This window comes from Nonomuraea sp. NPDC049625, assembly GCF_040675285.1.
GTDB classification, from domain to species: Bacteria; Actinomycetota; Actinomycetes; order Streptosporangiales; family Streptosporangiaceae; genus Nonomuraea; species Nonomuraea angiospora_A.
Genome location: NZ_JBFAOQ010000033.1, coordinates 1 through 55,827, shown reverse-complemented (window position 1 = coordinate 55,827; position 55,827 = coordinate 1). Strand labels below are relative to the sequence as shown.

The following is a 55,827-nucleotide window of genomic DNA, read 5'->3' as shown; positions in this document are numbered from 1 at the left end:
GTCCACCTGGGCCCGGCCGCAGGACGGGCAGGAGACGATCTCCAGGCCGCGCTCGCGCAGCCCGAGCGACTCCAGGATCTGGGTGCCGACCTTGACCTCCTCCACCGGAGGCGCGGAGAGGGAGACGCGGATCGTGTCGCCGATGCCCTCCGCCAGCAGCGCGCCGAAGGCGACGGAGGACTTGATGGTCCCCTGGAAGGCGGGGCCGGCCTCGGTGACGCCCAGGTGGAGCGGGTAGTCGCACTTGGCGGCGAGCAGCCGGTACGCGTTGATCATCACGACCGGGTCGTTGTGCTTGACCGAGATCTTGATGTCGCGGAACCCGTGCTCCTCGAACAGCGAGCACTCCCAGAGCGCCGACTCCACCAGGGCCTCGGGCGTGGCCTTGCCGTACTTCTGGAGCAGGCGCGGGTCGAGCGACCCGGCGTTGACGCCGATGCGGATCGGCACCCCGTGGTCGGCCGCCGCCCGGGCGATCTCGCCCACCTTGTCGTCAAATTTCTTGATGTTGCCGGGGTTGACCCGAACCGCCGCGCAGCCCGCCTCGATGGCGGCGAAGACGTACTTCGGCTGGAAGTGGATGTCGGCGATGACCGGGATCTGCGACTTCTTGGCGATGATCGGCAGCGCGTCGGCGTCGTCCTGGGACGGCACGGCCACGCGTACGATCTGGCAGCCGGACGCCGTGAGCTCCGCGATCTGCTGCAACGTGGCGTTGATGTCGGCGGTCACCGTGGTCGTCATCGACTGCACCGAGACGGGTGCGTCGCCGCCCACGGGGACGCTGCCGACCATGATCTGGCGGGAGTGTCGGCGTTCGGCGAGCGGCTTGGGACGGACCGTCGGGATGCCGAGAGCTACAGAAGACATTTCAACCCTTACTGTGACGACGGTTTCCAGTCTAGGTAGTCAGCGGGACAGCTCGATCGCGCGGGCCCGGGCCCAGGCGTCGGCCGCGAGCACCTCCTCGACCGAGTCGGCCGGGGTGACCTGGTGCTCCTCGACCACCTTGGCCACGGTGTCGACGATCGCCAGGAACGGCAGCTCGCCCCGCATGAACGCGTCGAGGCACGCCTCGTTGGCCGCGTTGTAGACGGCGGGCGCGGTGCCGCCCTCGCCGCCGACGTGCCTGGCCAGCGCGACGGAGGGGAACGCGACGTCGTCGAGGGGTTCGAACGTCCACGTGTGCGCCTTGGTCCAGTCGATGGCGCGTGCCGCACCCGGGATGCGGCGGGGGTGGCTGAGCGCGAGCGCGATCGGCAGCCGCATGTCGGGCGGGCTGGCCTGGGCCACGGTCGAGCCGTCGACGTATTCCACCATGGAGTGGATGATCGACTGCGGGTGGACCACGACCTCAATGCGGTCGAAACCCAAGTCGAACAGCAGGTGCGCCTCGATGACCTCCAGCCCCTTGTTGACCAGGGTGGCGGAGTTGATCGTGATGACCGGGCCCATCGACCAGGTGGGGTGGGCCAGCGCCATCTCGGGTGTGACGCCGAACATCTCCTCGCGCTTCATCCCCCGGAACGGCCCGCCGCTCGCGGTGATCACGAGCTGCTTGACGCTGTCGGGGTCGTAGCCGTCGGGGCCCGAGGCCCACAGGCACTGCTGCACCGCCGAGTGCTCGGAGTCGACCGGGAGGATCTGGCCGGGCTTGGCGAGCCGCTTGACCAGCGGGCCGCCGATGATCAGGGACTCCTTGTTGGCCAGCGCGAGGGTCCTGCCCGCCTCCAGCGCGACCAGGGTGGAGGTCAGCCCGAGCGCGCCGGTGATGCCGTTGAGCACCGTGTCGCACTGCCAGGCCGCCACCTCCGCGACCCCTTCGGGCCCGCCGAGCACCGTGGGCTTCGCGCCGTGCGCGGACAGCGCGTCCTTCAGCTCGGGCACGGCCGCCGCGTCGGCCACCGCGACCACCTCGACGCCGAACGTCGCCGCCTGCCTGGCCAGCAGGTCGACCCGCCCGCCGCCCGCCGCCAGCCCGGCGACCTTGAAGCCGCCGGGGTTGGCGGCGATGACATCGAGGGCCTGGGTGCCGACGGAGCCGGTGGAGCCGAGCACCACGACGGATCGGAGGGTCTCTTCTTGCACCTGTCCATTGTCCCCGCTGCAGGGCGCGCTCGGGCACGCGGTACCGACCGCGTCGAAATCCCAGCACTTATGTGACCCGAGATAACGCAGTGAATTAATGCCGGAATGCGGCTATATCGGTATGCGCAAATCTTGAGAAATCCGGATATTGCTACGGCTACCTTCCGTACCCCAGGTCCGGTTTTCGGGAGGTACGTAATGCACCGCGCAGTCGTTCTGCTTTCCATCCTCAGCCTCACCGCCGGCGGCGCCGTCCTGCTGCCCGCCGGTGGGGCGCAGGCCGGCGTACAGATGCGGCCCAAACCCGCCCAGTACGCGGCGGCGGACACCGCGTCCGAGCAGCGGCAGGTCCTGACGTACTGGACCGAGCAGCGGATGGAGGCGGCCCAGCCGCTGGACGCGCCCGGCCCGAAGAAGGGGGCGAAGATGGCGCTGGGAGAGCCTGCCGAGGGCACCCCCTGGACGGCGCCGCCCACCGGGGCGACGCGTGCCGGGGCGGAGCTGCAGTCGGCCCGGTCGTCCGGCGAGCCGTGGACCGGCTCCGGCGCGGTCGTGAAGACCACCGGCCGGATCTTCTTCACCACGCAGGGGCGCAACGCGTCCTGCTCGGGTTCGGCGGTGACCAGCGCGAACAAGAGCGTGGTCCTGACCGCCGGCCACTGCGTCAAGCTGAACAGAACGTTCCACACGAACTGGGTCTTCGTGCCCGGCTACAACAACGGCAACCGCCCGTCGGGCACCTGGGCGGCCACGAAACTGCTGACCACGCAGCAGTGGAACGCGAGCGAGGACATCAACTTCGACGTCGCCGCCGCCGTCGTCGCGCCGCTGGAGGGCAAGGCGCTGGTGGACGTCGTGGGTGGCCAGGGCGTCGCGTTCAACCAGGGGAGAAGGCAGCAGATGTACGGGTTCGGCTACCCTGCGGCGGCGCCGTACGACGGCTCGAAGCTCATCTACTGCAGCGGTCGGACCTTCGACGACTTCCTCGCGAGCGAGGACCACGGCCTGACCTGCAACATGACCGGCGGTTCCAGCGGCGGCCCCTGGATGCTGAATTTCAACGAGTCGACCGGCCTCGGCACCCAGAATTCGGTCAACAGCTTCAAATACAACTTCGCCCCCAACTGGATGTTCGGCCCATATTTCGGGAACGAGGCGCAGAGCGTCTACCAAGCGGCACAGAGCACCAACGCACTCTGAGGTATTTACCGAAAGTAGTCACAAGAACACATCTCGTAGTGCAGACTCGGGGGGCATGACCTTGAGCACCCCCCTGCTAGCGGCCGCCCCGCTTCTGGCGGGGCTGATCGGGCCCGCCCTCCTCGGTGCGGCCCCCGGCCAGCAGCAGGCCGACCCACCCGACCACAGGGCGATGCGACACCAGATAGTCGAGCACGTGGCCGCCCGCACCAGCGCCGAGCAGCGGCGCGTGCTCGACTACTGGACGCCGGAGCGCATGGCCAAGGCGCTGCCGATCGACCTGCTGGACAGCGTGACGGACGGCGCGGGCCTGCTGAGCGGCGTGACGGGGCGCACGGAGATACGCACCGCTCCTGACGTGTCGAGCCGGCACCTGACCCCGCCGGGCGACGGCGTGACCACGGGCGTGTCGGGTGACGGCCTGGCCGCCTGGCTGTGGGGCCGCACGCCCCGGCACCAGGCGGCGGCCGCCCGGCGGGACCAGGGGGGCGCGGCCAAGCGGCCGGAGACCAACACGGTCGGCTCGCGCTGGATCACCGGCGGCGCCGTGGCCAGGACCACCGGCCGCGTCTTCCTGACCGTGCGCGGGGCGGACTTCGTCTGCTCGGCCAGCACCGTGCGCAGCGCCAACAGGGACGTCGTGGTCACCGCCGGGCACTGCGTCAAGGACGGCGCGGGCGGGTGGGCCGCCAACTGGACGTTCGTCCCGGCGTACGGGATGGGCGGGGCGCAGCGGTTCGGGCAGTACGCGGCCCGCCGCATGTTCGTCGCCGGGCCCTGGTCGAGCCGTGGCGACGACAACTTCGACGTGGGCATGGTGGCGCTGGCCACGTCCGGTGGCAGGCACGTGGCCGACGTGGTGGGCACGCAGGAGATCGCCTTCAACGCCGCTCGCGGGGGCCAGGTGTTCGGCTTCGGCTACCCGGCCGACCCGCCGTACGACGGGCATCACCTGGTCTACTGCGCGGGGCGGCTGCGGGCCGACCCGTACGGGCAGAGCCGCGACCAGGGGCTGGGCTGCGAGATGACGGCGGGATCGAGCGGCGGGCCGTGGATGACCACGTTCGACCTGGCCACGGGCAAGGGGACGATCACGTCGGTGAGCAGCTTCAAGTACAGCGACGACCAGCGCACCATGTACGGCCCGTACTTCGGCGACGCCACCAAGGCCCTGTTCGACACGGCGGAGCACGCGTAGCCCAGTCGCCGATGGCGATCAGCGCAGGGATTCGCGCGCTTCGGCGACGCTTTGCATGACGTCGCTCTTCGGCAGGTTGGCCAGGAGTTCGTCCCGGTCGGGGCCGCTGATCAGGGCCAGATCGCCAAGTATGGCCTTGATCAGCGGCCTGACGTCGTCCGAGTTCCATTCCTTGATCGCGCGAAGGTAGGTTTCACGACGCTTCTGGCCGCTGTCGGGATTCAGCTCCAGCACCTCCAGCAACCCCCGCAACGGCGCCCCGCGCCCCCAGCCAGGGTCGTCCTCGATTTCGTTTATGAACGGCAATATGGCTTGGAAAAGCGCCATCTGGTCCGCGTCGTAGCAGAAGCGGGCTTCGACGAAGAGTTGCGTGACGCCACGTGCGTCCAGGAGCGGGTCGGGCAGAGGGTCGAGCGCGATGTCCAGGCCGTTCGGGGCCAGCCGGAGGGCCATGTCCGAGAGCTCTGGGGCAGCGTCGATCATGGAAGTGAGGCTGGTCCACTCCTCGGGCGCGCACTGGGAGCGCCACAGCAGCGCGTACCCCCGCCATTCCCGGATCACCGGCTCGTGCCCCGGCATCAGCGTGCTCGCGCGCAGGTCTCCGCAGACCAGCGCGAGCAGCACCAGGTTCGCCGAGTAGTAGGCGAACCGCTGCTGAGGGCCGGCCTCCCATGGGCGATACCGGTAAGGCGGCTCGTCGCGCGACTCCAACCGCCGGAACAGCCGGACGATCAGCGGCTGCCATTCCGGCTTCGCGAACTCCTGCAGGAACGCGATGACGGGACGGCGGCTGGAGAGCGTTGCCCAGGACAGCAATGTCCTGAGCAGCCCGTCGTCGACCTCGCGCAACACCGAGTCGGCGTCTCCGACGATCTCGTTGAGGAGAGCGGCCACCAAGCGCGCGATGAGGAACTCGCCGAAGGTCGCGTGCAGGAATTCGTAGGTGTGGAGCACCTCCTTGTCACGGGTGGCCCGGGCCTCGTGCACGAAGAAGAACTTGCCCGGCGCCAGGTCACCCGGGCTGAGCGGGGCGGCGAACCCGGCACCGGCCTCGGGCCGGTCCAGCTTCAGCGCCTTCAGGTCCTGGTCGAACTCGGTGCTGGTCGCCCACTGCCGCCCTCGGTTGAACATCGAGAAGGCCACGCAGGCGAGATGCACCAGCTCCCGCTCGACCAGCCCGGCCACCTCGGCACGCGGATGCGCCTTGTCCAGCTCGCGCTCGACGAACCTCCGCACCAGGCGCTCGTAGAGCTCCGCCTGGCCCAGTTCGGCGGCGGAGCGCAGGGCGTTGCTGTCGGCGTCGTACAGCGCGAGCATCAGCAGGAGCAGCGGCTGCCCGGCGAGGGCGGCCTGCCGGTCCACCACGTCGGGGGTGAGCCGGCGCAGTCCATGCTGCTGGAAGTAGTCGGCGTTGGCGTTGTTCCAGATCCGCAGCCAGTGCGCGATCTGCTGCTGGTCGAACGGCGCCAGGCTGACCACGCAGGTGCCCTCGGGGAAGCTCGCCCGGTTGGCGACGGCCGTGCGGCTGGTGACGATCACGGCCACGGCGCGCAGCACCCCGTCGTGCCCGCACCGGGCTGGCCGAGCACGACCAGCGGCCGCTCCGTGGCGCCCCTGCCCGTCAGGAAACCGGCCAGGAACCCGGCGAGATCCTCCCTGACCTCGGCCTCCTCCCACCAGGACTCGGCGCTCGGGTCGTCGGACGCGGTCGTCTCCGCGACCTGGTAACGAGGGGCGAGGTAGGCCTGGTCCAGCGTGGGCAGCTCCATGCCCGCCGGGACGTGCCCCGTCTCGGCGGCCGGGCGGGTCAGCGCGACCCGGTGCAGCCGGGACACGGTCTCCAGCTGGGCGGGCAGCGCGGCGCCAGAGGCGAGCATGCCGAGCAGCCGCCGCAGCTCGGCCAGGCCCTCGCGCGTCGCCTGGTGATCGACCTGCCCGGCCCAGAACGCGAACTCCGGGACGTCCAGGGCCAGCCGCCGGTAGGCGTCGGTGTAACGGCGCAGGGCCGCTTCGACCAGGGCGCCGTCCCTGAACACCGCGCGGACCTGCTCCCACTCATGCTCGCGGAGCCGCTTGCGGATGTCGGACAACGTCAGGCCATGGCCGAACGTCATGTACGTGCCCTCGACCTGTTCGATGTTCCGCTCGAAGGGCCGGTGCGGGGCAGGACACGGGATCTCTGGCACATTCATGACCACGCACTGGTCGTCCTTGCCTAACCGCAGCTGTTTGGGATCGAAGGGCAGCTCGAAGTCCTCCAGCGCCTCCAGTAGGCGGTGACGACGAGGATCGCGTGCGCGGCCTCCAGCCTCTCGGTACGGCTGCGCCACACCCTGCCGGAACGCCAGTCACGCCACCGCCCCAGCAGGTCGTTCCCGACCTTGATGAGCTCGTTCTTGGCCTCGATCAGGTCCCAGACCCCCAGGGTGCCAACCCCCCAGCAGGGTGTCCAGGGCCTTGACCGCCGGGTCCTGCCCGCCCAGGAGCCGGACCGCGTCGACGTACCGATATCCCCTCGCCATGCCGGGATGGTAGGCCGTCGCCGGGCCATCCGCGCCCCGATGTACCACGATCACTTCATGCAATCGCGCGATTACAAATTGGCAAGCTTTTCCCCATACTCAACGTGATCAACCGGTCGCTCACGGGAGCATCGCAAGGCCTATCAACAGGGAGGGGGCCGGGTGAAGCGGGTCGTTGGGGTTGTCGCCGGTGTCGCGGTGCTCGTCGGAGGGATAGCCAGCGGGGATGGGACGGCGGTGGCCAGCGGTGCGAGACAGGCGCCGGCGGCCATCGCCTGGGGACCGTGTCCGATAGGGAGTAGCGGGAGGCCGGCGCCGGCCAACCTGGAGTGCGGCACCCTACGCGTGCCGCTCGACTACCGGGAGCCGTGGGGCCAGACGATCGAGCTGGCCGTCAACCGCGTCCGGGCCAGGGTCTCCAGGAGCGCCAACTACCTGGGCGCGCTCCTGGTGAACCCGGGCGGGCCGGGCGCGCCGGGGCGGAGTCTGGCCGAGTTCGTGGCCTCGTCCCTGCCGTCGGACGTGAGCGAGCGCTACGACATCGTCGGGTTCGACCCGCGCGGCGTCGGGGGCAGCGAGCCGACGCTGCACTGCGTGGACCCGGCGGTGTTCTTCAAGGCCCCGCGGCCGGACGCGGTGCCGAAGGGACCGGCCGAGGAGCGGGAGCTGCTCGACAGGGCGCGCGAGTTCGCGGACCGGTGCGGCGCGCGCTGGTCCTGGCTGCTGCCGCACCTCACCACCGAGAACTCCGCCAGGGACATGGACTCGATCCGTGCCGCGCTCGGCGAGCAGAAGATCAGCTACCTCGGCTACTCGTACGGCACCTACCTGGGCGCCGTCTACGCCACGCTCTTCCCGGCCAGGGTCAGGCGGCTGGTCATGGACAGCACGGTCGACCCCACGGGCGTCTGGTACGACGCGAACATCCGGCAGGACAGCGCCTTCGAGCACCGTCACCGGCAGTTCCTGGCCTGGACGGCCAAGCACAACGACGTCTACCGGCTGGGCACCTCGCTCAAGCAGACGTCGTTCGCCTACTACGCGATGCGCGACCGGCTGCGGGCCCGCCCGGCCGGCGGCATCGTGGGGCCGAGCGAGCTGGACGACACCTTCACGGTCGCCGGGTACAGCGACCGGGTCTGGCCCGCGTTCGCCGCGGCCTGGTCCGCGTACGTGCGGCAGGGCGACGTGAAGGGCATGGTGGACATCTACAAGAAGCACGGCGAGGACGACAAGGCGGACGAGAACGGCTACGCCTCCTACCTGGGCGTCCAGTGCAGGGACGCCAAGTGGCCGCGCAAGTGGGAGAAGTGGCGCGAGGACATGACCCGGCTGCACCGCCGGGCGCCGTTCCTGACCTGGCCGAACGCCTGGTTCAACGCCCCGTGCGCCTTCTGGCCGGTGCGGGGCGGGACGCCGATCGAGGTGCAGGGCTCGTCGAACCTGCCGCCGGTGCTCCTCATCCAGTCCCGTGACGACGCCGCGACGCCGTTCAAGGGGGCCCTGGAGATGCGCAGGCACTTCGTCCGCACGGGCATGGTGATCGACGCCGGCGGCAACCACGGCGTGTCGCTGACGGGCAGCGAGTGCGTGGACGAGCACCTGGCCGCGTACCTGCGGGACGGCACGGTGCCGCCGCGGGACGTGGAGTGCGCCGCGCAGCCCGAGCCGCGCCCGTCGACCCACATGACGGCGGACGCCGTGAGCCCTCCGGCCGGACTGCTCGGGATCCTCGGCACCCTTGGGCTCTGACTGACGTCAAGAAAGGATTACCGTGGCCGTCACCCACTGAGCCAATCGGTGCCCCTTCGCGTAGTGTGACCTTTGTGATGCTGCGTACATCGGCGTCGCGCGTGCTCGACGACAGCGACCGGGACGAGGTCCTAGCCCTGCTGGACACCGACCCGGTCGCGAACGTCTTCGTCTCCTCCAGAGTGCGGGCCGTCGGACTCAATCCGGCGAGGCTGGGTGGGCAGATGTGGGGGTTCGGCGCGCGAGGCGGCCTTGTGTCACTCTGTTACGCCGGGGCCAACATGGTGCCCGTCAACGCCGGCCCCGAGGCCGTGCACGCCTTCGCCGACCGTGCCCGCAAGCAGGGGCGCCGCTGCTCCTCCATCGTGGGCCCGGTCGACGCCGTCTCTCTGCTGTGGGAGCGTCTCGAGCCGCACTGGGGCCGGGCGCGGGCCATCCGCTGGGCTCAGCCGGTCATGGCCACCTCGCGCACGCCGCCGGTGCCCGCCGATCCGCTCGTACGCCGGGTGCGGCCGGAGGAGTTCGACATCCTGCTGCCCGCCTGCGTGGCCATGTTCACCGAGGAAGTCGGCGTCTCGCCCAACCTCGGCGACGGCGGCGCGCTCTACCGGACCAGGGTCGCCGAGCTGATCAGGATCGGCCGCTCCTACGCGCGCATCGACGACGGCCGGGTGGTGTTCAAGGCGGAGGTCGGCGCCGTCACGCCGCAGGCCTGCCAGATCCAGGGTGTCTGGGTCGCCCCCGAGCTGCGGGGGAAGGGCCATGCCGTGGCCGGCATGGCCGCCGTCGTGGAGGCCGCGAGGAGCCTGTTCGCCCCCGTGGTCACGCTGTACGTGAACGACTTCAACCTCTCGGCCAGGGCCGTCTACCGCAAGGTGGGCTTCCAGGAGGTCGACACCTTCATGTCCGTCCTTTTCTAGATACGGACGAGTTTGTCGAACAGCCTGGCCAGCTCGGTGTCGGGGTCGGCGGTGAGGCCCGCGTGCACGGGCCCGGTCTGGATGATCGTGCTGCGCGGCGCCGTCAGCCAGCGGAACCTGCCGCCGAGCGACTCCTCGGCCAGCGGTCCCGGCCGCTCACCGCAGGCCAGCTCGTACGCGCTGAGCGCACGGCGTACCTCGTCGAGGTCGGCGTTCGGGTCGAGGGCGCGCAGCCGGGCGGCGTCGAGCTGAACCCGCGCGCACAGGTAGCCGCGCGGCTGGCAGTAGAGGAGCACGCCCGCGTTGATCAGCTCGCCGCGCTCGACCTTGGGCATGACGCGGATCACCGCGTACTCGTAGACGTCCCTGGTCACCGGCTTCCTCCCCGCCAGAACCCGCCCACCGACCCCGGGCCGCCGCGCGGCGCCTTCGCCTCGCCGCGCACGAGCCACTCGCGCGGCCCGTGCGCCCGCTCCATCAGATGATCGACGTACGCCTCGCGCACCGCCTCCGGGCCGTCGAACCCCGGCTCGCCGTCCAGCCACTCGTCGGGCACCATCGCGGTCACGCTCACCAGCAGCTCCCGCGTGATCCGCGCGGCCAGCTGGTCGCCCGCGGCCTCGACGTCACCGGCGAAGGGCGCGAGCACGTGGTCGCCCGCGTCGAACTTCCGCTGGGGGTCGGCCGTGCGCCAGTTGTGGTGGAACCAGAGCGCCGCGCCGTGGTCGATCAGCCAGGTCTCGCGGTGCCAGACCAGCATGTTGGGGTTGCGCCAGCTGCGGTCGATGTTGTGGATGAGCCCGTCGAACCACACCACCCTGGCCGCGAACACCGGGTCCGCCGCCCACGCCAGCGGCTCGAACCCCAGCGCGCCCGGCAGGAAGTCGACCGCCAGGTTGAGGCCGGTGCTGGCCTTGAGCAGGTCCTGCACCTCTTCGTCCGGCTCCCGGATGCCGATCTGCGGGTCGAGGTCGATGAGCTTGAGATCGGGGGTCCTGAGCCCCAGCCTGCGGCCCAGCTCGGCCGCGACGATCTCGGCGACGAGCACCCGCCGCCCCTGACCCGCCTCGCGAAACTTCACCACGTACGTGCCCAGGTCGTCGGCCTCGACGACGCCGGGCAGCGAACCACCCTCACGCAACGGGGTCACGTAACGGGTGGCTGAGATCCTTTCCAGCACAGGACGAAGGCTATCGCCCATCCCGGCCCCTCCTCCTCCCGGGACGGCGCGCGACGGGACCGGTCAGCCGGCCGGGCGGCGGAAGGGGGCGAAGGGGTGGTCGCGGGAGGCGTCGACGGCGGTGAAGGCGTAGTCGAGCATGCGGCGCTCGTACGCGGCCTTGGCGCCGGCGAGAGGCTGCCCCTCGGCCGCGGCCGCCGCGAGCAGCTCGCTCAGCAGGTGGGCGTCCCGCAGGCCCACGTTGGCGCCCTCGCCCCGGCCGGGGCTCATGCTGTGCACGGCGTCGCCGACCAGCGTGACCGCGGGCTCGGCCCAGGGCTCCACCCGCCGTGCCGAATGGAGCTGCAGCACAAACGTCGCCTCCGGGTCGGCCTCGCGCACGATGCGCCGCACGCCCTCGTGCCAGTCCCGCATCGTGTCCATGGCCAGCCGGTGCAGCCCGGCCGGGGAAACGCCGTCGGGCCGGGGGCCGGACACGGTCATCGTCCATGAGAAGTAGCCGGGGATCTCCGTCAGGCGCGTGCCGGGAGCGTGGCGGGCCACGGCCTCGGGCACGGGGGTGAGCGGGCGGCAGGTGGCGACGGCGACGGCCGTGCCGTCGGGGGCGGTGATCCGGTTGAAGGAGTCGATCAGCTCGGGCGGCGTGGCGGCCAGCAGTTCGGGCGTGATCCACGTGCGGCCGTACAGCGTCCAGCCGAGGTCGTCCACCACGGTGCCGGGCAGGAGCTGCGCCCGCACCCGCGAGCCCACGCCCTCCGCACCCACGAGCAGGTCGCCGTCCACCTGGTGGCCGCCCGCGAAGTGGGCGCGCACGCGGCCGCAGTCGAGCCGCTCGTACCGCTGGTAGTCCATGCCGAACCGGACCTCGCCCGCCGGCTCGGCCAGGAGGATCTCGCGGAGCGTGAGCCGGTTGACGCCCAGCCCGTCGATGCCCGGCCGCTGCTCGGGGATGTCCTTGGCGAACTTGGGCCGCAGGCCGGCGTCCATGAAGATCATGCGGGTGGCCGGGCGGATGGAGGTCGCCACGGCCAGGTCGAACAGGTGGTCCGGCAGGCAGGCCCGCAGCGCCCGCGCGCCGGTGTCCTTGAGGCTGATGCGGTAGCCCTGGGGGCGGTGGGCGGCCGAGAGGTCGCGTTCGAAGAGGGTGACGGCGAGGCCCGTCCGGCGCAGGCCCTGGGCAAGGCAAGATCCGGCGATTCCGCCTCCCACGATCAAGACGTGTGTGTCGGTCATGTCGCGACTGTAACTGTCGCGACAGTAAATGTCCATGCGGGGTATTCTCGGGAGATGAACGAGAACCGTGCGCCGCAGTCGACGTTCGAGCTGGTGCTGGGGGGAGGGTCGCTGCTCGTGCAGGTGGGCAGGGAGCTGAACACCGAGACCGAGCGGCGCCTGGCGCCCCTCGGGCTCACGGCGCAGCAGGCCGCGCTGCTGCTGCACGCCTCGCGCGGCGGCGGCACGCCCAGCCTGCTGAAACGCCGGCTCGGCACGGACACGGCCGGGATGACCAGGCTGCTCGACCGGCTGGAGGCCAAGGGGCTGCTGCGGCGGGAGCGGCATCCCGAGGACCGGCGCTCGATCGTCATCGAGCTGACGGACGAGGGGCGGGCGCTGGTGCCCAGCCTGCCGCCGATCTTCGGGAGGATCAGCCACCAGGTGTTCGCGGGGTTCTCGCCGGAGGAGGTCGCGCAGGTCACCGACATGCTGCGGCGGATCCTGGAGAACCTCGCCGAGGAGGGGCCGGGCGCCTAGAGAGGCCGGGTGGCGCGGGCGCGGAGGGTGGCGAGCATGACGCGGCGGATCAGGCCGCTGCCCAGCCGGATCGCCATCCAGTACCGCAGGAACGCGCGCCGCGCGTCCTCGCTCGTGGCCACCACGCGGGTCTCCGTGACGAGCCTGATCCGCCCCTCGCCCGCCTCGTCCAGCCGGAAGCTCAGCGTGCCCTTGGCGTAGCCGGGACGGTCGAACGCGTGGAAGTCGGCGGCGCCGGAGATCGTGCCGCTCTTCTCGGCGTGCCCGAGGCGCCACCACTGCCCGATGAGCCCCATGACCAGCTCGTGCCCCGGGTCCTCGCCGAGCGGCGTGAAGCGGGGCGCGCTCCGGTGCGGCCGGCCGCCGCTGAGGCGCGCGGCCAGGTTGCGGACGGCCACGACGGCCCGCAGGTCGAACGAGCCCGGGTCCGCGACGGCGGCCCAGACGCGCTCGCGGGAGGCGTTGATCACGATGGAGTGCCGCTCGGAGGCGTCGGGCCGCGGGATGAACCGGTCCGTGAGCGTGGGCATGGGGGCCACCTCTTTCCATACGGATGCGTATGGTCTGACTATACGGTGGCGTATGGAAGGATGGGAGGGTGGGTCGGTTGAACGCGGACGACTGGGCGCGGGCCGCGCTGGAGGCCCTGGCGGAGGGTGGGCTGGCCGCCGTGGCCGTGGAGCCGGTGGCGGTGCGGCTCGGCGTCTCGAAGGGCAGCTTCTACTGGCACTTCCCCAACCGCCAGGCGCTGGTCGAGGCGGCGCTGCGGCGGTGGGAGGCCGGCACCGAGGAGATCATCGCCCGGCTGGAGCCGGTGCCCGATCCGGCCGAGCGCATGCGGACGCTGCTGGAGTGGGCCTTCGGCGACGGGCGTGACGCCGCCGTCTCGTTCCGGCTGATCAGCGAGGCCGACGACCCGGTGGTGGGCCCGGTGGTGCGGCGGGTGAGCGAGCGGCGGCTGGCGTTCATGCGAGCCGTCCTGGAGGAGGTCGGCCAGCCGCCGGACGAGGCGGCCCGGCGGGCGCTGACCGCGTACGGCGGCTATCTCGGCCTGGCCGCCCTGGCCCGCATCGGCGCGGTGACGGAGTCGCCGAAGGGCCTGGCCGAGGCCCTGGAGGAGCTGGGCCTGCGGCCTCGGTGACGTCAGAGCTTGGCGATGACCTCCTCGGCGAAGCGCTCCATGGTGGCGATCTTGAGCTCCAGCGTCCCCTCGCCGTACCTGGCCTTCTCCTCCGGGGTGGCCAGCCACCACGGCGCCGCCATGGTCCCGGTGACGCCCTTGGCGGCGAAGCGGCGGTAGGTGTCGGCGTCCGGCATCACCGCGAGCGGCGCGATGATGTCGAGGGGCTCGCTCCGGCCGCTCTCGTCGAGGTGGCCGCGGAGCGTGGCCAGCACCACGTCGAACTGTTCCTCCGTGTAGATCCGGTTGCCGATCCAGCCGTCACCCAGCCGGGCGGCCCGGCGCAGGGCCGCGTCGCTGTCGCCGCCCACGTAGACGGGGATCGGCCGGTCGGGGGTGGGCGAGATCGACAGCTCGGGCAGGCCGTCCAGGGCGACCGTCTCGCCGGCCCAGAGCGAGCGCAGCGTCGGGAGCATCGCGTCCAGCCGCCGTCCCCGCGTGTGGAAGTCCTGCCCGGTGCCGACGAACTCCTCCTTGCACCAGCCCACCCCGACCCCGAACGTCACGCGGTCCCTCGACAGCACCGCCGCCGTGGACACCTGCTTGGCCACGGTGAACAGGTCGCGGGCGGGCGCGATGTAGACGTTCGGGGAGAAACGCAGGGTCGTGGTCACCGCCGCCATGGCGCCGATCGTCACCCACACGTCCGGCCAGTGCGTACGCGCGTCCCAGCGCGGCCGTCCGGACCGCGAGTACGGGTACGGCGAGGCGAAGTCGGCGTAGAACAGGTGGTCCGACAGCGTGAGCGTGTCGAACCCGCACCGCTCGGCCGCCCGCGCCAGCTCCAGGAACTGGTCGGTGTCGACGAACGAGGCCCCCAGCCAGAATTTCATTGGAACTCCGGGATAACCTTGGTGGCGAACAGCTCCAGGTTCCGCTTGACCGTGTCCAGCGGCAGCACGCCCTGCTGTCCCTGCATGTAGAGCCCGAACCACTCCAGGTCGGGCATGCGGTCGAGCATCCGCTGGATCCCGCGCTTGACGTCGTCCGGCGTGCCGAACAGCGCCATCTCCACGTCGTTCATCCGCTTGGCGTCGCCCTTCTCGGGGGAGATGGGCTTGTGCTTCTCGTCCTCCTTCTTGCGCAGCACCTCCAGGTAGCCGAACGGGCCGAAGAAGGCGGCGAAGTCCTTGGGGATGCTGCGGCCGAAGGTGTTGATGGCCTCCTCGGTGGTGTCCGCGATGCCGACGATCTTGAGGATGCCGGTGTGCTCGCCCAGCTTGTACTCGCGGCCCTGCTTGGCCGACTCCTCCTGGTAGAGCTTGGCCTTCGCGGCGTGGTCGTCGGGATTGGGGGTGAACATCCACGGCAGGATGTCCTCCTGGGCGGCCCTGATGACCGACCGGTCCGAGATCGTGAACGGCTGCCACAGCTCGGGGTGCGGGTTCTGGTACGGCCTGGGGCAGACCGAGACGGCCTGCACCTTGCCGTCCTCGGAGAGCTCGCCCGGCGCGCCGAACGTCTGGGTCCACTCCAGCGCGGGCCATCCCTCGATGCCCTCGAACGGATACGGCACCTGGTAGTCCAGCACGTCCGACTTGTAGCGCAGCGTCTCCTGCGTCCACGCCATCTTCATGATCTTCAGCACCTCGCCGAAGACGTCGAAGTTCCGCGTGTCGGAGGCCGACCCGTCGGAGCGCGCGGCGGCGGCGTGCCAGCGCTGGCCCAGCACGTTCATCCACCGGTTCTGGTAGCCGCGCGCCACGCCGAGCCGCAGCCGTCCCTTGGAGAACTGGTCGAGCAGCGCCACGTCCTCGGCGGCTCTGATCGGGTCCCAGGCGGGCAGCACCAGGCCGAGCGGCGCGAGCAGGATCCGCTCGGTCCTTGCGGCGAGGTCGGTGAGGAACATCAGCGGGTTGACCGAGAACTCCATGCCTTCGGAGTGGAAGTGGTGCTCGGTCATCATGAGCGCGTCGAACCCGAGCTGATCGGCGTGCACGGCTATCTCCCGCACCTCGTGCAGCAGCTTCTGGTACGACTCCGTGTCGCGCCCGATCGGGCGTTTGGCCTTGGCGTTCTCCTCGGCCGCGTACCCGGAGCCGGGAATCTGCGGATTCAGGAAGATAGAAAACTTCACCGGGGACCTCTTTCCGCGGAATGGTCTTCTGCAAGGTACTCTGGAAATCTTAACCGAGCAATCGCTTGGTTAACTAGGAGGAGGTCCCATGAGACTCGGGGTCACGATGTTCACCACGGATCTGGCCATGCCGGTCCAGGACCTCGCCCGAGCTGCGGAGGAGCGCGGCTTCGACTCCCTCTACGTGCCCGAGCACACCCACATCCCGGTCTCGCGCCGCACCCCTCCCGCGGCGGGGCAGGACGTCCTGCCCGAGGAGTACAAGCGCACGCTCGACCCGCTCGTCGCCCTGTCCTTCGCCGCCGCCGCGACGCGCCGGCTGCGCGTCGGCACCGGCATCCTGCTCGCCGCCCAGCGCGACCCCATCGTGACCGCGAAGGCCATCGCCACGCTCGACCACCTCTCGGGCGGGCGTGTCGTGGTCGGGGTCGGCTTCGGCTGGAACGTCGAGGAGATCGAGAACCACGGCGTCCCGTACGCGCGCCGCCGCGAGGTGGCCATGCGGAACATGCTCGCCATGCGGGCGCTGTGGCGGGACGAGGTGGCCTCGTTCGACGGGTTCGAGCCGTCCTGGTCCTGGCCCAAGCCGGTCCAGGACCCGCCGGTGTACGTGGGCGGCGCGGCGGGGCCCAAGCTGTTCGCCCACGTCGCCGAGTACGCCGAGGGCTGGATGCCGATCGGCGGCAAGGGGATCAGGTCGGCGCTGCCGATGCTCCGCGAGGCGTGCGACAAGGCCGGGCGGCCGATGGCCAAGGTGATCCCGTTCGGGACGCTGCCGACGGAGGAGAAGCTCGACTATTTCGCCGGGCTCGGCATCGAGGAGGCGGTGGCCACCTTGCCCAGCGCCCCTGCGGATACGGTGTTGCCGATCCTTGATGATTATGCGCGACTGATCGATTGCCCGGCATAATCAGGAGATATGTCCGCACTCCGAGCCGATGATCCGCGACAGCTGGGATCGTACCGCCTGTCGCGCAGGCTCGGCCAGGGCGGACAGGGCGTCGTCTACCTCGGCCACTCCGAGCAGGGCGCCCAGGTCGCGATCAAGCTGCTGCACGCGAGCCTGTCGGGCGACCCCGACGTGCGGCGCAGGTTCCTGGGAGAGGTCGAGGCGGTCCGCAGGGTGGCCGCGTTCTGCACGGCGCAGCTGATCGACGCCGATCTCGAGGGCGACCGGCCCTACCTGGTCAGCGAGTACGTCGAGGGCCCCTCGCTCCTGGAGCACGTGGTCGCCAAGGGGCCGCGCCTGGGCGGGTCGCTCGAACGCCTGGCCATCGGCACCGCCACCGCGCTCGGGGCCATCCACCGGGCCGGGGTGGTCCACCGGGACTTCAAGCCGGGCAACGTGCTGCTCGGGCTCGACGGGCCGCGGGTGATCGACTTCGGGGTGTCCCGGCTCATGGACACGGCGGCCACCACCAACGCGATGCCGGTCGGCACCCCGGCGTACCTGTCGCCCGAGCGCATCAAGGGCGAGCCCGCCGGGCCGCCCGCCGACCTGTGGGCGTGGGGGCTGACGGTCGCGTACACGGCCACGGGGCGGCACGCGTACACGGCGGACACCTACCAGGAGGTCCTGGCCAGGATCCTGTACGGGAAGGCGGACCTCGGGCCGCTGACCGGGCGGCTGCGGGAGATCGTGGCGGCCTGCCTGGCGCCGGAGCCGGGAGAGCGGCCGGACGCTGAGGAGGTGCTGCGGCGGCTGCTGGGACAGGCGGCCGGGGGCGGCGACGTGCTGTCCTCGGGCGCGCAGGCCGCCGTCGGCCCGTCCGGTGCCTCGCCCGTCACCGGGTCCGGCAGGACGTTCGCGGATCGCGAGCTGAGCACCGCCGGGCTCCGGCTGGTCATGGAGACCGCGCCGCCCAGCGCCGAGCCGGGGCGCATCCACGACCCCGACCCCACCACGAGCTTCCCCGCCGTCAGCCGCGACACCGCTCCCGAGCCCCCGCCCCGCAGGCGGGTGAAAGCCTGGCAGGTGGGCGTGGCCGCGGCGGGAGTGGCCATGGCGGTGGCCGGGTTCGTGTTCTGGCTGCGCGGCGCCCAGGAGCCGGGGCTGGTCGGGACGTGGACGGGCTCGGCCGAGCACTTCACCGCCCAGCGGGTCTTCCCCGTCGAGCTGCGCCTGGGCCCCGACAACGACGGCGGGGCCATGCTGTGGGGATCGGACCTGCACTGCTCGGGACGGCTCCTGCGGCAGGGGAGCGGGATGGTCTTCACCCTCGACCGGGTCACGGGCGACGAATGCTATCCGGGGACATTGCGGATGATCCCGACGTCGGCGTCGAACCAGATGGACATCAAGGTGACGCGCGAAGGTAAGGACGAGGTGACCTATTCGGGCACGGTCACCCGCGCATCCTGACCAGCTGTGTCACGGTCAGGCGGCGATGCCCTGACCACAGTTGACTCGGGGCGGCCCGTTGCTTTCAGTAGAAAGCAGGCGAGGGTGGCGGCGAGGGGAGACGCCCGTGCCGACGGCGCAGCCGCTCAGAACGGGGGACCCGCAGCGACTCGGACAGTACGAGCTGTCCGGGCGGCTGGGTGAAGGTGGTCAAGGCGCGGTCTTCCTGGGCTGGAGGAGCGGGGAGACCTACGCGGTCAAACTGCTGCACGGACCCGTGGGTGACGAGCGGGCGGCATTCCTGCGGGAAGTCGAGCTGGCCAAGCACGTGGCGAGGTTCTGCACCGCCCAGGTGATCGACGCCGGGTTCGACGAGGGGCGTCCGTACATCGTCAGCGAATATGTCGACGGGCCGTCGCTGCACAGGGAGGTCGCGCTCACCGGGCCGCGGCGGGGCGGGGCGCTGGAGCGGCTGGCGGTCAGCACGGTGACCGCGCTCACGGCCATCCACCGGGCCGGGATCGTGCACCGCGACTTCAAGCCGCAGAACGTGCTGCTCGGCTCCGACGGGCCGCGCGTCATCGACTTCGGCCTGGCCAAGGCGCTGGACGCGGCGGCCACGGTGAGCGGGCGCGGGGTGGGCACGCCCGCCTACATGGCGCCCGAGCAGATCACGGCGTCGGCCGTCACGGGGGCCGCGGACGTGTTCTCGTGGGGCGCGACGATGTGCTTCGCGGCCAACGCCACCGCGCCGTTCGGGCAGGACTCGGTCGCGCCGGTGCTGCACCGCATCCTGACCGCGCCGCCCGAGCTGGGACGCCTGGACGGGCGGCTGCGGGCCCTCGTGGAGGCGTGCCTGGACAAGGACGCGCGCAACCGGCCCACCAGCAGGGACCTGCTGTTCGAGCTGCTGGGGGAGTCGGAGGTGCCGTCGGAGGTGCTGAGCTCGCCGCCGGCCCGCATCCTGCGGGTGCCGCCGCTGGTGCCCGGGCAGCGCTCGTCGGAGCGGGAGCCGATGGCCGAGCCGGAGGCCACGGGGGTGGCCGGCGGCTACCTGCTGCCCGACTCCCGCGCCGGCGCGTCCGCGTCCACGGAGGAGACCGGAGCGTCCACGCCCACGGAAGGGAGCGTGTCCGCGCCCGCGTCGTTACCCGCGGGCTCCGGGCCGGGGAACGATCCATCACCGGCGGGGGTGCCCAGGGTCGCCTGGCCCAGGGCCGCGATCGCGGTCTGCGCGGCCCTGCTGGTGACGGCCGCCGTGCTGCTCACCGCCCACATACCCACGGCGAACACGGCCGAGCGGCCCCAGGCGCCGCAGGGGGCCGGCCCGTCGGTCCCCCCGCAGTCGGATCCGGTGAAGTCCCGGCCTCCGGCGGACAGGACGACCGCGCAGAAGGTCCCGCTCAAGACCACGGGGACGCTGGAGGCGCGCGGGCCCACGACGCCGCCGCCGTCGGCGGTGCGCCCCGCCGCGGTCCCTGTCCCGGCCCTGGCGGGTATGGACAAGGGCGCGGCCACGAAGGCGATCAAACAGGCCGGGCTGGTGCTCGGCACCGTCACCCAGCTCGACTCGCCGAAGCGGATCGGCCAGGTCCTCAGCGCCCAGCCCGCCCCGGGCATGCTGGTGACCAGGGGCAGCAAGGTCTCGCTGGAGGTGTCGGCCGGGGTGCCCGTGCCCGCGGTCACGGGCCTGCAGCGCAAGGCCGCGGAGAGCGCACTCACCGACGCGGGCCTGGCGGTGGGCGCCGTCACCCGTTCCTGCATCGACCGGCCGGACGGGCAGGTGCTCTCCACGCGGCCCAAGGCGGGCGGGCGCGTCACGGGCGGCACCCCGGTGGCGCTCACGGTCGCGCGCAACGGCGCCACGGTCCCGTCGGTCGTCGGCCAGGCGCTGGAGGACGGGCGGGCGGCGCTGGCCGCGGCCGGGTTCACGGTGCGGACGAAGGGCCAGGTCGTGGACGACGAGTCGCGGGTGGGCACGGTCCTCGACCAGAGCCTCCAGCCCGGCACCTGCGCCAGGCCGGGCAGCGCGATCGAGATCGCCTTCGGCCTGGCCGGCCAGTCGGGCCCGGACCCGGGTGAGCCCGGGGAGACCCCCACCACCGGCCCGACCTCGGAGGAGTGACGACTCACGCTCAGTCCTCAGGAACGGTGACGGTCTGGCCATGCAGCCGCGACCTCTCGGCGGCCCAGGCGATGAGATGGCTGTGCAGGCTCTCGCCCGGCGAGGAGAGGATGGAGGAGCGGTCCCGGGTGGCGACCGCTGTCAGGAACGCGTCGACCAGTGCCTCGTCACCGCCCCCGTGGCCGCCCCGGGCCGTCGCGTCCCCGGTGGGGCGGGTGTCGACGGTCTCCTCGCGGCCGGTGACGAAGTCGAAGACGGTCAGGCGGTCGCCGTCGCCCTCGATCCAGCCCCGGGTGCCGAAGATCCGGGTCTGCCGGTGGAGGGAGGGGGTGAAGGCGGTCATGGTGAACGACGCGGTCGTGCCGCCCTCGAACTCCATGTTCACGACCTGGTGGTCGACCACGTCGTTGTCGCAGGCGTACACGCACCTGCCGTACGGGCCCGTCCGCAGCGCCGCCAGCACGCCGGCCTCGGAGACGTCGTCGGTGAGCACCGAGACCGGCCACTGCGCGCGACCGGCCAGCGGCAGGTAGATGCGCTTGGCCGAGTACGGGCACGTCGCCTCGACGGCGCAGTCCAGGCAGCGGTCGGCGGCGCCCTCCGGGCGGTTCTCCGGGCGGAAGTGCTTGAGCCCGCCGAACGACGACACGCGCGTGACCTGCCTGCCGGTGAGGTGCACCAGCCAGTCGAGGTCGTGGCTCGACTTGGCCAGCAGCATGAACGTGGACTCGTCGGAGCGGCGCCAGTTGCCCCGCACGTACGAGTGCGCCTGGTGCCACCACCCGACCGGCTCCAGGTGCTGGATGCTGACGATCTCGCCGATCCTGCCCTCGTCCAGCAGCGCCTTCAGCGCCCGCGTGTACGGCGTGTACCGCAGCACGTGGCAGACGGCGAAGACGGCGTCGGACCGTCCGGCGGCCGCGACGATGCGCCGGCAGTCGTCCTCGGAGACCGCCATCGGCTTCTCCAGCAGGATGTCGTAGCCCAGCTCGGCGAAGCGCACCGCGGGCTCGACGTGGTCCCTGTCCTGGGTCGCGATGATCACCGCGTCCGCCTGGCGGGGGAGCGCGGCCAGCTCGCGCCAGTCCGCGTACGCCTCGGCCTCCGGGAACCTGGCCCGGCGGGCCTCCAGCGGATCGGCCACCGCGACCACCCGCGCCCGGCCGCTCCCGGTGGCGTGGCGGGCATAGGAGGAACCCCGCGAACCCGCGCCGACGATGGCGAGTGTGACCATTTCGCCTCCATATATGTAACCAGTTCACGTATGTCGGGCCGATGCTAGGATCCTGGCTGGTGCTCGTCAATGGGGAGTCGCGGGGGAGTTATGAGGGAAGGTCTCATAAGTTGACCGAGCTTCGCCCAGGTGACGCGTCCCTGCTGCGCAAGGTGAACACCCAGGTCACGCTCAGGGCCCTGCGCCGCGAGGGCGTGGCCACGCTGACCAGGCTCGGCCGCATCACCGGGCTGTCCAGGCAGACGGTGGAGGCGGTGCTCGACGAGCTGGGCGAGCGCGGCCACGTCAGGGAGGTGCCGCCCGACGAGGGCGTGATGGGGCGGCCCGCGCGGCGGTTCGGGTTCCGCGCGGACGCCGGCCACGTGGTGGGCGTGGAGGTCGGGGGCGACGGGATCGTGGCCGCGCTGGCCGATCTCAATGGCGAGGTGATCGCCTGGGAGCGGGCCGACGTCTCCGGCGACGCCGCGGCTCACGAACGGCTGGAGGCGGCCCGGCGTACGGCACTGAAGTGCGTGGACGGCGCGGGCGTCGCGCGCACGCGGGTGTGGGCGGTCGCGGCGGGCACCCCGGGCATCGTGGACCGCACCGGCCGGGTGACGTTGTCGATCACGCTGCCCGGCTGGACGGGCGTGGACCTGGCGGAGCTGGCCGGGCGCTGGTTCGGCTGCACGGGGCTGGCCGCCAACGACGCCAACCTCGCCGCGCTCGCCGAGCACTGGCGCGGCAGCGCGCAGCACGCCTCCGACGTCGTGTACGTGCTCATCGGCCACCGGGCGGGCGCGGGCATCCTCATCGGCGGGCGGCCGCACCCGGGGCGCAACGGCGCCGCCGGCGAGATCGGCACGCTGCGCCAGGTCGGCTGGGAGGACGCGGCCCGCGAGCTGGTCAAGGACGCCTCGGCGGCCGAGGTGTTCGAGGCGGCTCTGGCGGGCGACCGCGACGCGGCGCGGCGGGTCGACCGCTACGCCGAGAACCTCGCGATCGGCGCCTCGGCGCTCGCGCTGGCCATCGACCCCGACCTGCTGGTGCTGGGCGGCGGTCACTCGCAGGCCGGCGACGTGCTGCTCGAACCGCTCCGCCGGCACCTGGCCGAGCTGTGCGTGAGCGTGCCGGAGGTGGTGGCCTCCACGTTCGGGGACGAGGGTGTGGCGCTGGGCGCCGTACGCCTCGCGCTCGACCGCGTCGAACGGGAGGTGCTGGGTCTCTAGAAAGCCCGGCAGGCCTCCAGCAGCACCTCGCGGACCTGCTCCTCCGGCAGGTCCATGGTCCTGACCGCGCCCCACTGCAGCGCGCCGAGCAGGGCCCAGCTCTTCAGCCTGGTCTCCGGGTCGGGGTCGTCGCCCACGAGCCTGCCGAAGATCTCGTCCCTGAACGTCCTGACCGTCGCGCGCTCCGACTCCGGCGCGCCGGGGTCCTCGGCGGCCAGGTCCTCCATGAACAGGCGGATCACCGAGCGGTAGCGGACCGCGAAGGTCACCAGCGCGTCGACGAACGCCTCCCTGCTCGGGAAGTCGGTCCCGAGCAGCGCCAGCATGTCGTCCCCCGCCGGGGCGAGTAACTCGGAGGCCAGGCGGTCCTTCGGGTGGAAGTGGTAGGCGACGGCGGTCTTGGTCAGGCCCACGGCCGCGGCGATGTCGGCCAGCGAGGTGCCCGCGTAACCGCGTTCGGCGAACAGCTCTCTGGCCGCGGCCAGGATCCGGGTCCGGGTGTCGTCGGGTGTGGTCATCATCTCATTTCCATGCGATGCATCCCCTCCGGATATTTCCTGCTTTATCGTAGTCCTGTACGACCGTACAGGACGGCCGTCGAAAGGGACTTGGGCGATGACGCGGTTTCTTGGGCGGCTGGGCGGCTGGTGCGCGCGGCACGGGCGGTTGGTGCTGGCGTTGTGGGTGGTCGTGGCGGCCGCGCTGATGGGCGGGAGCCTCGTGCTCGGCAGCCCGGTCAGCAACGACGCGACGATTCCCGGCACCGACGCGCAGCGGGCGCACGACCTGATGAAGACCGGCTTCGGGCCGGGGTACGACACCGGCGGGACGGTGCAGCTCGTCCTCTACTCCGCGGGCGGGCCGCTCGTCGAGAAGTCGCGCAAGAAGGCCGTCGAAGACGTCCTGGCGGGCCTGCGCACGATGCCGCACGTCGTCGGGGTGGACACCCCGTTCAGGCGCGGTGGCATCTCCGCCAGCCTGCAGATCGGGCTCATCGCCATCCGCCTGCAGGGCCACGACGGCACCAAGGTCGCCGAGAACACGCGGGCGCTGTCGAAGGCGGCCGACCCGGCGCGGGCCGCCGGGATCGAGGTGGTGGCGGCCGACAGCTCCACCCCCGCCGACAAGGACATCAAGACCGGGCCCAGCGAGATCATCGGCGTGGTGTGCGCGCTGCTGGTGCTGGTGTTCGCGTTCGGGACGCTGGCGGCCGCGCTGGTGCCGATCTTCACGGCGCTGGTCAGCGTCGCCACGGGGCTCGGCGTGATCGGGCTGCTCGGGCACGTGCTGGACATGCCCAAGCAGGCGGGCATCATGGCCACGATGATCGGGCTGGGCGTGGGCATCGACTACGCGCTGTTCCTGCTGTCCAGGCACCGGCGGCTGCTGGCCGACGGGGTGCCGGTGGTGGAGTCCGTACGGCGGACCGTGGCGAGTTCGGGCGGGGCCGTGGTGTTCGCGGGCGGCACGGTGATCATCGCGCTGAGCGCGCTCATGCTGGGCGGGTTCCCGCTGCTGGCGACGCTCGGCTGGGTCACCGGCATCTCGGTCGTCACCGCCGTGCTGACCTCGGTCACCCTCGTCCCCGCCCTGCTCGGGGTGCTCGGCCACCGGATCAACGCGCTCAAGGTGCCGTTCCTGCGCGGCGGCGGTTCGTCCGGGTCCGGATGGGCCGGCCTGGGGTCCTGGGTGGCGCGCCGGCCGTGGCAGGTGCTGTTCGGCAGCGTGCTGGCGCTGGGCCTGCTGGCCGCGCCGGCGCTGGCCTTGAAGCTCGGCCCGCTCGACGACGGGTACGGCACCAAGGGCTCGGAGCCCAGGCGGGCCTACGAGCTGATGGCCGCCGGCTTCGGCGACGGGATCAACGGTCCGCTGCTCGTGGTCGCCGAACTGCCCGCCAAGGTGGCCGACCAGAAGGACCCGGTCGTCGACCAGCTCGCCCGCGAGGTCGGCGACGTCGACGGCGTCGCGCACGTGGCCACCCCCAAGGTCAACTCCTCGGGCCGCTCGGTCCTGCTCCAGGTCGTCACCGAGTACAAGCCCAGCGACCCGCGGGCGTCCGACGTGGTCAAGGACATCAGGGCCATCGCGCCGCCAGGGGTGAGCGTGCACGTCGGCGGCAAGGTGGCGGCCATGACCGACGCGGGCACCCGGATGTCCGAGCGAACCCCGCTGGTCATCGGCGTGGTGGTGCTGCTGAGCGCCCTGCTCCTGCTGTTCGCCTTCCGCGCGCCCGTCGTCGCGGTGAAGGCCGCGGTGATGAACCTGATCTCGCTCGGCGCCGCCTTCGGCGCGCTCGCCCTGGTGTTCTCGATCGGCCTGGGCAGCCGCCTCGTGGGCATGGACGCCCCGGCCAGCTCCTCGTACCTGGAGACGGTCTTCTTCTCGGTGCCGATCGAGAGCTTCGTGCCGCTGATGCTGTTCGCGGTGCTGTTCGGGCTGTCGATGGACTACGAGGTGTTCCTGCTGACGGCGGTGCGGCAGGCGTACCTGCGGCACGGGGACAACACGCGGGCGGTGGCGGAGGGGCTCGGCTCGACGGGCCGGGTCATCACGTCGGCGGCGCTGATCATGGTGGCCGTGTTCGTGGCGTTCATCGCGTACCCGGACCCGATGGTGAAGACGTTCGGGGTGGGGCTGGCGGTGGCCATCGCGGTGGACGCCACGATCATCAGGGGGTTCCTGGTGCCGGCGACGATGGTCCTGCTCGGGCGGCTCAACTGGTGGTGCCCGCGCTGGCTGGACCGCCTCCTGCCGAACCTCTCGGTGGAGGGTCACGAGGAGGAGGAGCGGCCCGCGCCCGAGCGGCCCGAGCCGGTCAAGCTGGGGGTCTAGTCGGCGTCGGCGAGGTTGCAGGCGGGGACCCAGCCGACGATGCCGGTGGCCGTGTTGCGGCCGTGGTGCCACAGGATGCTGTCGAAGTAGTCGTCGCACTGGAAGAAGCCGTGCTCCTCCGACCGGTCCGACTCGAAGCCCTGGCCCGGGTAGCCGAAGCCGACGAGTACGGCGTCCCTTCGCGGGTCGCTCCAGATGACCACGCCCTCGGTGCCGAAGTCGTACACGCCCTTGGCGCCGGCGGGCTCCGGGCCGGTCATGGCCAGAGCCGTCAGAACCGTGGCCATGGCGGCCCGCCGGACGCGCACCCTGAGTCTTCTCTCCGTCATGACACACAGGGTAAGAGTGCGGTGACGCCGGGTGTTCGTATTTCAGAAGGTGATGACGGTACGCGCCACCGAGCCCTCCCGTACGTGCGCCACGGCGTCGTTGATCCGGTCGAGCGGCAGGCGCTCGGAGATGAGGCCGTCGAGGTCGAGGCGGCCCCGCAGGTACTGCTCGGCCAGCATGGGCAGGTCGCGGTGGGGCGCGGCGTCGCCGCCCTGGGTGCCCATGAGGCGGCGGGAGGCGAACAGCAGGCCGGGGTCCACCTCCACGGCCTGGCCCTGGGGCGGGCTGCCGACCATGACCGTGGTGCCGCCGGACCGGGTCGCGGCGAAGGCCTTGGACAGGACGCCGGGTGCGCCTGTCGCGTCGAAGGCGTAGTCGACGCCGCCCTTCACCAGCTCGTCCACCTGCCGTGGCAGGTCGTCGGCCACGATCGTGTGGGTGGCGCCGAAGCGCCCGGCCAGCTTGAGCTTCTGCTCGGCCACGTCGGCGGCGATGATCGTGGTGGCGCCCGCCAGCACCGCGCCCTGGATGACGTTGAGGCCGACGCCGCCGCAGCCGACGACGAGGACGCCCGCGCCGGGCGGGACCTCGGCGACGTTCAGGACCGCGCCGACGCCGGTGACGACCCCGCAGGCCAGCAGGCACATGGCATCCAGAGGCGCGTTTTTCGCGATTTTCACGCACATGGCCTCGGCGACGACCGCGTACTCGGCGAACGAGCCGATGCCGATGAACCGGCGCGTCTCCTGCCCGTCCAGGGTGATCCTGGGCGCGCCACCCATGATCGTCTGCAGCCTGGCAGGGCCCGAGCACAGGTGGAACCGGCCCGCCCCGCAGTGGCGGCACCGCCCGCAGGGGCCGTTCATCGAGACGATGACGTGGTCGCCGGGCCGGACGCCGGTGACGCCCGCGCCGACGCTCTCCACCACTCCGGCGCTCTCGTGCCCGAGGATGAACGGCAGTTTGCCGACCACCGGGCTCTTGCCGTCGATGGCCTTGAGGTCGGAGCCGCACACGCCCGACGCCTTGATCCGCACGCGGACCTCGCCCGGACCCGGATCGGCGATCTCCACCTCGCGGATCTCCATGGGGGCGTGGAAGCCGGTCAGGACGGCCGCGCGCATCAGCATGCGCCACACGGTAACCCGGTCTCGCGATTGCGAGCAAGCGGTTGCTCGGTCACCCCCGGTTGACACCCTCCCTGGGCGAATTTACGCTCGGCGCAAAACCAAGCGAGCGCTAGGCCAAATCGCGGGAGGCCAGGATGGTACGGCGGGTCGCGGCGGCACTCACGGTAACAACACTGCTCGTCTCCGGGTGCGCGGCCCAGCAGAAGAGCCCGGTCGGCTCGGCGGCGCCCGGCGTGACCGACACGACGGTCAAGGTCGGCGGCGTGCTGACCAAGACGAGCGCCAGCGGCTACTCGACCAAGGACGCCGAGATCGGGGCGAAGGCCAGGTTCGAGCGGGCCAACGCCGAGGGCGGCGTGAACGGGCGGAAGATCGAGTTCATCGGGGCGGAGGACGACGGCCAGGACGCGGCCAAGGGAGACGCGGCCGCCAAGAAGCTCGTGCAGAAGGACCAGGTCTTCGCCCTCGTCCCCGTGCACGCCCCGAACTTCGGCGGCGCCGCCTTCCTGGAGCAGCAGGGCGTGCCCTGGTTCGGCTGGGCGACGGGCCCGCAGTGGTGCGGCACGAAGACCGGCTTCGGCTACAACGGCTGCCTGGCGCCCAAGCAGGGGGCGGGCTCCCAGACGTGGTGGGGCAGGCAACTGGCCGACCTGCTCGGCGGCGCCGAGGGCAAGAGCGTGTACGTCCAGACCTCCGACTCCAGCGGCAGCAAGTACGGCGGCACCACCATCTCCCAGTCGTTCACCGCCGCCGGATTCAAGCTGGTCGGCGTGAACTCCGGCCTCCCGGCCGCCGCGCCACCCCCTGACTGGCTCCCGTACGTCAACAAGATCATGACCTCGAACGGCGGCAAGGCCCCCGACGTCGTGGTCTCCGTGATCGCGGGCACCAAGTTCAACGTCGGCCTCTATTCGGCGCTCAAGCGGGCCGGCTACAAGGGCGTGCTCACCGACGCGACCAGCTACGACGCCGCCATCCTCAAGGACCAGGCCAGCGCGCAGGCCCTGGAGGGCGTGATCGCGGCGCCGATGTTCGAGCCGTTCGAGTCCACCGCCCCCGAGATCGCCCGGTTCAAGCAGGACGTCGAGAAGGTCGCGCCGGGCGCCGTGCCCACCCAGCACATGGCGATCGGCTACTGGGCCGCCGACATCTTCCTCGACATGCTCGGCAAGGCCGGCAAGGACCTCACCCGCGAGAAGTTCCTGGCCGTCGGCAACGGCGACTACCTCTACGAGAACGCCGGGTTCGGCAGGATCCAGTACCCCAAGGACCACAGCGAGCCGAACGGCTGCGGCGCGCTGGTCAAGCTGGAGAAAGGCGCCTTCCAGGTGGCCAAGAGCATGAAGTGCTTCGACAACGTGCCGCTCAAATGATCCTGGGATACGTGCTCAGCGGCCTGGTCACCGGGGCGATCTTCGCCGTCATGGGGTCGGGCCTGACGCTGTCGTACGCGGCGACCGGGGTGTTCAACTTCGCCCACGGCGCCGTCGGATTCCTGTCCGCCCTGCTGTTCTACGAGCTCAACCAGGCGGCCGGGCTGCCCGCGTGGCTGTCGGCCCTGGTGTCGGTGGCGCTGTTCGCGCCCGCGCTCGGATACGTGCTGCACAGGACCATGTTCGGCGGGCTCGCGCAGGCGGGCGAGACCGCGCAGATCGTCGCCACGATCGGCCTGACGATCGCGCTGCCCGCGCTGGGCCTGCTGGTCGTGGACCTGGCCGGGCTGCCGAGCGCGGACGCGACCTCGCTGCCGCGCGGCGTCGGCCCGCATCCGGCGCTCTCCTTCGAGGTGCTCGGGGCCCGGCTGGACACCGACCAGCTCATCACGTTCGGCTTCTCGGCGGTGGCGGCGGCCGGGCTGTGGGCGTTCATGCGGCACTCCCCGTACGGGCTGCGCATGCGGGCCGCCGTGGACCGGCGCCGCCTGGCCACGCTCCGGGGCATCGACGCGGACGCCACCTCGGCGCTGGCCTGGATGCTCGGCTCGGGACTCGCCGGGCTCGCCGGCGTGCTGGCCGTGTCCGTGCTGGGGCTGGACGCGACGGCGTACACGGTGCTGCTGTTCGCCTCGGCGACGGCGGCGGTGTTCGGGCGGCTGCGCTCGATCCCGTGGACGTTCGCGGCCGGGCTCGCGCTCGGCGTGGTCCAGAACCTGGTCGCCGGATACACCGACTTCCTCGAAGAGGTCACCGGGCTGCGCACGGCCGTGCCGGTGATCCTGCTGTTCGCCGGGCTCGTCCTGCTGAACAGGTCGCGCGAGCGGGTCGCGGGCAGCGCGGCCGAGGACGCGCCCCCGCCCGACCACCTGGCGGGGCTGCCGCCGTGGCGCCGCAGGATGCCGTGGGCGCTCGCCCTGGCCGCGCTGCTCGGGTTCACCTTCCTCGCGTCCGAGTACTACGTGGGAGTGGCCGCGCAGGGGCTGGTGCTGGCGCTGATCTTCTGCTCGTTCGTGGTGGTGACCGGCATCGGCGGCATGGTCAACCTGGCCCAGGCCGCCTTCGCCTCGATGGCGGCGCTGACCTGCGGATGGGCGTTCTCGTCCGGGCTGCCGTTCTTCGTGGCGATCGTGCTGGGCGTGCTGGCGGCCGCCGCCGTGGGGATGCTGGTGGCGCTGCCCGCGCTGCGGCTGGGCGGGCGGGTGCTGACGCTGGCCACGCTGGCCATGGCGCTGCTGGCCGACCAGGTGCTGTTCCAGGTGGACGCGTTCAGCAACGGGACCATCGGGTGGCCGGTGCCCGCGCTGGGGCTCGGCTTCGCGGACACCTCGGATCCCCGGGTGCGGGTGGTGGTGCTGCTCGTGCTGATCGGGGCGGTCGCCCTGCTCGTACGGAACCTCGAAAGGTCGGCCTCCGGGCGGGCGATCCTCGCGGTCAGGTCGGCCCCCGCCGCCGCCACGACGTCCGGGCTGTCGGCGCCCCGTACCAAGATCATGCTGTTCGCGCTGGCGTCGGCGATCGCCGGGCTGGGCGGGGTGCTGTTCGCCGTCTCCAAGGGCTCGATCACCGCCACCGACCTGCCGGCGTTCTCCGGGTTCGTGTGGCTGGCCGTGGTCGTGCTCCAAGGCGTGCGTCGTATCGGCGGCGCGGTGCTCGGCGGCCTGATCGCGGTGGCCGTGCCCGAACTGCTCGCCACCTGGGGCGTGTCCGCGCACGTCGGGGCCATCCTGTTCGGGGCCGGCGGCGTGATCCTGGCCAAGCACCCCGACGGGGTGCTCACCCAGCTCGCCGGGCTCCGCCACCGCCGCCGCACCCCGGCGGAGCCTGTCCCGGCGCCGCCGCCCGTGCAGGTGGAAGGGCCGCTGTTCAGGCTGGAGGGCGTGGTCGCCGGTTACGCGGACAGCACGGTGCTGCGCGGCGTGGACCTGGCCGTCCGGCCCGGCGAGGTGGTCGCGCTGCTCGGCGCCAACGGGGCGGGCAAGTCCACGGCCTGCGCGGTGGCCGCCGGCGACCTGGCCGTCACCAGCGGCCGGATCCTGCTGGACGGCGAGGACGTCACCGCCTGGCCCGCGCACCGCAGGGCCCGCGCGGGCATCCTGCTCGCGCCCGAGGGCCGGGGCGTGTTCCCCGGGCTCACGGTGGAGGAGAACCTGCGGACCTGGCTGCCCGACCCGGGCCCCGTCTACGAGCGCCTTCCGCAGCTCGCCGAGCGCCGTACCGTGCTCGCCGGCGCCCTGTCCGGTGGCGAGCAGCAACTGCTCACGCTCGCGCCCGCGCTGGTGCGGCCGCCACGGGTGCTCATCGCCGACGAGCCGTCGCTGGGGCTGGCGCCCATGATGGTGCGGCAGGTGTTCGACGTGTTCGCCGAGCTGCGTTCTCGTGGCGTGGCGCTGCTGCTGGTCGAGGAGAAGGCCACGGAGGCGCTGGCCCTCGCCGACCGGGTGGCGTTCATGCGGCTGGGGCGCGTCACGTGGGCAGGGCCGCGCTCGGAAGTGGACAGCGAGCGGCTGACCGCCGCCTACCTGGGGGTGCGGTGAACATGCTGGCCGTGGAGGGCGTGTCGGTGGCGTTCGGCGGGGTCAGGGCGCTGGACCAGGTGTCGTTCGAGGTCGCGGCGGGTCAGGTGTGCGGTGTGATCGGGCCGAACGGGGCCGGGAAGACGACGCTGTTCGACGTGGTGTCGGGGCTGCGCCGGCCGAGCGAGGGCCGGGTCAGCGTGACGGGCCGGGACCTGACCGGGGTGTCCCCGGTCAGGCGGGCCAGGGCCGGGGTGCGGCGCACGTTCCAGCGGACCCAGGTCTTCGGCCGGCTCACCGTGGCCGGCAACGTGCTGGCCGCGCTCGACTGGCACGGCGGCGGTGGCGGGCTCGCCGCCGACCTGGTGGGTTGGCCCGCCCGCCGGCGGCTGGAGCGGGAACGCGGCGAGCGCGTGGCCGAGGTGCTGGAGCTGTGCGGGCTCACCCCGCTGCGCGACGCGTACGCCGCCGCGCTCCCCGTCGGGCAGCGCCGGCTCGTCGAGCTGGCCAGGGCTCTGGCCGACCGGCCCCGCCTCCTGCTGCTGGACGAGCCCACCTCGGGCCTGGACGCCTCCCAGACCGCACGCCTGGGAGAGGTCGTCAAGGCCCTGGACACGACCGTGCTGCTGGTCGAGCACGACATGGGCTTCGTCATGGACACCTGCGACCGGATCGTCGTGCTGGACCTCGGCAAGGTGATCGCCGCCGGCGCGCCGGGCGAGATCCGGGAGGATCCGGTCGTCAGGGCCGCCTACCTAGGCTGAGTGGCGCTCGGTGAACGACAGGATGCGGCGCCAGGAGTCCTGGCACGCGTCCTCCCACTCGGCGTACGTGCGGTCGAAGTACGAGTGCGGCGCGCCCTCGTAGACGACCTTCTCGTGCTCCGTGCCCACCCGGTCGAGCGCCGCCTCGAACGTCTCGAACTGCTCGGGCGTGGTCGCCGTGTCCGCGCCCGCGAGCAGCATCAGGAGGGGCGCGCCGGGCCCGGTCGCCGGCTCCTCGATGGCGCGCAGCGCGCCGTAGAAGCCGATGCCGCCCGCCAGGCCGTTCCCCTCGTACGCCTGCCGCCACGAGTGGGCGCCGCCCATGCAGAAGCCGACCGTGAAGACCGGGCCGTCGAGCTGCTCGGTGGCCGCCCTGGCGTCGGCCCTGACATGCTCGGCCTTGAGCTGCCCGACGTGCTTCATGAAGTCGAAGTCGTCGTCCCGCTCGCCGAGACCCGCCGTGCGGCCGAAGTAGTCGATCGCGATCGTGCGGAAGCCCGCCTCGGCGAAGCGCACCGCGAGGTCGCGGTAGTACGGGTGCAGCCCGCGCACGTCGGGCAGGATCACCACGCTGCGGCCGTTCGGCTCGGCGGGCTCGGCCCGGTAGGCGAGCAGCCGGTTGCCGTCGGCGGCCGTCAGCTCTATCTGCTCGTGAGAGGCCACCTCGCCCTGGATCGGCGGTGCGGGAGGCCTGCTGTCGGTGGAATGGCACATGAGGTCAGCATGCCCGCCGTGATTCCGGCTATCCAGGTACTCGGAGTGGCAGGTTCGGCGTGTCCCGGCAGGGCGATCCACGGGCAGACTTGTACCCATGAACCGGGAACTCGGGGCATTTCTCCAGGCCCGCAGGAACGAGGTCACGCCCGAGGACGTGGGCCTGGCGAGCGGGCCGCGCAGGCGGGTGCGCGGGCTGCGCCGCGAGGAGCTGGCCGAGCTGGCGGGTATCAGCGTCGAATACCTCGTACGCCTCGAACAGGGCCGTACCGCCCAGCCGTCCGCGTCCGTGATGGACTCGCTGGCCAGGGCGCTGGACCTGAGCGAGGCCGAACGGACGCACCTGTTCGACCTGGCCGCGCCGCGGCCCCGCAGGCCGCGGCCGTCCGGCGGGGTGCGGCGGGAGCTGGTGGAGCTCATCGACCGCATGACGGACATCCCGGCCATGATCTTCGACCACCGCCTCGACCTGCTCGCCTGGAACCGGCTGGCCGACGCGCTCTTCCCCGGCCTCTGCCGCCCCGGCGCCAACCTGGCCAGGTACAACTTCCTCGCCGAGCCCGACCTGTACGCCGACCGCGAGGAGGTGCTCCGGGCCACGGTCGGGCAGCTCCGCCTGGCCACCGGCCGCCACGCCGACGACCCGGCGCTGACCGCCCTGATCGGCGAGCTGTCGGTGCACAGCCATCGGTTCCGCACCCTCTGGGCCGGCCGCGTCGTCAAGGAGCGCACCAACGGGGTCAAGCGCTTCACGCATCCGGTGGTGGGTGAGCTGGCGCTGCGGTACGAGACGTTCGACCTGCCGGGCGGGTCGGGGCAGCGGCTGAGCCTGCTCCACCCCGAGCCGGGCGGCGCCAACGAGGAGTCGCTGCGGCTGCTCGCCTCGTGGTCCGCCTAGCAGGGTCCGCCTAGTACGTGGGGGCGCTGCGGAACGCCTCGATGAGGTGCGCGCGTACCCTGGCCACCGCGGGCTTGGCCAGCGCGCCCGAGCGGACGGCCAGGTGGCCGGTGTTGATCGGGGCCTCGTCGGGCTCGGCCAGCGTGACGAGCGTGCCCGCCGCCAGGTCGCGGCGGCACAGGTAGGCGGGCAGCACGGAGACGCCCATCCCGGCCCTGACGGCGCTGAGCACGCCGCGCAGGTCGGGGATGACGACCTGCGCCGCCATCGCGGGCCGCCTGCCGAACACGGAGCGCCAGTAGCGGCGCACGATGGGCAGGTCCTCGGCGTAGGCCACCAGCGGCACCGCCGCCAGCTCCCTCGGCCCCACCCCGGCGAGCCCCAGGGACGGGGCGGCGACCAGCAGGAACTCCTCGTCGTAGAGGGGGTCCGCCTGGACGCCGCGCACCCGGGGCCGGATCGTGGAGATCACCAGGTCCAGGCGCCCGGCCGCGAGGTCCGCCAGGAGGTCGTCGGACAGCCCGAGCGTCGTGCGGAGCCGCAGCCCGGAGCGCACCAGCGGGGCGAGCATCGGCATCACCTCCTCGCACAGGAACTCGGCGGGCCCGCCCAGGTGCACGGCCGCGTCCGAGGGCAGCTCCGACTCCACCACCCCGTCCAGGGCGTCGAGCGAGGGGGCCACCCGGCGGGCCAGCTCGTCGGCGGCCGGCGTGGGCGCCACCCCGCGCGGCAGCCGGTCGAACAGCGGCCGGTCCAGCACCGACTCCAGCGTCTTGACCTGTGCCGTCACGGCCGGCTGCGACAGGCCGAGGGTCTGCGCGGCGGCCGTGATGGAGCCGGTCCTGTGTACCGCGAGGAACGTCCGCAGCAGGTCGAGCGAGATTGGCGACATATCACTATTCTGATACCTACGGCGCTATTTCGTTATTTGTTACTTATGGCGGGCCGGGGCGACGATGTGAGACATGAACAAGCGCATTCTCATCGCCCTGACCAGCCATGACGACCTCGGCGGCGTCGAGCGGACCGGATACTACGTGCCGGAGGCGGCCCACCCCTGGGAGATCTTCCGCAAGGCCGGCTACGAGGTGGACGTCGCCAGCGTGCGGGGCGGGCAGCCGCCCCAGGACGGGTTCGACGCCGCCGACCAGACCCAGGTGGCCTTCCTCGCCGCGATCGGGGAGCGCGACACCGACCGCCTCGCGGACGTCGACGCCTCCCGTTACGACGCCGTGCTCTACGCCGGAGGCCACGGCACCATGTGGGACTTCCCCGACGACCCGGACGTCATCCGCGTCGGGCGCGAGGTGTACGAGCGGGGCGGCGTGGTCGCGGCGGTCTGCCATGGCCCGTCCGCGCTGGTGAACCTGACCCTCTCCGACGGCTCGTACCTGGTGGCGGGCAAGCGGGTGGCGGCCTTCACCAACGAGGAGGAGCGGCTGCGCGGCGTGGCCGACGTGGTGCCGTTCCTGCTGGCTGACAAACTGGTGGAGCGTGGCGCCGAGCACGAGCCGGGCGCCAACTGGCAGGCTCAGGTCGTCGTGGACGGCAGGCTCGCCACCGGCCAGAACCCGGCCAGCGCCGCGCCCCTCGCGGAGCGCGTCCTCGACGTCCTCGCCGAACGGCGGGACTGAGGAGCGGAATCGCCGCCGGATGGCGGTTGTCTGCCAAGGCGCGGGCTCTGACCATCGAGGAGTGGCCCCATAGAAGGGATATCAGATGGCATTCCACCCCAACCTCGACCCAGAGATCCGCGCCTTTCTCGAGCGGACACCGTTCCCGACGTTCGACACGGCGAACCTGACGCCCGAGGAACTGCCCGAGCACCGTGCGCAGATCAACGCGTTCCTCGCCGCCGCGCCGCCGGCCGACACCGACGTGGTGATCGAGGATCGGCACGTGCCGGGGCCCGACGGCGCTCCCGACGTGCGGGTACGGATCTACCGCCCGGCGGGCGGCGGTGAGGGGCGGCCGGGTCTGTACTGGATCCACGGCGGAGGGATGATCATCGGCACGCCCGAGATCGACGAGGCGATGATGATCGGCTACGTCGAGGAGCTCGGGTGCGTGGCGGTCTCCGTCGACTACCGGCTGGCGCCCGAGAACCCCCATCCCGCGCCGGTCGAGGACTGCTACGCCGGGCTGGTGTGGACCGCCAAGGCGGCGGGCGAGCTGGGCATCGACCCGGCCAGGATCGTGGTCGGCGGCGCCAGCGCGGGCGGCGGGCTCGCCGCCGCCACCGTGCTGCTGGCCCGCGACCGGGGCGGCCCCGACGTGGCGTTCCAGCTGCTCGTCTGCCCGATGCTGGACGACCGCAACATCACCCCGTCCAGCCACGAGTTCACCGAGGCGGTGGTCTGGGACCGCAGCGCGAACCTCTTCGGCTGGACCGCCCTGCTGGGCGACCGGATCGGCACCGACGACGTGCCCCCGTACGCGGCTCCCGCCCGGGCCACGGACCTGGCCGGGCTGCCGCCGGCGTTCATCGACGTCGGTGAGCTGGAGGTGTTCAGGGACGAGGACGTCGACTACGCGCTGCGGCTGTCGCAGGCGGGCGTGTCCACCGAGCTCCACCTCTACCCGGGGGCCTTCCACGGGTTCGACGGGATGGTCCCGGACGCCGAGCTGTCCAAGCGGGCGCGGGCGGCCCGGCTGGCGGCGCTCAGGCGGGCGTTCGCGGTCTGAGGTTGGCGCGCAGCCGTACCAGGGCGAGGGCCAGGTGGGCGCGCAGGCGGCCGGCCGCGTCGGCGAGCGAGAAGCCCAGCACGGACTCGGCCCTGGCGATGCGCGCGGCCATCGAGCTGTGGTGCAGGTGCACGGTGGCGGCCGCGCCGCGGACCGAGCCCGCCAGGCACAGCGCCCGCACCGCCGCCAGGGACTCCTCGCCGAGCCGCTCCATCGCCCGGACGTCGGCCAGCCCCGCGACCGCCGGCTCCGGCAGGTCGGCGAACAGCGCCAGGGCCCCCAGCTCGGACCAGCGCATCACGCGATCGTGCGGGCCGGTGAAGCGGAGCGCGGTCCGCGCGCCGGCCCATGACTCGGCCGCCCGCGCGCCCGGCAGCTCGGGCCCGATGCCCACCCGCGACCCCTCGGGAAGGTCGCGGGGCAGGGTGGTCGCCACCAGGACCGCTTCCGTGTCGCCGATCCTGGTGGCGCGCACCTGGTGGCCCATGGCGCGCAGGCCGGCGGCGAGTTCCCGGTCCGGCCCCCGGTCCGGCCCCCGGTCCGGCCCCCGGTCCGGCCCCCGGTCCGGCAGGGCGATCGCCAGCGCCTGGAGCGGGGTGGAGGGGGCGAAGCCGAGCAGGCGCAGGGCACGGGCGCGTTCGGCCTCGCCGGTCTCGGCCGACAGCACCAGCTCCACCAGCGCGGGGTCCTGCCCCGAGCGTGCCAGCGCGGCCGCGCGTTCCAGGGTGACCTCGGCCGCCACCGCGTACCGTTCGAGGACGATCTCGTCGAGTCCGTGCGCCGGCCCCTCGCGCTCCATCCAGACCGCCCCGAGCCCGTCGCTCAGCTCCCTGACCTGGGCCGGGGCCTCGGCGGGCGTGTCCACGGCGCCGCGGGGCGACGTGCGGGTGCGGCGGCCGGTGGCCGCGTCGAGCAGCCCGACCGGGCATTGCGCCAGCCGCGCCGTGGCCGAGAGCAGCGTGGGCACGCTCACGTGGTCGCGAAGCAGCGAGTCGAAGTAGGCGATCACCCGCACCGCGCTCTCCGCGTCGGCGTCGAGCGTGGACAGCTTCAGCAGCAGTCCCTGCATGGCCAACAGACTATGTCCGCAAACCGCTGTTCGGGTTACCAAGCGTGCGCTAGGTTGGTTATGTGGATCTCGACTTCTCCCCGGCCGAGCAGGGCTTCCGCGCCGAGGTTCGCGACTGGCTGCGCGCGCACGTGCCGGGACCGCTGCCGTCCATGGACACCCCCGAGGGCTTCGCCGCGCACCGCGCCTGGGAGGCGCTGCTGGCGGACGAGCGGCTGTCCGTCGTCTCCTGGCCCGAGGAGTACGGCGGGCGCGGCGCCTCCCTGATCGAATGGCTGATCTTCGAGGAGGAGTACTGGGCCGCCGGAGCCCCCGCCCGGGTCACCCAGAACGGCATCTTCCTGCTGGGCCCCTCGCTCATGCGCTTCGGCGCGCCCGAGCAGCGCAGGCGGTGGCTGCCGAGGATGGCCAGAGGCGACGACGTGTGGGCGCAGGCCTGGTCGGAGCCGGAGGCGGGCAGCGACCTGGCGGCCCTCACCTCGCGCGCCGAGCCCGTGCCCGGCGGCTGGCGCCTGTACGGGCACAAGACGTGGAGCTCGCGGGCCGCCTACGCCACGCACGGGTTCGGCCTGTTCCGCACGTCGGGGACGCGGCACAAGGGGCTGACGTACTTCCTCTTCCCCCTCTCCGACGTCGCCGTGCGGCCGATCGCGCAGCTCGACGGGCTGCCGGGGTTCGCGGAGCTGCACTTCGACGGGGTGTTCACGCCTGATTCGATGGTGCTCGGCGAGGTCGGCGAGGGCTGGCGGGTCGCGATGGCCACCACGTCCTCCGAACGCGGCCTCACCCTGCGCAGCCCCGGCCGCTTCCTGGCCACGGCCGACCGGCTGGTCGCGCTGGCCCGCTCCTCGGGCGACCCCGTGGCGGCCGACCGGGCCGCCAGGTGCTGGACCGAGGCGGAGGCGTACCGGCTGCACACGTTCGCGACGGCGCGGCGGCTCATGGCGGGGGAGGAGATCGGCTCCGCGTCCAGCATGGGGAAGGTCTTCTGGTCCGAGCTGGACCTGCGCATGCACGCCCTGGCCATGGAACTGCTCGGGGACCGGGCGGGGGAGGAGGGCTGGCTGGACGGGTTCCTGTTCTCGCTGGCCGGGCCCATCTACGCGGGCACGAACGAGATCCAGCGCAACATCATCGCCGAACGGGTCCTGGGGCTGCCACGATGAACTTCGGATTCACGGACGAGCAGCTCGCGCTGGCCGCCACTGTGCGGGACGTGCTGCGGGCGCACTGCCCACCGGCCGCGCTGCGGTCCGAGCGGCGGCCGGCCTGGGAGCAGCTGGCCGCGCTGGGGTTCTTCGGCCTGCTGGCGCCTCCCGAGTCCGACGGGCTGGGGCTCGGGCTGGCCGACGTCCTGCCCGCGCTGGAGGAGACCGGGCGGGCGTGCCTTCCTGGGCCGGTCGTCGAGACCGCCGTGGTGGCGCCGTACCTGCTGCCGGACAACCCCAAGCTGGCCTCCGGCGCGCTGTGCGTCGCCGTGCTGCCGCCAGGGCAGGCGTACGCGCCGGACGCCGACCTGGCCGATCTGCTGCTGGTGGCGGGGGACGGCGGGTGGCGCCTGGTCGCCAGGGAGTCGGTACGCCTGGTGCCCAGGACCGGGGCGGACCCGTGCCGTCCCGTGTTCGAGGTGGCCTTCGACGAGTCCGAGGAGCTGGGCGGCCCGGTCGAGCGGGTGCTGCGGCGGGCCGCGGTGGCGACGGCGGCGCAGCTCATCGGGGTCGCCAGGGAGCTGCTCGCGGTCACCGTCGCGTACGCGCGGGTGCGGACGCAGTTCGGTGCGGCGATCGGGTCGTTCCAGGCGGTCAAGCACCAGCTCGCCGACGCGGCCGTGGCGGTGGAGTTCGCCGCGCCGCTGGTGCACCGGGCGGCCCTGTCGGTGGACCGGGCGGCCGAGAGCGTGGACCGGGCTGACGGAACCGTGGACGGGGCCGGTGGGACCGCCGATCGGGATGTCGGGATCGTGGATCGGGCCGGAGGGGCCGCCGACCGGGATGTGAGCGCCGCCAAGGCCGCCGCCGGTGAGGCCGCCGTGCTGGCGGCCCGGGTGGCGCTGCAGGTGCACGGCGCGATCGGCTACACCGAGGAGCTGGACCTGCGGTTCTGGCTCGCGCGGGCCTGGTCGCTGTCGGCCGCGTACGGCACCACGGCGTCGCACCGGGAACGCGTCCGAACCGCCCTCCTGGGCGGCGACCTGCGGAGGTGGCCATGAAGTTCGGAGTGCCGCTCGGACTGGTGCATCCGGACGTGTGGAAGGACGTGGCGGTGGCGGCGGACGAGCTGGGGTTCGAGTCGGTGTGGCTGCCCGAGCACCTCGTCTTCGCCACCGACCTGTCGCTCGCCCATTACCCGGGCACGTCCGACCCGGGGATCAAGCCCGGCACGCCGCTGTTCGACGCGCCCGCGTACCTGTGCTGGCTCGCCGCCTTGACCTCCCGCGTCCGGCTCGGTACGGCGGTGCAGCTCCTCGCGCTGCGCCACCCCTTCGTGTCCGCCCGCGCGTTCGCCACCCTGGACGTGGTCTCGTCGGGACGGGCGATCTGCGGGGTCGGCGCCGGCTGGTACCGGGGCGAGTGGGAGGCGGCCGGCGTCGAGTTCCGCACCCGGGGAGCCCGGCTGGACGAGGCGATCGAGGTGGTCAGGCGGCTCTGGAGCGAGCCGGTGGTCACCCATTCCGGGAGGTTCTACTCGTTCCCCGAGGTCGCGTTCGAGCCCAAGCCGGTGCAGCGGCGGCTGCCGGTGCTCGCGGGCGGGGAGTCGGCCGCCGCGCTGCGCCGGGCCGCCCGGCTCTGCGACGGATGGATCAGCATGCCGCACACCCTCGAGTCCATCAAGCCGCAGCTCGACCGGCTGGGGGCGGGGGTGCCGGTGACCGCGCACGCGTACGCGCTGGCCTCGCCCGACGAGGTGCCCGCCTGGGCGGCGCTGGGCGTGGAGCGGCTGATCGTACGGCCCTGGAGCCGCAGCCGGGACGCGGTGTCCCGGCTGGCCGCCTTCGCCGCCGACTACGGGGTGGGGGCCGCCTCGTGAGGGTCGCCCCCGTAAGGGCCGCCTCGTGAGGGTCGCTCACGCGCGGTGGCGGCCCCGCCTCCGGGGCTGACCGGACGTGCTCCGGCCGGGCTGGCCGGGGGCGCTCCTGCCGGGCTGGCTCGGGGCGCTCCTGCCGGGCTGGCTCGGGGCGCTCCTGGCCGGGTGGCTGGAGGCGCCCCTGCCGGTGCCGCCCGCGCCGACCAGCTGGCGCTCGTCCTCCCGCCGGTGCGGCTGCGGGGACCCGGCGGAGGCGTGGCGGCGGCCCGCCAGCGGGGCGTCCTGCGCGAACGGCTGCGCGCCGCCGATGTGCATGCCCTGGGTGGGCGCCGGACGGCGGTGCCGGCGGCCGCGCAGCGGGAGGTCGGCCGTCCCGGGCTCGTCGGAGGGGCGCCCGAGGCGGCGGCGACGTCCCTGGTACGTGGCGCCGATGTCGAGGACGTCGTCGCCCCTGCCGTCGGTCGGGCTGAAGGCGTCGAACGCGCTGGTCGCCTGGGGGATGACGATGCGCTCGAACGGCCCGGTGTCCACGAAGCGCTCCAGCGGTCCGGTGTCCACCAGGATCTCGACCGGCCCGCTCCGGGCGGGCTCGGCCGGCCGGGAGGCGAAGAAGGCGTCGAAGGGGTCGGCGTCCGTGGCGAGGTCGAAGGGACGCGTGTCGAGCGGGCGCCTCCGGCGTCCGGTGGCCCGGGCGGCGGGCTGGACGGCTTCCAGGGCCGTAACCGGCTGGAGGGCGTCCCGGGCCGCGGGGGCCAGTGCGGCGGTGTCCAGGGCTGCAGCGGGCTGGAAGGCTTCCAGGGCGGCTGCGTCCAGGGCGGCTGTGGCCGTGACAGGGTCCAGGGGCGCGGTCGGCTGGAGTGCGGCCGTTCGGCGGCTCGTACGGACCGGCTCGACCTCGAGCTTGCGGCGGCGACGGCGGCGGCTGGCGGCGGGGCTAGGCGTCGTGGCCCCAGCGGTGACCGGGGCGGCCCGCAGGCGGCGGGTCTTGGCCACGGCGAGCAGGGCCAGGGCCGCCACCAGGGCGGAGCCGACCAGCGTCGGCGAGGAGATGGCCGGCATCGGGCCGGTGGCCGAGGCGTCCGCGTGCGTGGGGATCGGTTCGGCGGTCGCCGCCGTGGTGTCGGCCGTCGCCGGCTTGGCGTGCTTGGCCTTCTTCGGCTGCTTGGGGCTCTCGGCGGTCGTGCCGTCCGAGGCGGAGCCGGTGGCGACCTTGGGGGAAGCGGGCGTGGGAGCCGCCTGAGGCTCCTTCTTCGCGGGGGAGCTTCCGGTCTCAGGGGCCCGGGCGGGCTCCTGGACCTCGCTGTGGGGGATCAGGGAGGTGAGCAGCTCGTTCCCGGAGAGCTGCTGGAGCGCACCGACGTCGGTGCCCGGCCCCGGCTGCAGGGCGGCCTGCTCCTCGGCCTTCTTCTGGGCCTCGCGCTGCTGCCGGGCCGCCTCCTCGTCCAGGCGGGACTTGATGCGCTCCGGGTAGCCGTACCCGACGACCTTGCTTGTGTCACGTTCCTTGCGCTTGGCGACGCCGCCGTCGATGTTGCCCTCGATGGTGAAGATCGTGTCACCCTCGACCCTCGTCACGATGCCGACGTGGTCGATGTTGTCGATGCTGTTCGAGCCGCTCCAGTCGTAGAAGACGAACGCCCCGGGCTTGGGCTTGTGGCCCCACGCCCCCTGCTCCTTGAACCACTCCGCGTGCGACACGGTCCACGCGAACTGCCCGATCCAGTCCTCGTACCCGAGCTTGTGCGCGGCCCACGAGAGGTACATGTCGCACCATGGGGCAGCGCTGTAGTCGGCGTCGAACTCGACGTTCTTGCCGTACCAGTTGCCGAACTTGGTGTACGCCCCTGATTTCTCGGCATACCCGAGCTGGCTCTCCAGCAACTCGATGTACTTCTGCATCTCTGGCGTCATGGAAGTATGGGGACACCTTCCGGGCAAGCCGGTTTGTCCGCATAGATCCCGGGTAAAGGGACACCCTGTGACTACTGGGACAAAACCGGAGGCTTGTCGTCTTCCGTGATGAGCGAGGCTACCGTGCCGTCTCGGCAGGTCAAGCCAGCACCAAGTGACGTTCAAGCTTTCCTAGACCAAGAACCCGCTGGTCAAAGATGTTGCCAGAAATGTCCAAGCTAAGGAGGTTTAATCCAAAAAGATCTACCTCGTACCAGGTGAGAGCCTTGCCCCGAGTCAGTACCCCGCGCCCGTGAGCAGCCCGCCGTCCACCGTGAACTCGCTGCCCGTGCAGTAGCTGGCCCGATCCGAGGCCAGGAAGGCCACCACGTGGGACACCTCCACCGGCTTGGCGAAGCGCTTGATGACCATGGACTTCACGAAGGCGTCGGCGTCGACCTCGTTCATCATGTCGGGGTCCATCGCCATCGAGGTGTTGATCGCGCCGGGATGCACCGAGTTCACCCGGATCTTGAACCGGGCCAGCTCTCGCGCCGCCGACTTGGTCAGCCCGCGCACCCCGAACTTCGACGCCGAGTACGCCGACAGCCCCTCGGCTCCGACGTAGCCCTCGATCGAGGAGATGTTCACGATGGCGCCCCGCCCGGCCGCCTTCATGGGGTCGATCGCCGACTTGATCCCGAGCCAGGTGCCCTTGAGGTTGACGCCGATCACCCGGTCGAAGTCCTCGGGCGACATATCGCTGATGCGCCGAAATTTCAGGATCCCGGCGTTGTTGACCAGCACGTCCAGCCGGCCGTGCAGCTCGGTGGCCGTCGCCACCGCCCGATCCCAGTCCTCGACGCTCGTCACGTCGTGATGGACGAACGCGGCCCCCGTCTCCTCGGCCAGCGCCTTCCCCTCCTCGTCCAGCACGTCACCGAACACCACCCGCGCCCCTTCCTCAAGGAACAGCCGCACGTGCGCCGCCCCCATCCCGCGAGCGCCACCGGTGATCAACGCGACCTTGCCCTCAAGCAACCCCATAACGCCCTCCAGCCGCAACGGCCACCGCCGCCGCCTCCATGGAGCGGTAGACGGGGATCCCCGCCTCCGCCGCGATCCGCCTCACTTCGTCCTCGACCCCCGGGGGCGCGCACTCGCCGTTCCTGGTGACGAGGGTGATCCTGGTGCCCGGCAGCGCGGCCTGCGCCTGCGCCACGGCCCGCGTGTAGGCGTACAGGGGCTCCGCCGCGTCCCCGTAGGTGAAGAACGCCTGGACGTTCACGTGCAGGACCACGTCGCCGTACGGCCTGCACCGCAGCAGCGCGGAGACCACCTCGGGCACGAGCCCGGCCCGGCCCAGGGGCCCGACCGGCACTTCGAGCGGGTTGCCGGAGGCCACCACCCCGAGCCCGCGCAGCGCCTCCAGGGCGTCCGGGGGCAGCGGGTCCAGCCGTACCCCCGCCAGGTCGAACACGTCCGCCGCCAGCACGCTCGCGCCCCCGCTCGGCCCCACCACCAGCACGCCGCCGGAGGCGGCGCCTGAGCGCGAGCCGTGCGCCTGGAAGTACGCCAGCACCCCGATCAGATCGTCCTGGGCGGCGACCAGCACCGCCCCCGCCTGCTCGGCCACCGCCTCCCACACCCGCCGGTCGCTCACCATGCCGCCCGTGTGGGACGCGGCCGCCTCCTGCCCCTGCCCGCTCCGTCCGCCGACCAGCAGCACCACCGGCAGCTCCGCGGCGCGCAGCGCCTCGAACAGCTCGCGCCCGTCACGCGGGTCCTCCAGGTACAGCCCGACGGCCCGCGTCTCCTCGTCCCGGGCGAGCCAGCGCAGCAGCTCGGCGGGGGTCACGTCGGCCGAGTTCCCCACGGTGACGACCCGGCTGAACGCCAGCCCGCGCCGCTCCCCGACCTTGATCACCTCGCCCGCGAGCCCGCCGCTCTGCGAGATCAGCGCCACCGTCCCGGCGGGCCCGAGCCCGCCCCCGACGAACGTCTGCCGTCCCCGAGGGCTGTACACGCCCATGCAGTTGGGCCCCAGCAGCCGCGTGCCCGCCGCCCGCGCCGCCTCGACCAGCCCCTCCTCCAGGTCCGGCCGGCCGGTTTCGGCGAACCCGCCGCTCATCACCTGCACGAACGGCACCCCGCGCGCCTCCCGCAGCACGTCGGCGCAGCGTTCGGCGGGCACGGCCATGAGGGCGTAGTCCACGTCCGCCTCGGCGAGGGACGGCACGGCCGGCACCCCCGCCACCTCGGCCGCCGTCGGATGCACGGCCACCAGCGGGACGCCCGCGGCGCGGTAGAAGCCGAGGAACATGTTCCCGAAGTTCGGCCTGGTCGTGGAGGCCCCGACGACGGCCACGGCCTTGGGCTCGAAGAGCGGCAGGAAGTCCGTCGCCGCGCGGGACGCGCCCGCCACGGGTCCCGGGGAAGGCAGGTAGCGGGCGTCGACCGCGATCACCCCGGAAGGGCCGGCGATCACCGGGTTCAGCTCGAACTCGCCCAGTTCGAGCCGTTCCCACAGCCCACCCGGGCCGCCGACCGTCATGAGCAGTTTGACCACCGCGTCCACGTCCACCGGTGGGCCGCCGCGGCTCCCGTACAGGACGGAGGACCCGCGCAGCGACGCCAGCATGCGCCGCGCGTCCTCCTCCGAGATCGGGCAGAGCCGCAGCGCCGTGTCGCGCAGCGCCTCCGTCCACACCCCGCCCAGCCCGGCGAGGAGCACCGGCCCGAACCCGGGGTCCCGCACCAGGCCCACGATCAGCTCCACGCCGGCCTCGGCCTGCTCCTCGACGAGGAAGCCCGCGACCTCCAGCCTGGCCCGCATGCCGGCCGCCGCCGCGGCGAGGTCCTCCTTGGAGAGCCCCAGCGCGACGGCGCCGACGTCCGACTTGTGCACCAGTCCCGGGCCGAACGCCTTCAGCACCAGCGGCTCGGCCAGCTCCCCGGCCCGGTCGAAGTCCAGGTCGTGCACCACCATCCCGCGCGGCACCGGCACCCCGGCCGCGCTGAGCAGCGCCTTGACCTCGTGCTCGTACGCGCTCACCCGAGCAGCTCGCGGATCTTCCCGCGCAGCAGCTTGCCGGGACCGCCGGAGGCGTCCTGCGAGTGCGGCAGCGCGTCGGCCACCACGATGTGGTCGGGCCGTTGATGGGCCGGCAGGGTGTCGGCCAGCGCGAGCGCCAGCTTGGACGCGTCCAGCGTGTGCCCCGCCCGCGGCACGACAGCCAGCAGGACCTCCTGCTCGGAGGCCCCCTCGGGCACGCCCACCGCGCCGGCCTCGGCCACGCCGTCCAGCGCCGAGACCGCCTCCTCGATCACGACCGGCTGCGTCCAGACGCCGCCCTTGAGTATCGAGTCCTCCCGCCTGCCCAGCACGCGCAGCACGCCGTCGGGGGAGAGCGTGCCGAGGTCGCCGCCGACGTACCACTCGCCGCGCAGCACCTCGGCCGTCCGCTCGGGCAGGCCGTCGTAGCCGGTCATCCGGTGCGGTCCGGCCAGGTTGATCTCACCCACCTCGCCGACCACGCACTCGCCGTTCGGGTCCGTGATCCGCACCGCGTTGCCGGTGCGGGGACGGCCGGAGGAGCCGAGCGGGATCGTACCGTCGTCCACCCGGCCCATGCACGTGTACGGGGCCTCGGTCTGGCCGTAGTAGGAGTACACGCCCGCCTGCGGCAGCCTGGTCTTGATCCGTTCGAGCATGGTCGCGGTCAGCGGCTCACCGCCCAGCATGATCACCTGGATGGACGACAGGTCTACGTCCTCGTGCTCGGGGGACGCGAGCAGGGCCGCGTAGAACGAGGGGATCTGCGAGAGATGCGTGACCCGTTCGCGGGGGACGACGCGCAGGAAGTTCGCCGGGCCCCAGTCCTGCTCCAGCACCAGCCGCATCCCGGCGTACAGGGCGGGCCCGACGATGGCCGGGAAGCCGATGCCCCAGATGATCGCGCCCGTCCCGAACACCGAGTCGGGGCCGCGCGGCACGTCCAGCCAGATCTGCGCCGTGGCCAGCGACGACGCGTGCGTGTGCACGACCGCCTTCGGCAATCCCGTCGTGCCCGAGGTGTAGTAGAGGGCCAGCGGGTCGTCGTACCAGCCGCTGATCGGCGGCTCCTCGTCGGAGGCGCCTTCGAGCTCCCGCACGTCGATCCACGTGGTCACGCCGGGCAGCGAGTCCCTGATCTGCGCGACCACGCCCTCGACCGTCGCGTCGTACACGAACGCCGTGCACCCCGAGGCCGCCACCACGTCACGCAGCGTCTCCACCGGCCAGTACGGGTTCAGCGCCGCCGTCACCGCCCCGATCTTGGCCTGCGCGAGGTAGACCTCGGCCACCCGCAGCGTCTCGTTGAGCAGCGCCGCCACCCGCCGGCCCGGCCCGACCCCCTTCTCCAGGAGGGCGTGGGCGCGGCGGTTGACGTTCCTGTTGAGCTGGTCGTAGGTGAAGCTCTGCTCGCCGCAGTACGTGAGCGCGACCTGGTCGGGCGTGCGCAGCGCTCCGGCGGTCAGGATCGCGTGGCCGTAGTTGCCGTAAGGTGATCGCGCCATGGGGGAGGCCTCCAGTCAGAGGGGCTGATAGAGCACGAAGACGTTTCCTGAGGGGTCGCGCAGCACCGCCCGGATCTCGTGCGGCCCCTTCTCGGGCTCCCGCACCACCTCGCCGCCGCGTTCCGTCAGCTCCCGCACGGCGTCCGCCACGTCGTCCACCTTGTACGACGGCGCGACCGAGGTCGTGACGTGCTCCGCGGGCCCGGCCAGCGCCACGGTGACCCCGCCGCCGTCGAGCGCCGCGAACCTGTCACTGTCCCTGAACTTCACCGGCAGCCCGTAGAAGGCGATCGCCTCGTCCAGGTTCGCGACGGGGATGAGCACGTTGCCGAGCTTCACGCGGGCCTCCAATGGGGGAGTTCGTCGATGAACGTCACGCGTACCGGCATGCCGACCCGTACCTCGCCGGGGGCGCACCCCACCACGTGCCCGAACGCCCGCACGCCGGCCGGCAGGTCCACCCAGGCCATCACGTACGGCTCCCGGCCCCGGTAGGCGGGGGCGAACGAGCGGTGCACGACGGTGAAGGTGTGCACGACGCCCTCGCCCTCGACCGGCTCGAAGACGAGCTCCCCGCCACCGCACCAGGGGCAGGCCGCCTCGGGGAGGTGGACGCGGCGGTCGCAGGACGTACAGCGCTGGACGACCAGCTCGCCGCGCCTGCAGGCGGCCCAGTACGCAGAGGTGTCACCGCTCATCGCTTGCCAAGCTAGCGCACGCTTGGTTGCCCCACAAGGCCCTCACTCAGCCGCTAAAAGGGTGGCTCCTCCTCGGGCGTCGAGAGGAGCATCATGGGCTCCTCGGAGGGCCGGCCGGTGGGCTCGTCCGACGATCGGGCGAAAGATTCCTCCGACGGCGTGGGCGTCCCGACGGCCGTCCTGCTGTGCTCCTCTCTCGGCGTAGGCGTAGGCGTAGGTGTGGGCGGGTGGGGAGTCGGCGTAGGCGTGGGGCAGGCGGGACCGTCGACGGCGACCTCGCTCACCTGCGGCCCGTTCCCCGCCGCCGGCTCCGTCATCACCACGATCCCGACATACGCCCGCTTCCCGCAGGGAACGCCTCCAGGATCGTGCGTGACGGCACTGGTGTAAGCCGTGCTCCCCCGTAAGGTCCGCGTCTCCTGCCGCACCGTCCGGGCCGCCCCGCCCTCCCCCTCCCGCCGCGTGTACGAGATCCGCAACCGTACGGGCCCCGTGCCGTCCGCCGAGACCGTGATCGCCCCCGCCGTGCCGCTCCACCCCACGATGCCGGCGGCCCGCACCGCGGTCGGACGCGGCACCGAGGTCCCGCCCTGCCGCACCGTCGGAGGAAGGCTGGGAGGAGGGCTGGGAGGAGGGGAGACCGTGCGCGCGGGCGTGCTGCGCCGGGGAGCCGCGGAGGTCCGGGTCCGGGTGGGCGGGGCCGCGTCCACGGGCGCCGGCTCCGGCTCGGTCTGCGCCGTCTTGGGCGGCGGCATCAGGATCGTGCCGGGCCCCGGAGGCATGCGCCCGCCCGACAACATGAGCGAGATCGCCACGGCGGCCACCGTCGCCACCGCCACCCACAGGTACGGCGGCAGCCGGGGCATCCGCAGCACCCGGTCCCGGAGGGTGGTCGTGACTCCGGAGGCCCGCTCGGTCCTGGCCAACGGGAAGCGCAGGGCCAGCAGCGTGGCCAGCTCGCCCAGATGCCGCCGCCCGCGCTTCTCCCAGTCCGGGCCGTACCCGGCGACCGCGTCCTCCTCCAGCTCCGCCGCGAACTGCCGGGCCGAGGCGTACCTGGTCGCCGGGTCCTTGGCCATCCCGCGCCTGAGCAGGTCGCGCAGCGAGTCGGGCGCGACCTCCAGCGGCACCGGCTCCACCAGGTGCTTGTCCCGCACGGCCGGGACGTCCAGCGTCCCGTCCTCGCCCTCCTTGACGGCCCGGTACGGCGGACGCCCCCTGACCGCCTCGAACAGCACGCACGCCGCCGCGTACACGTCCGCCGGCGGCCCCGCCCGGTCCTGCGTCCACAGCTCGGGCGACATGTACTCGGGGCTGCCCGCGGGCACGCCCGGCTCCTCCGCGTGCACGACCACGCCGAAGTCGGCCAGCTTGCTGGTGCCGTCGGCCTGGACCAGGATGTTCTCCGGCTTGACGTCGCGGTGCGGCACCCCTCGCTCGTGCGCGGCGGCCAGGGCCAGCAGCGTGCTCTTCAGCACGGTGAGGGCCGCCTCCGGGCTGATCCCGCGGTGCTCGTCCAGCAGCGTACGCAATGACACGCCGTCCACCAGTTCCATGACGACGGCCGCTCTGGTGGGGGTCTCGACGTACTCGTAGAGCCGGACCACGTTGGGGTCGTCGATCTCGACGAGCTCGTGGGTGTCCGACCGGAAGCGGTCCATGAACTCGGCGTCCCTGCGCAGGGTGGCGTTCAGGTACTTGATCGCCACGTAGGCGCCGGTCTGCTGGTAGGTGGCGAGGAACACGCGGCCGGTACGGCCCGCGCCGAGCTGGCGAACTTCACGGTAACCAGGGACCAAGTCGAACCCCCATCAGCAGCCGTCATCGATTCGACGGTCTCACCCGGGGTTCGGGTTGTCACGACTGGAGATATTTCGCCGGGCGTTAATGCGAAATAACCCTGTGTCGTGGGTGATATGCTGAGGCGTCCCAAGCAAGCGCTCGGCTAAATCGACGGAGGTCGCCTGTGGAGCGCGTGGCCGTGCTGGTGATGGAGATGCAAAGGGGCGTCGTCGGCGATCTCACGAAATTTCCGGATCTGGTGGCGGCCTGTGCGCGGCACGACGTCGTCGCCAACGCCGCCCGCCTCCTCCACACGGCCAGGTCGGCCGGCATTTCGGTGATCCACTGCACGGCGGCCTTCCGCCCCGACCGGTCCGGCTCCCACACGGACAACTGCCCGTTCATCGTCGCCCTGCTCAAGGACCCCGGCCACATGCTGGAGGGCACGGCCGCCACCGAGGTCCTCCCGGAGCTGTGGGACGGCGGCGACCTGGAGAGCCGCCGCCATCACGGGTTCTCCCCGTTCACCGGCACCTCGCTCGACATGACGCTGCGCTCCCTGGGCGTCTCCCACGTGGTCGCGCTGGGGGTCTCGCTCAACCTCGGCATCCCCGGGCTCGCGCTGGAGGCGGTCAACCTGGGCTACCGGGTGACCGTGGTCAGGGACGCGGTGGCGGGCATCCCGGAGGAGTACGCGCAGGCCGTGCTGAAACACACGGTCAGCCTCCTCGCCACCCGCGCCACCACCGCCGACCTTGTTGAGATGTGGAAGTGATGGACGGGCTGCGCCTGGACGGGCGCGTCGCGGTGGTCACCGGCGGAGCGGGCGCGATCGGCGCGGCCATCGCCACGGACCTGACCGCGCTGGGCGCGGAGGTCGTCGTCGCCGACGTGGACCTGCCGAACGCGGAGAAGGTGGCCTCCGGCCTGCCCGGCGCGCGGGCGCTGGCCGTCGACCTGACCTCGCCGGCGTCCGTCGCGGAGTTCGGCGGCGCCGTGGGTCCCGTGGACATCCTGGTGCACAACGCCGGGGTGTCGATCGTGGAGCCGTTCACCGAGAGCGACCCGGCGAACTGGGACCTCATGTGGCAGGTCAACCTGCGCGGGCCGATGCTGCTCACCAAGCTGCTGCTGCCCGGGATGGCGGCCAGGGGGCGGGGGCGGCTGGTGTTCATCTCCTCGGACGGCGCCAGGGCGGGGTCGGGCGGCGAGGGCGCGTACGCGGCGACCAAGGCGGGCCTGTTCGGGCTGGCCAAGACGATCGCCCGGGAGGCCGCCAAGGCGCACGTCACCTCGAACGTGGTCTGCCCGGGCCCCACGGACACGCCGATGCTCCGCCGGGTGTCGGCGGCCGAGCCGGGGCTGGTGGACAGGATCGCGCGGGGCATCCCGCTGCGCCGCCTCGGCACGCCCGCCGACGTGGCGGGCCTGGTGTCCTACCTCTGTACGGACCGCGCCGCGTACATCACCGGGCAGACGCTGTCGGTGAGCGGCGGCGTCACGATGCAGTGAGCGATCATGCGGCGGTCAGAGCGAGTCGTAGACGGCCTGCACCAGGCGCAGGCCGCGCAGGTTGCCGGAGACGGCGTTGGCCATCTTGTTCATGACGTAGCCGATGCCCAGCCCGCGCTCCGGGTCGCCGATGCCGAGGGAGCCGCCCAGCCCGGAGTGGCCGAACGCGGTCTCGGACGGCATCGGGAACGTCATCGACGGCCGCATGTAGCCGAGGCCGAACGACGTGTCCAGGAAGAGGACGCGGTCGGGGCCGTGCACGCGGGGGCGTACGGCGTCCCGCAGCGTCTCGGGCCGCAGCAGGTCGCCCGCGATCAGCGACCGGTAGAACCCGGCCAGCCCCCTGGCCGTGGTGACGACCCCGGCCGCGGGCCAGCCGGCGCGCAGGATGACGGGGTGGTTCGCGCCGCCTTTGAGCCGGTGCATGCCGGGATTGCCGAGCGCCCGGTTCATGAGACTGTGCGGATCGAGCGCGGCCTTGGCCATCTCGGCCTGCCCTTCGGTAGGTGCCGGGCCCGCACCTGTTTGGGGGCTTTCGCCTGCCTTGAGGCGGGCCGTACGGGCGATCACCGTGTCCGGCGCTCCCACCCACAGCTCCAGCCCCAGCGGCCCGGCGATCTCGGCGGACACCAGCTCGCCGACCGACTTGCCCGTCACGCGCCTGATCACCTCGCCCACCAGGAACCCGTACGACAGCGCGTGATACCCGTGCGCCGACCCCGGCTCCCACAGCGGCGCCTGACCGGCGAGCCGGGCGGCGATGGCCGCCAGGTCCCCGAACTCCTCCACCGGCACCGGCTCCTCCACCACCGGCAGCCCGCTCTGGTGCGTGAGCAGGTGCTCGACGGTGATCGCCTCTTTGCCCCGGGCCGCGAACTCCGGCCACACGTCCGCGACGGCCCCCGAAACGTCCACCAGCCCCCGCTCGGCGAGCCGCAGCAGCACGGTGGCGGTGATCGCCTTGGTGCAGGAGTAGGCGAAGGCGGGCGTGTCGTGCTCCCACGGCCGGCCCGTGTGCCGGTCGGCCACGCCGCCCCACAGGTCCACGACCAGCTCGCCGTCCAGCTGGACGGCGAAGGCGGCGCCCAGCTCCGCCCCGTCGGCGAGCTGCCGCTCGAACACCTCGCGCACGCGGGAGAACCGCGGATCGCAGTGCATCACACCTCCGTGTGAGACAGGAGAAAGGAAGCGCTTACTTGGTTCACGAGCCTAACAACTGGGGACGATTCGGCCCAGACGATCAGCGTGGCACCCTCAACCTCCTCACCCCGGCCGTGGTGCTCGACGCGCTGCGCAGCGCCACCACGGGCGAGGTGCTGAGCCTGGCCATGCCGATCAGGGGCGCCACCTCCTCGCCCGCCCCCACGACGGTGCCGCACCTGCCGGGCCGCCCGCTGCCGCAGCACTTCATGTCCGTGGACGGCGGCGACTACGCGGCCGGCGCCCGCGCGATCGGGGAGGGCCTGTACGTGGCCGACGACGCGCTGGTCGTCAGCCACCACGGCACCACGACCCACATGGACGCGCTGTGCCACATGTGGTCCGGCGACGAGCTCTACAACGGCCACCCGGCGGCCCGGGTCCGCTCCTACGGGGCGACCAGGTGCGGCATCGAGCAGGTGGGTGGCGTGGTGGCCAGGGGAGTGCTGTTCGACGCGCCCCGGCGCCTCGGCCTCGACCACCTGCCGGCCGACTTCCGGATCCCGGCCGAGCTGCTGGCGGAGATCGCCACGCCGCGGCCGGGGGACGCCGCGGTGATCCGTACCGGGTGGCCCGCGGTGTGGGGCCGCTCGCGCGAGGAGTACTGGTCGGGCCAGCCCGGGCTGTCGGCGGAGGCGGGCCGCTGGCTCGCGGCGCACGACGTGTCCGTGGTGGCCTCGGACAACGCCGCCATCGGCGGGCTCAACGCCCGCGGGCTCGCCGACGAGGGCCTCGCCGACGACCTGCACCTCATCCTGCTGCACCGGCACGGCGTCCACCTGATCGAGATGCTGTGGCTGGAGGAGCTGGGGGAGAGGGGGTGTACGGAGTTCGTGTTCGTGGTGGCGCCGCTCAGGATCGAGGGAGGCACGGGCAGCCCGGTGACCCCGCTGGCCATCCTCTGACGTTCCCGCATATTTCCTAGCTCGTTTGGATATTTCGTGATCGACCGTTAACCCCTGACTTCGATGGTCTGTCCCGGTAAAACCCCTTTGCTAGGAGACCCATGCGCCGCCTCGCCCTCGTCGGCCTCGCCGCCACCGCCCTGACCGCGCTCGCGTCCGTACCCGCCGCGGACGCCACCACAGCCGCCACCACGGCCGGACGCGGGAACCTGCGGATCAACCAGATCCAGACCATGGCCACCCACAACAGCTACCACCGCGAGCTGACCGACGCCGAGAAGGACGTGCAGCGCAGGACCGACGCCAACTGGTGGAACCTGCAGTACTCGCACACCGCCCTGCCGAACCAGTTCGGCGCCCAGCACGTGCGCGGCATCGAGCTGGACGTCTTCCCGGACCCGCAGGGCGGCCTCTACGCCAACCCGCTGGTCAGGCGGGACGCCGGGCTGCCGCCGCTGAACGACCCCGCGCTCGCCAAGCCCGGCTTCAAGGTGCTGCACTGGGCCGACCACGACTACGGCACCAACTGCTCGGCCCTGGCCACCTGCCTGCGCCAGGTGCGCGAATGGTCCGACGCGCATCCCGGGCACGTGCCGCTGACGATCCTCACCGAGTTCAAGAGCACCGACCCGGCCAAGGAGGCGATGGGCGGCGCCAAAAGCCCGGCGTGGGACACCGCGCTGATGGACGCACTGGACGCCGAGATCCGGTCGGTGTTCCCCGGCGATCGGCTCATCACGCCCGACGACGTCCGGCGGCCGGGGCTCACCCTCGAACAGTCCGTGCTCAAGCACGGCTGGCCCGAGCTGTCCTCCTCGCGGGGCAAGGTCATGTTCTTCATGGACAACCAGGGCGAGAACATCCAGACGCCCTACAAGGCGGGCCGGCCGAGCCTGGAGGGGCGGGTGCTGTTCACGAACTCGCGTCCGGGCCGCCCCGACGCCGCCTTCGTCGGCTGGAACGAGCCGCAGGGCGCCAACACCGCGCAGATCCAGGACCTCGTACGGAAGGGGTACTACGTACGCACCCGGTCCGACGTGCCCTTCACCGAGGCCAGGTCGGGCGACACGAGCAGGCTGAAGGCGGCGCTGGACAGCGGCGCGCAGATGGTCAGCACCGACTTCCCCGTGATCGGCCTGTCCGCCAGGAACGGCAGCGACTACGTGGCGGAGCTGCCCGGCGGCGCCACGGCCCGCTGCAACCCGGTGAACGCCCCCTCCGGCTGCCGCGACCAGACCCTGGAGCACCTCAGCCGGTAGCCGGCCAGGTGACCTTTCAGTCGGCAGTCGGCCAGGTGGCCTTTCAGTCGGCAGTCGGCCAGGTCACCGGTAGGCATCTCACCCCGTACACCGAGGCGTCGTGCTTCAGCGGCACCTCGGTGGCGGGGACGGCCAGCCGCAGGCCGGGGAAGCGCTCGAACAGCGCCCGGTAGCCGATGCGCAGCTCGTTCCTGGCGAGCTGCTGCCCCAGGCACTGGTGCACGCCATGGCCGAACGCCAGGTGCCGCCGCGCGTCCGGCCGGTCCAGCCTGAGCGCGTCCGGATCCTCGAACACCGCGCCGTCACGGTTGATCACGGGCAGGGACAGGGCGACCGTCTCCCCCTTCCTGACCAGCTCACCCGCCACCTCCACGTCCTCGAGCGCCGCCCTGGACGGCGCTCCCTGGTGCAGGATCGACAGCCAGCGAAGCAACTCCTCCACGGCTCTCTCCACTGCGCCTCCCACTGCGCCTCCCACTGGGCCTTCCACTGCGCCTTCCACTGGGCCCTCTTCGAAGGGCAGTCCCTCCTTCAGCAGCGCGAACACGCCCAGGGCCAGCATGTTCGCGGTCGTCTCGTGGCCCGCCACGAGCAGGATCAGCGCGACGTAGGTCAGCTCCTCGTCCGTCAGCTCGCCGGTCAGGCCGCTGATCAGGTCGTCGCCCGGCTCGACCCGCTTGCGGCGTACCAGCTCGCCGAGATACGCGGTGAGGTCGGCCGTCGCCTGCGCGCCGTCCCTGTCGGGGGTGACGAGGGCGGCGCTGCGGTCCTGGAAGAAGTCGTGGTCGCTGTACGGCACGCCGAGCAGCTCGCAGATGACCAGCGACGGGATCGGCAGGGCGTAGGCCGTCACCAGATCGACCGGCGGGCCCGCCTTCGCCATGGCGTCGAGATGGTCGGCCGCGATCTGCTCGATGCGCGGCTCCAGCAGGCGCATCCTGCGCACCGTGAACTGCCCGGTGAGCAGGCGGCGGTAGCGGGTGTGCTCGGGCGGGTCGGTGGCGGCGAAGAACCCCGGCGGGGCGGGCCGGGCGGCACCACCGGGGCGCACCACGTGCACGGCGGCGTGCTTGAGCTCCTGCCTGGCGCTGAACCTGGGGTCGCCCAGCACGGTGCGGGCCGCCGCCATCGTCGTGGCCAGCCAGCCCTGATGCCCGTCGGCCATCTCCAGCCGGGCCATCGGCGGCAGGTCGCGCAGGCGCGCGGGCGGGTCGAAGGGGCACTCCTGGTTGCGTTCGATGGGAAGTCGCATAATTTTGAGAGTAGACTCTCAATTAAGAGTTGTATAGCGAATCATCGTCTTCTCCTGCGATTGGACTCGGGAGGCCGTACATCGGAGAATGCGGAGTCTTGGCTTTCCCCTTGTGGATGAGGGGTTCCAACGGTCACCCGTGGAAGTTCCTGTTTCATCGCCGGTCGCCCGCCTGAGAGGACTCTCGTTGAGGTCTTACACCAGCTCCGCAGGCGTTTTACTTGTCCGCCAGCCCGGCGGCCAAGAGGTTGCGGGCCGCGTTCACGTCCCGGTCATGGATCGCGCCACACACGCAGACCCATTGCCGGACGTTCAGCGGCATCTCGGTTTGCGTGCCCCCGCACGCCGAACACAGCTTGGAGGAGGGGAACCAGCGATCCACCACGACCACCACCCGCCCATACCAGGCGGCCTTGTACTCCAGCATGCCCCGCAACTCCCGCCACGAGGCATCGGAGATCGCGCGGGCGAGCTTGCCGTTCTTCACCATGTTGCGGACGGAGAGGTCCTCGATCACGACCGTTTGGATGCCCCTATGTTCGTCAAGTCGTCAGGCTGGGGCGGGAGCGTGGTCGGCTGTCGCTGCTTTGATCAAGG

Annotated in this window: 50 protein-coding genes and 1 pseudogene (1 of these 51 only partly in view); 24 read left to right on the top strand and 27 right to left on the bottom strand. The window is 72.2% G+C overall.

Going from position 1 to position 55,827, the window contains the following annotated elements:
- Nucleotides 1-870, bottom strand: partial view of a flavodoxin-dependent (E)-4-hydroxy-3-methylbut-2-enyl-diphosphate synthase gene (gene ispG / locus AB0J87_RS61385; protein ID WP_363984857.1) — the 5' portion only. Its footprint begins 294 nt before the window's first position; 870 of the gene's 1,164 nt are visible here — the first part of the coding sequence; its start codon is at nt 868-870; its stop codon lies beyond the left edge, outside the window.
- 39 nt (nt 871-909) lie between these two features.
- Complete coding sequence (gene dxr / locus AB0J87_RS61380; RefSeq protein ID WP_363984855.1) at nt 910-2,088, bottom strand: 1-deoxy-D-xylulose-5-phosphate reductoisomerase; 1,179 nt, start codon at nt 2,086-2,088, stop codon at nt 910-912.
- A 198-nt stretch (nt 2,089-2,286) separates the two neighbouring features.
- Between dxr and AB0J87_RS61375 the strand changes: the two genes are divergently transcribed.
- Together AB0J87_RS61375 and AB0J87_RS61370 are read left to right on the top strand one after the other, a co-directional pair.
- Nucleotides 2,287-3,288 carry a peptidase gene (locus AB0J87_RS61375; RefSeq protein WP_363984853.1) on the top strand — a complete coding sequence of 334 codons (1,002 nt, stop codon included), beginning with the start codon at nt 2,287-2,289 and terminating at the stop codon, nt 3,286-3,288.
- Nucleotides 3,289-3,343: 55 nt separating this feature from the next.
- A complete protein-coding gene (locus AB0J87_RS61370) occupies nt 3,344-4,486 on the top strand; it encodes a trypsin-like serine protease (RefSeq protein WP_363984851.1) in 1,143 nt (380 codons plus the stop codon).
- An 18-nt stretch (nt 4,487-4,504) separates the two neighbouring features.
- Here AB0J87_RS61370 and AB0J87_RS61365 read toward each other — a convergent pair whose 3' ends face one another.
- Both AB0J87_RS61365 and AB0J87_RS61360 read right to left on the bottom strand, forming a co-directional pair.
- On the bottom strand, nt 4,505-6,031 hold the full coding sequence (locus AB0J87_RS61365; protein WP_363984849.1) for a hypothetical protein: 1,527 nt from the start codon (nt 6,029-6,031) through the stop codon (nt 4,505-4,507).
- Nucleotides 6,022-6,678 (bottom strand): hypothetical protein, encoded by a 657-nt coding sequence (locus AB0J87_RS61360; protein ID WP_363984847.1) that lies wholly within the window; start codon nt 6,676-6,678, stop codon nt 6,022-6,024. Before AB0J87_RS61360 ends, AB0J87_RS61365 begins: the two co-directional genes overlap by 10 nt.
- Nucleotides 6,679-7,353: 675 nt before the next feature.
- On the opposite strand from AB0J87_RS61360, the gene AB0J87_RS61355 reads away from it, so the two are divergent.
- A complete protein-coding gene (locus AB0J87_RS61355) occupies nt 7,354-8,760 on the top strand; it encodes an alpha/beta hydrolase (RefSeq protein ID WP_350724402.1) in 1,407 nt (468 codons plus the stop codon).
- Nucleotides 8,761-8,837: 77 nt separating this feature from the next.
- Nucleotides 8,838-9,680, top strand: a complete 843-nt coding sequence (locus AB0J87_RS61350) for a GNAT family N-acetyltransferase (protein ID WP_355210862.1) — start codon at nt 8,838-8,840, stop codon at nt 9,678-9,680.
- Here the strand turns inward: AB0J87_RS61350 and AB0J87_RS61345 are convergent.
- From AB0J87_RS61345 to AB0J87_RS61335, 3 genes are read right to left on the bottom strand one after another with little or no spacing between them, the layout of a single operon-like run.
- On the bottom strand, nt 9,677-10,054 hold the full coding sequence (locus AB0J87_RS61345) for a DUF3037 domain-containing protein (RefSeq protein WP_363984845.1): 378 nt from the start codon (nt 10,052-10,054) through the stop codon (nt 9,677-9,679). The genes AB0J87_RS61350 and AB0J87_RS61345 overlap by 4 nt on opposite strands.
- Complete coding sequence (locus AB0J87_RS61340) at nt 10,051-10,881, bottom strand: HipA family kinase (RefSeq protein ID WP_355210792.1); 831 nt, start codon at nt 10,879-10,881, stop codon at nt 10,051-10,053. Before AB0J87_RS61340 ends, AB0J87_RS61345 begins: the two co-directional genes overlap by 4 nt.
- Before the next feature lie 42 nt (nt 10,882-10,923).
- Nucleotides 10,924-12,093 carry an NAD(P)/FAD-dependent oxidoreductase gene (locus AB0J87_RS61335; protein WP_363984843.1) on the bottom strand — a complete coding sequence of 390 codons (1,170 nt, stop codon included), beginning with the start codon at nt 12,091-12,093 and terminating at the stop codon, nt 10,924-10,926.
- A 54-nt stretch (nt 12,094-12,147) separates the two neighbouring features.
- Between AB0J87_RS61335 and AB0J87_RS61330 the strand changes: the two genes are divergently transcribed.
- Complete coding sequence (locus AB0J87_RS61330; RefSeq protein ID WP_363984841.1) at nt 12,148-12,612, top strand: MarR family transcriptional regulator; 465 nt, start codon at nt 12,148-12,150, stop codon at nt 12,610-12,612.
- On the opposite strand, the gene AB0J87_RS61325 is transcribed toward AB0J87_RS61330, so the two are convergent.
- Nucleotides 12,609-13,142, bottom strand: coding sequence for a hypothetical protein (locus AB0J87_RS61325; protein WP_363984839.1), 534 nt, complete (start codon nt 13,140-13,142; stop codon nt 12,609-12,611). The two genes, AB0J87_RS61330 and AB0J87_RS61325, sit on opposite strands and share 4 nt — an antisense overlap.
- Nucleotides 13,143-13,210: 68 nt before the next feature.
- On the opposite strand from AB0J87_RS61325, the gene AB0J87_RS61320 reads away from it, so the two are divergent.
- Nucleotides 13,211-13,753, top strand: coding sequence for a TetR/AcrR family transcriptional regulator (locus AB0J87_RS61320; protein ID WP_363984837.1), 543 nt, complete (start codon nt 13,211-13,213; stop codon nt 13,751-13,753).
- A 2-nt stretch (nt 13,754-13,755) separates the two neighbouring features.
- Here the strand turns inward: AB0J87_RS61320 and AB0J87_RS61315 are convergent, their stop codons facing one another.
- On the bottom strand, nt 13,756-14,625 hold the full coding sequence (locus tag AB0J87_RS61315) for a TIGR03619 family F420-dependent LLM class oxidoreductase (RefSeq protein ID WP_350724416.1): 870 nt from the start codon (nt 14,623-14,625) through the stop codon (nt 13,756-13,758).
- Nucleotides 14,622-15,869: an LLM class flavin-dependent oxidoreductase gene (locus AB0J87_RS61310; RefSeq protein ID WP_355210776.1), complete on the bottom strand. Its 1,248-nt coding sequence runs from the start codon at nt 15,867-15,869 to the stop codon at nt 14,622-14,624. Before AB0J87_RS61310 ends, AB0J87_RS61315 begins: the two co-directional genes overlap by 4 nt.
- An 88-nt stretch (nt 15,870-15,957) precedes the next feature.
- Between AB0J87_RS61310 and AB0J87_RS61305 the strand changes: the two genes are divergently transcribed.
- From AB0J87_RS61305 to AB0J87_RS61295, 3 genes are all read left to right on the top strand, one after another.
- Nucleotides 15,958-16,779, top strand: coding sequence for a TIGR03619 family F420-dependent LLM class oxidoreductase (locus tag AB0J87_RS61305; RefSeq protein WP_363984834.1), 822 nt, complete (start codon nt 15,958-15,960; stop codon nt 16,777-16,779).
- Between the two features lie 9 nt (nt 16,780-16,788).
- Nucleotides 16,789-18,231: a serine/threonine-protein kinase gene (locus tag AB0J87_RS61300; protein ID WP_363984832.1), complete on the top strand. Its 1,443-nt coding sequence runs from the start codon at nt 16,789-16,791 to the stop codon at nt 18,229-18,231.
- A gap of 106 nt (nt 18,232-18,337) precedes the next feature.
- The gene (locus AB0J87_RS61295; protein WP_363984830.1) at nt 18,338-20,335 is read left to right on the top strand and encodes a PASTA domain-containing protein; all 1,998 of its coding nucleotides are present in this window, start codon (nt 18,338-18,340) and stop codon (nt 20,333-20,335) included.
- Between the two features lie 10 nt (nt 20,336-20,345).
- On the opposite strand, the gene AB0J87_RS61290 is transcribed toward AB0J87_RS61295, so the two are convergent.
- Nucleotides 20,346-21,569, bottom strand: a complete 1,224-nt coding sequence (locus AB0J87_RS61290) for a Gfo/Idh/MocA family oxidoreductase (RefSeq protein ID WP_363984828.1) — start codon at nt 21,567-21,569, stop codon at nt 20,346-20,348.
- A 110-nt stretch (nt 21,570-21,679) separates the two neighbouring features.
- On the opposite strand from AB0J87_RS61290, the gene AB0J87_RS61285 reads away from it, so the two are divergent.
- Nucleotides 21,680-22,777: an ROK family transcriptional regulator gene (locus AB0J87_RS61285; RefSeq protein ID WP_363984826.1), complete on the top strand. Its 1,098-nt coding sequence runs from the start codon at nt 21,680-21,682 to the stop codon at nt 22,775-22,777.
- Here AB0J87_RS61285 and AB0J87_RS61280 read toward each other — a convergent pair.
- The gene (locus AB0J87_RS61280; protein WP_350724429.1) at nt 22,774-23,298 is read right to left on the bottom strand and encodes a helix-turn-helix domain-containing protein; all 525 of its coding nucleotides are present in this window, start codon (nt 23,296-23,298) and stop codon (nt 22,774-22,776) included. The genes AB0J87_RS61285 and AB0J87_RS61280 overlap by 4 nt on opposite strands.
- A 94-nt stretch (nt 23,299-23,392) precedes the next feature.
- Here AB0J87_RS61280 and AB0J87_RS61275 point away from each other — a divergent pair, with 94 nt between their 5' ends.
- The gene (locus tag AB0J87_RS61275) at nt 23,393-25,609 is read left to right on the top strand and encodes an MMPL family transporter (protein WP_363984824.1); all 2,217 of its coding nucleotides are present in this window, start codon (nt 23,393-23,395) and stop codon (nt 25,607-25,609) included.
- Here the strand turns inward: AB0J87_RS61275 and AB0J87_RS61270 are convergent.
- Nucleotides 25,606-25,938, bottom strand: coding sequence for a hypothetical protein (locus AB0J87_RS61270; protein WP_350724433.1), 333 nt, complete (start codon nt 25,936-25,938; stop codon nt 25,606-25,608). The genes AB0J87_RS61275 and AB0J87_RS61270 overlap by 4 nt on opposite strands.
- Before the next feature lie 42 nt (nt 25,939-25,980).
- Nucleotides 25,981-27,069: an alcohol dehydrogenase catalytic domain-containing protein gene (locus AB0J87_RS61265; protein ID WP_363984822.1), complete on the bottom strand. Its 1,089-nt coding sequence runs from the start codon at nt 27,067-27,069 to the stop codon at nt 25,981-25,983.
- A 134-nt stretch (nt 27,070-27,203) separates the two neighbouring features.
- Between AB0J87_RS61265 and AB0J87_RS61260 the strand changes: the two genes are divergently transcribed.
- Genes AB0J87_RS61260 through AB0J87_RS61250 form a run of 3 tightly spaced genes read left to right on the top strand, consistent with a single transcriptional unit; the run spans nt 27,204 to nt 31,782 of the window.
- Complete coding sequence (locus AB0J87_RS61260; RefSeq protein ID WP_363984820.1) at nt 27,204-28,442, top strand: ABC transporter substrate-binding protein; 1,239 nt, start codon at nt 27,204-27,206, stop codon at nt 28,440-28,442.
- Entirely contained in the window at nt 28,439-31,039 is a 2,601-nt protein-coding gene (locus tag AB0J87_RS61255) for an ATP-binding cassette domain-containing protein (protein WP_363984818.1), read from the top strand. Before AB0J87_RS61260 ends, AB0J87_RS61255 begins: the two co-directional genes overlap by 4 nt.
- A 2-nt stretch (nt 31,040-31,041) precedes the next feature.
- The gene (locus AB0J87_RS61250) at nt 31,042-31,782 is read left to right on the top strand and encodes an ABC transporter ATP-binding protein (RefSeq protein ID WP_363984816.1); all 741 of its coding nucleotides are present in this window, start codon (nt 31,042-31,044) and stop codon (nt 31,780-31,782) included.
- On the opposite strand, the gene AB0J87_RS61245 is transcribed toward AB0J87_RS61250, so the two are convergent.
- Nucleotides 31,774-32,496 carry a dienelactone hydrolase family protein gene (locus tag AB0J87_RS61245; RefSeq protein ID WP_350724442.1) on the bottom strand — a complete coding sequence of 241 codons (723 nt, stop codon included), beginning with the start codon at nt 32,494-32,496 and terminating at the stop codon, nt 31,774-31,776. The two genes, AB0J87_RS61250 and AB0J87_RS61245, sit on opposite strands and share 9 nt — an antisense overlap.
- Nucleotides 32,497-32,593: 97 nt before the next feature.
- Here AB0J87_RS61245 and AB0J87_RS61240 point away from each other — a divergent pair, with 97 nt between their 5' ends.
- Nucleotides 32,594-33,394 (top strand): helix-turn-helix transcriptional regulator, encoded by an 801-nt coding sequence (locus AB0J87_RS61240; protein WP_350724444.1) that lies wholly within the window; start codon nt 32,594-32,596, stop codon nt 33,392-33,394.
- 10 nt (nt 33,395-33,404) lie between these two features.
- Here AB0J87_RS61240 and AB0J87_RS61235 read toward each other — a convergent pair whose 3' ends face one another.
- Nucleotides 33,405-34,286: a LysR family transcriptional regulator gene (locus AB0J87_RS61235; RefSeq protein WP_363984814.1), complete on the bottom strand. Its 882-nt coding sequence runs from the start codon at nt 34,284-34,286 to the stop codon at nt 33,405-33,407.
- Nucleotides 34,287-34,359: 73 nt separating this feature from the next.
- On the opposite strand from AB0J87_RS61235, the gene AB0J87_RS61230 reads away from it, so the two are divergent.
- On the top strand, nt 34,360-35,028 hold the full coding sequence (locus AB0J87_RS61230; protein WP_363984812.1) for a type 1 glutamine amidotransferase domain-containing protein: 669 nt from the start codon (nt 34,360-34,362) through the stop codon (nt 35,026-35,028).
- An 85-nt stretch (nt 35,029-35,113) separates the two neighbouring features.
- Nucleotides 35,114-36,079, top strand: a complete 966-nt coding sequence (locus tag AB0J87_RS61225) for an alpha/beta hydrolase (protein WP_363984810.1) — start codon at nt 35,114-35,116, stop codon at nt 36,077-36,079.
- Here AB0J87_RS61225 and AB0J87_RS61220 read toward each other — a convergent pair.
- Nucleotides 36,057-37,148, bottom strand: a complete 1,092-nt coding sequence (locus AB0J87_RS61220; RefSeq protein WP_363984808.1) for a helix-turn-helix domain-containing protein — start codon at nt 37,146-37,148, stop codon at nt 36,057-36,059. The genes AB0J87_RS61225 and AB0J87_RS61220 overlap by 23 nt on opposite strands.
- Nucleotides 37,149-37,210: 62 nt before the next feature.
- Here AB0J87_RS61220 and AB0J87_RS61215 point away from each other — a divergent pair, with 62 nt between their 5' ends.
- Genes AB0J87_RS61215 through AB0J87_RS61205 form a run of 3 tightly spaced genes read left to right on the top strand, consistent with a single transcriptional unit; the run spans nt 37,211 to nt 40,175 of the window.
- Nucleotides 37,211-38,314 (top strand): acyl-CoA dehydrogenase family protein, encoded by a 1,104-nt coding sequence (locus tag AB0J87_RS61215; RefSeq protein ID WP_363984807.1) that lies wholly within the window; start codon nt 37,211-37,213, stop codon nt 38,312-38,314.
- The gene (locus AB0J87_RS61210; RefSeq protein ID WP_363984805.1) at nt 38,311-39,357 is read left to right on the top strand and encodes an acyl-CoA dehydrogenase family protein; all 1,047 of its coding nucleotides are present in this window, start codon (nt 38,311-38,313) and stop codon (nt 39,355-39,357) included. Before AB0J87_RS61215 ends, AB0J87_RS61210 begins: the two co-directional genes overlap by 4 nt.
- Nucleotides 39,354-40,175: a TIGR03619 family F420-dependent LLM class oxidoreductase gene (locus AB0J87_RS61205; protein ID WP_363984803.1), complete on the top strand. Its 822-nt coding sequence runs from the start codon at nt 39,354-39,356 to the stop codon at nt 40,173-40,175. The genes AB0J87_RS61210 and AB0J87_RS61205 overlap by 4 nt, the downstream gene beginning before the upstream one ends.
- A 36-nt stretch (nt 40,176-40,211) precedes the next feature.
- On the opposite strand, the gene AB0J87_RS61200 is transcribed toward AB0J87_RS61205, so the two are convergent.
- The 7 genes from AB0J87_RS61200 to AB0J87_RS61170 all read right to left on the bottom strand — a co-directional run bounded on the left by AB0J87_RS61200 (nt 40,212) and on the right by AB0J87_RS61170 (nt 49,119).
- Nucleotides 40,212-42,083 (bottom strand): CHAP domain-containing protein, encoded by a 1,872-nt coding sequence (locus AB0J87_RS61200; protein ID WP_363984801.1) that lies wholly within the window; start codon nt 42,081-42,083, stop codon nt 40,212-40,214.
- A gap of 276 nt (nt 42,084-42,359) precedes the next feature.
- Nucleotides 42,360-43,109 (bottom strand): glucose 1-dehydrogenase, encoded by a 750-nt coding sequence (locus tag AB0J87_RS61195; protein ID WP_363984799.1) that lies wholly within the window; start codon nt 43,107-43,109, stop codon nt 42,360-42,362.
- Complete coding sequence (locus tag AB0J87_RS61190; RefSeq protein ID WP_363984797.1) at nt 43,096-45,117, bottom strand: acetate--CoA ligase family protein; 2,022 nt, start codon at nt 45,115-45,117, stop codon at nt 43,096-43,098. Before AB0J87_RS61190 ends, AB0J87_RS61195 begins: the two co-directional genes overlap by 14 nt.
- Nucleotides 45,114-46,622: a class I adenylate-forming enzyme family protein gene (locus AB0J87_RS61185; protein ID WP_363984795.1), complete on the bottom strand. Its 1,509-nt coding sequence runs from the start codon at nt 46,620-46,622 to the stop codon at nt 45,114-45,116. The genes AB0J87_RS61190 and AB0J87_RS61185 overlap by 4 nt, the downstream gene beginning before the upstream one ends.
- A gap of 15 nt (nt 46,623-46,637) precedes the next feature.
- The gene (locus AB0J87_RS61180) at nt 46,638-46,961 is read right to left on the bottom strand and encodes a VOC family protein (RefSeq protein ID WP_363984793.1); all 324 of its coding nucleotides are present in this window, start codon (nt 46,959-46,961) and stop codon (nt 46,638-46,640) included.
- Nucleotides 46,958-47,320: a Zn-ribbon domain-containing OB-fold protein gene (locus AB0J87_RS61175; protein WP_363984791.1), complete on the bottom strand. Its 363-nt coding sequence runs from the start codon at nt 47,318-47,320 to the stop codon at nt 46,958-46,960. The genes AB0J87_RS61180 and AB0J87_RS61175 overlap by 4 nt, the downstream gene beginning before the upstream one ends.
- A 53-nt stretch (nt 47,321-47,373) precedes the next feature.
- The gene (locus AB0J87_RS61170; RefSeq protein ID WP_363984789.1) at nt 47,374-49,119 is read right to left on the bottom strand and encodes a serine/threonine-protein kinase; all 1,746 of its coding nucleotides are present in this window, start codon (nt 49,117-49,119) and stop codon (nt 47,374-47,376) included.
- A gap of 167 nt (nt 49,120-49,286) precedes the next feature.
- Here AB0J87_RS61170 and AB0J87_RS61165 point away from each other — a divergent pair, with 167 nt between their 5' ends.
- Both AB0J87_RS61165 and AB0J87_RS61160 read left to right on the top strand, forming a co-directional pair.
- Nucleotides 49,287-49,877: an isochorismatase family cysteine hydrolase gene (locus AB0J87_RS61165; RefSeq protein ID WP_363984787.1), complete on the top strand. Its 591-nt coding sequence runs from the start codon at nt 49,287-49,289 to the stop codon at nt 49,875-49,877.
- Nucleotides 49,877-50,614 carry an SDR family NAD(P)-dependent oxidoreductase gene (locus tag AB0J87_RS61160; protein ID WP_350725322.1) on the top strand — a complete coding sequence of 246 codons (738 nt, stop codon included), beginning with the start codon at nt 49,877-49,879 and terminating at the stop codon, nt 50,612-50,614. The genes AB0J87_RS61165 and AB0J87_RS61160 overlap by 1 nt, the downstream gene beginning before the upstream one ends.
- A 15-nt stretch (nt 50,615-50,629) precedes the next feature.
- On the opposite strand, the gene AB0J87_RS61155 is transcribed toward AB0J87_RS61160, so the two are convergent.
- Complete coding sequence (locus AB0J87_RS61155) at nt 50,630-51,772, bottom strand: serine hydrolase domain-containing protein (protein WP_363984785.1); 1,143 nt, start codon at nt 51,770-51,772, stop codon at nt 50,630-50,632.
- 38 nt (nt 51,773-51,810) lie between these two features.
- Here AB0J87_RS61155 and AB0J87_RS61150 point away from each other — a divergent pair, with 38 nt between their 5' ends.
- Entirely contained in the window at nt 51,811-52,719 is a 909-nt protein-coding gene (locus AB0J87_RS61150; RefSeq protein ID WP_363984783.1) for a cyclase family protein, read from the top strand.
- 101 nt (nt 52,720-52,820) lie between these two features.
- Nucleotides 52,821-53,978, top strand: a complete 1,158-nt coding sequence (locus AB0J87_RS61145; protein WP_350724477.1) for a phosphatidylinositol-specific phospholipase C1-like protein — start codon at nt 52,821-52,823, stop codon at nt 53,976-53,978.
- A gap of 43 nt (nt 53,979-54,021) precedes the next feature.
- Here AB0J87_RS61145 and AB0J87_RS61140 read toward each other — a convergent pair whose 3' ends face one another.
- Both AB0J87_RS61140 and AB0J87_RS61135 read right to left on the bottom strand, forming a co-directional pair.
- Nucleotides 54,022-55,230 (bottom strand): cytochrome P450, encoded by a 1,209-nt coding sequence (locus AB0J87_RS61140; protein WP_363984781.1) that lies wholly within the window; start codon nt 55,228-55,230, stop codon nt 54,022-54,024.
- A gap of 146 nt (nt 55,231-55,376) precedes the next feature.
- A pseudogene (locus AB0J87_RS61135) lies at nt 55,377-55,756 on the bottom strand (RNA-guided endonuclease TnpB family protein); the annotation flags it as partial.
- Between the last annotated feature and the right edge of the window lie 71 nt (nt 55,757-55,827).

Coding starts and splice junctions, on each gene's coding strand:
- AB0J87_RS61255 (WP_363984818.1), top strand. CDS start 28,439: ATGATCCTGGGATACGTGCTCAGCGGCCTGGTCACCGGGGCGATCTTC.
- AB0J87_RS61340 (WP_355210792.1), bottom strand. CDS start 10,881: ATGGGCGATAGCCTTCGTCCTGTGCTGGAAAGGATCTCAGCCACCCGT.
- AB0J87_RS61200 (WP_363984801.1), bottom strand. CDS start 42,083: ATGACGCCAGAGATGCAGAAGTACATCGAGTTGCTGGAGAGCCAGCTC.
- AB0J87_RS61225 (WP_363984810.1), top strand. CDS start 35,114: ATGGCATTCCACCCCAACCTCGACCCAGAGATCCGCGCCTTTCTCGAG.
- AB0J87_RS61210 (WP_363984805.1), top strand. CDS start 38,311: ATGAACTTCGGATTCACGGACGAGCAGCTCGCGCTGGCCGCCACTGTG.
- AB0J87_RS61160 (WP_350725322.1), top strand. CDS start 49,877: ATGGACGGGCTGCGCCTGGACGGGCGCGTCGCGGTGGTCACCGGCGGA.
- AB0J87_RS61330 (WP_363984841.1), top strand. CDS start 12,148: ATGAACGAGAACCGTGCGCCGCAGTCGACGTTCGAGCTGGTGCTGGGG.
- AB0J87_RS61375 (WP_363984853.1), top strand. CDS start 2,287: ATGCACCGCGCAGTCGTTCTGCTTTCCATCCTCAGCCTCACCGCCGGC.
- AB0J87_RS61300 (WP_363984832.1), top strand. CDS start 16,789: ATGTCCGCACTCCGAGCCGATGATCCGCGACAGCTGGGATCGTACCGC.
- AB0J87_RS61185 (WP_363984795.1), bottom strand. CDS start 46,622: ATGGCGCGATCACCTTACGGCAACTACGGCCACGCGATCCTGACCGCC.
- AB0J87_RS61250 (WP_363984816.1), top strand. CDS start 31,042: ATGCTGGCCGTGGAGGGCGTGTCGGTGGCGTTCGGCGGGGTCAGGGCG.
- AB0J87_RS61140 (WP_363984781.1), bottom strand. CDS start 55,230: ATGCGACTTCCCATCGAACGCAACCAGGAGTGCCCCTTCGACCCGCCC.
- AB0J87_RS61230 (WP_363984812.1), top strand. CDS start 34,360: ATGAACAAGCGCATTCTCATCGCCCTGACCAGCCATGACGACCTCGGC.
- AB0J87_RS61335 (WP_363984843.1), bottom strand. CDS start 12,093: ATGACCGACACACACGTCTTGATCGTGGGAGGCGGAATCGCCGGATCT.
- AB0J87_RS61155 (WP_363984785.1), bottom strand. CDS start 51,772: ATGCACTGCGATCCGCGGTTCTCCCGCGTGCGCGAGGTGTTCGAGCGG.
- AB0J87_RS61280 (WP_350724429.1), bottom strand. CDS start 23,298: ATGATGACCACACCCGACGACACCCGGACCCGGATCCTGGCCGCGGCC.
- AB0J87_RS61290 (WP_363984828.1), bottom strand. CDS start 21,569: ATGGTCACACTCGCCATCGTCGGCGCGGGTTCGCGGGGTTCCTCCTAT.
- AB0J87_RS61145 (WP_350724477.1), top strand. CDS start 52,821: ATGCGCCGCCTCGCCCTCGTCGGCCTCGCCGCCACCGCCCTGACCGCG.
- AB0J87_RS61275 (WP_363984824.1), top strand. CDS start 23,393: ATGACGCGGTTTCTTGGGCGGCTGGGCGGCTGGTGCGCGCGGCACGGG.
- AB0J87_RS61245 (WP_350724442.1), bottom strand. CDS start 32,496: ATGTGCCATTCCACCGACAGCAGGCCTCCCGCACCGCCGATCCAGGGC.
- AB0J87_RS61195 (WP_363984799.1), bottom strand. CDS start 43,109: ATGGGGTTGCTTGAGGGCAAGGTCGCGTTGATCACCGGTGGCGCTCGC.
- AB0J87_RS61315 (WP_350724416.1), bottom strand. CDS start 14,625: ATGAAATTCTGGCTGGGGGCCTCGTTCGTCGACACCGACCAGTTCCTG.
- AB0J87_RS61325 (WP_363984839.1), bottom strand. CDS start 13,142: ATGCCCACGCTCACGGACCGGTTCATCCCGCGGCCCGACGCCTCCGAG.
- AB0J87_RS61205 (WP_363984803.1), top strand. CDS start 39,354: ATGAAGTTCGGAGTGCCGCTCGGACTGGTGCATCCGGACGTGTGGAAG.
- AB0J87_RS61305 (WP_363984834.1), top strand. CDS start 15,958: ATGAGACTCGGGGTCACGATGTTCACCACGGATCTGGCCATGCCGGTC.
- AB0J87_RS61370 (WP_363984851.1), top strand. CDS start 3,344: ATGACCTTGAGCACCCCCCTGCTAGCGGCCGCCCCGCTTCTGGCGGGG.
- AB0J87_RS61360 (WP_363984847.1), bottom strand. CDS start 6,678: ATGAATGTGCCAGAGATCCCGTGTCCTGCCCCGCACCGGCCCTTCGAG.
- AB0J87_RS61270 (WP_350724433.1), bottom strand. CDS start 25,938: ATGACGGAGAGAAGACTCAGGGTGCGCGTCCGGCGGGCCGCCATGGCC.
- AB0J87_RS61240 (WP_350724444.1), top strand. CDS start 32,594: ATGAACCGGGAACTCGGGGCATTTCTCCAGGCCCGCAGGAACGAGGTC.
- AB0J87_RS61350 (WP_355210862.1), top strand. CDS start 8,838: ATGCTGCGTACATCGGCGTCGCGCGTGCTCGACGACAGCGACCGGGAC.
- AB0J87_RS61265 (WP_363984822.1), bottom strand. CDS start 27,069: ATGCTGATGCGCGCGGCCGTCCTGACCGGCTTCCACGCCCCCATGGAG.
- AB0J87_RS61235 (WP_363984814.1), bottom strand. CDS start 34,286: ATGTCGCCAATCTCGCTCGACCTGCTGCGGACGTTCCTCGCGGTACAC.
- AB0J87_RS61260 (WP_363984820.1), top strand. CDS start 27,204: ATGGTACGGCGGGTCGCGGCGGCACTCACGGTAACAACACTGCTCGTC.
- AB0J87_RS61220 (WP_363984808.1), bottom strand. CDS start 37,148: ATGCAGGGACTGCTGCTGAAGCTGTCCACGCTCGACGCCGACGCGGAG.
- AB0J87_RS61175 (WP_363984791.1), bottom strand. CDS start 47,320: ATGAGCGGTGACACCTCTGCGTACTGGGCCGCCTGCAGGCGCGGCGAG.